The sequence below is a fragment of the Pedobacter agri PB92 genome, assembly GCF_000258495.1.
GTDB lineage: Bacteria > Bacteroidota > Bacteroidia > Sphingobacteriales > Sphingobacteriaceae > Pedobacter > Pedobacter agri.
Map to the genome: position 1 here is coordinate 1 of NZ_AJLG01000009.1, position 50,128 is coordinate 50,128.

General features: G+C 37.1%; 42 protein-coding genes and 2 pseudogenes. 34 read left to right on the forward strand and 10 right to left on the reverse strand.

Going from position 1 to position 50,128, the window contains the following annotated elements; translation table 11 throughout:
• On the reverse strand, positions 1-1,082 hold a 1,082-nt coding region (locus tag ON09_RS02350; RefSeq protein WP_010599455.1), incomplete at its 3' end, for an amino acid permease.
• Between the two features lie 264 nt (positions 1,083-1,346).
• Here ON09_RS02350 and ON09_RS02355 point away from each other — a divergent pair.
• Positions 1,347-2,570 carry an MFS transporter gene (locus ON09_RS02355; protein WP_010599456.1) on the forward strand — a complete coding sequence of 408 codons (1,224 nt, stop codon included), beginning with the start codon at positions 1,347-1,349 and terminating at the stop codon, positions 2,568-2,570.
• Positions 2,571-2,682: 112 nt separating this feature from the next.
• On the opposite strand, the gene ON09_RS02360 is transcribed toward ON09_RS02355, so the two are convergent.
• Entirely contained in the window at positions 2,683-4,749 is a 2,067-nt protein-coding gene (locus ON09_RS02360) for a TonB-dependent siderophore receptor (RefSeq protein WP_238533588.1), read from the reverse strand.
• On the reverse strand, positions 4,691-5,086 hold the full coding sequence (locus ON09_RS25825; RefSeq protein WP_238533589.1) for a carboxypeptidase-like regulatory domain-containing protein: 396 nt from the start codon (positions 5,084-5,086) through the stop codon (positions 4,691-4,693). Before ON09_RS25825 ends, ON09_RS02360 begins: the two co-directional genes overlap by 59 nt.
• Positions 5,087-5,386: 300 nt before the next feature.
• Between ON09_RS25825 and dctA the strand changes: the two genes are divergently transcribed.
• Entirely contained in the window at positions 5,387-6,655 is a 1,269-nt protein-coding gene (gene dctA / locus ON09_RS02365) for a C4-dicarboxylate transporter DctA (protein WP_029204057.1), read from the forward strand.
• Between the two features lie 181 nt (positions 6,656-6,836).
• Positions 6,837-7,832 (forward strand): 23S rRNA (adenine(1618)-N(6))-methyltransferase RlmF, encoded by a 996-nt coding sequence (gene rlmF, locus ON09_RS02370; protein WP_010599458.1) that lies wholly within the window; start codon positions 6,837-6,839, stop codon positions 7,830-7,832.
• Between the two features lie 332 nt (positions 7,833-8,164).
• On the opposite strand, the gene ON09_RS02375 is transcribed toward rlmF, so the two are convergent.
• Positions 8,165-8,587 carry a cupin domain-containing protein gene (locus tag ON09_RS02375; protein ID WP_010599459.1) on the reverse strand — a complete coding sequence of 141 codons (423 nt, stop codon included), beginning with the start codon at positions 8,585-8,587 and terminating at the stop codon, positions 8,165-8,167.
• Between the two features lie 285 nt (positions 8,588-8,872).
• Here ON09_RS02375 and sucD point away from each other — a divergent pair, with 285 nt between their 5' ends.
• The 11 genes and pseudogenes from sucD to fabG all read left to right on the forward strand — a co-directional run bounded on the left by sucD (position 8,873) and on the right by fabG (position 20,155).
• Positions 8,873-9,745, forward strand: coding sequence for a succinate--CoA ligase subunit alpha (gene sucD / locus ON09_RS02380; RefSeq protein ID WP_010599460.1), 873 nt, complete (start codon positions 8,873-8,875; stop codon positions 9,743-9,745).
• A gap of 210 nt (positions 9,746-9,955) precedes the next feature.
• Positions 9,956-10,346, forward strand: a pseudogene (locus ON09_RS26750) (GxxExxY protein).
• Between the two features lie 191 nt (positions 10,347-10,537).
• Positions 10,538-11,038 carry a methionine-R-sulfoxide reductase gene (locus tag ON09_RS02390; RefSeq protein WP_010599463.1) on the forward strand — a complete coding sequence of 167 codons (501 nt, stop codon included), beginning with the start codon at positions 10,538-10,540 and terminating at the stop codon, positions 11,036-11,038.
• 221 nt (positions 11,039-11,259) lie between these two features.
• Complete coding sequence (locus ON09_RS02395) at positions 11,260-11,640, forward strand: septal ring lytic transglycosylase RlpA family protein (protein ID WP_010599464.1); 381 nt, start codon at positions 11,260-11,262, stop codon at positions 11,638-11,640.
• Positions 11,641-12,094: 454 nt separating this feature from the next.
• Positions 12,095-13,066, forward strand: coding sequence for a ribonucleoside-diphosphate reductase small subunit (locus ON09_RS02400; RefSeq protein WP_010599465.1), 972 nt, complete (start codon positions 12,095-12,097; stop codon positions 13,064-13,066).
• A gap of 167 nt (positions 13,067-13,233) precedes the next feature.
• The gene (locus tag ON09_RS02405; RefSeq protein ID WP_010599466.1) at positions 13,234-15,618 is read left to right on the forward strand and encodes a ribonucleoside-diphosphate reductase subunit alpha; all 2,385 of its coding nucleotides are present in this window, start codon (positions 13,234-13,236) and stop codon (positions 15,616-15,618) included.
• A gap of 173 nt (positions 15,619-15,791) precedes the next feature.
• Positions 15,792-16,013, forward strand: a complete 222-nt coding sequence (locus ON09_RS24685; protein ID WP_010599467.1) for a cysteine-rich CWC family protein — start codon at positions 15,792-15,794, stop codon at positions 16,011-16,013.
• A 678-nt stretch (positions 16,014-16,691) separates the two neighbouring features.
• Positions 16,692-17,567 carry a carbon-nitrogen hydrolase gene (locus ON09_RS02410; protein WP_010599468.1) on the forward strand — a complete coding sequence of 292 codons (876 nt, stop codon included), beginning with the start codon at positions 16,692-16,694 and terminating at the stop codon, positions 17,565-17,567.
• A gap of 185 nt (positions 17,568-17,752) precedes the next feature.
• Positions 17,753-18,830, forward strand: a pseudogene (locus tag ON09_RS02415) (agmatine deiminase family protein).
• 202 nt (positions 18,831-19,032) lie between these two features.
• Entirely contained in the window at positions 19,033-19,167 is a 135-nt protein-coding gene (locus tag ON09_RS25830; RefSeq protein WP_157258814.1) for a GIY-YIG nuclease family protein, read from the forward strand.
• A 244-nt stretch (positions 19,168-19,411) separates the two neighbouring features.
• Complete coding sequence (gene fabG, locus ON09_RS02420) at positions 19,412-20,155, forward strand: 3-oxoacyl-[acyl-carrier-protein] reductase (protein ID WP_010599469.1); 744 nt, start codon at positions 19,412-19,414, stop codon at positions 20,153-20,155.
• 86 nt (positions 20,156-20,241) lie between these two features.
• On the opposite strand, the gene ON09_RS02425 is transcribed toward fabG, so the two are convergent.
• A complete protein-coding gene (locus ON09_RS02425) occupies positions 20,242-20,973 on the reverse strand; it encodes a L,D-transpeptidase family protein (RefSeq protein ID WP_029204059.1) in 732 nt (243 codons plus the stop codon).
• A gap of 221 nt (positions 20,974-21,194) precedes the next feature.
• On the opposite strand from ON09_RS02425, the gene ON09_RS25835 reads away from it, so the two are divergent.
• From ON09_RS25835 to ON09_RS02445, 3 genes are all read left to right on the forward strand, one after another.
• Positions 21,195-21,632, forward strand: a complete 438-nt coding sequence (locus ON09_RS25835; protein WP_029204060.1) for a hypothetical protein — start codon at positions 21,195-21,197, stop codon at positions 21,630-21,632.
• 687 nt (positions 21,633-22,319) lie between these two features.
• Entirely contained in the window at positions 22,320-23,279 is a 960-nt protein-coding gene (locus ON09_RS25840) for a hypothetical protein (RefSeq protein WP_238533590.1), read from the forward strand.
• Positions 23,266-23,886 carry a trimeric intracellular cation channel family protein gene (locus ON09_RS02445; protein ID WP_010599471.1) on the forward strand — a complete coding sequence of 207 codons (621 nt, stop codon included), beginning with the start codon at positions 23,266-23,268 and terminating at the stop codon, positions 23,884-23,886. Before ON09_RS25840 ends, ON09_RS02445 begins: the two co-directional genes overlap by 14 nt.
• 54 nt (positions 23,887-23,940) lie before the next feature.
• On the opposite strand, the gene ON09_RS02450 is transcribed toward ON09_RS02445, so the two are convergent.
• A complete protein-coding gene (locus tag ON09_RS02450) occupies positions 23,941-24,240 on the reverse strand; it encodes an FtsB family cell division protein (protein ID WP_010599472.1) in 300 nt (99 codons plus the stop codon).
• A 107-nt stretch (positions 24,241-24,347) separates the two neighbouring features.
• On the opposite strand from ON09_RS02450, the gene ON09_RS02455 reads away from it, so the two are divergent.
• From ON09_RS02455 to ON09_RS02485, 7 genes are all read left to right on the forward strand, one after another.
• Positions 24,348-24,926 carry an RNA polymerase sigma factor gene (locus ON09_RS02455; RefSeq protein WP_010599473.1) on the forward strand — a complete coding sequence of 193 codons (579 nt, stop codon included), beginning with the start codon at positions 24,348-24,350 and terminating at the stop codon, positions 24,924-24,926.
• 145 nt (positions 24,927-25,071) lie between these two features.
• Entirely contained in the window at positions 25,072-26,223 is a 1,152-nt protein-coding gene (locus tag ON09_RS02460) for a FecR family protein (protein ID WP_010599474.1), read from the forward strand.
• Between the two features lie 199 nt (positions 26,224-26,422).
• Positions 26,423-29,302 carry a TonB-dependent receptor gene (locus tag ON09_RS02465; RefSeq protein WP_029204063.1) on the forward strand — a complete coding sequence of 960 codons (2,880 nt, stop codon included), beginning with the start codon at positions 26,423-26,425 and terminating at the stop codon, positions 29,300-29,302.
• A gap of 48 nt (positions 29,303-29,350) precedes the next feature.
• The gene (locus tag ON09_RS26560; protein WP_010599476.1) at positions 29,351-29,689 is read left to right on the forward strand and encodes a TonB-dependent receptor; all 339 of its coding nucleotides are present in this window, start codon (positions 29,351-29,353) and stop codon (positions 29,687-29,689) included.
• Between the two features lie 18 nt (positions 29,690-29,707).
• Complete coding sequence (locus ON09_RS02475) at positions 29,708-31,354, forward strand: RagB/SusD family nutrient uptake outer membrane protein (RefSeq protein WP_010599477.1); 1,647 nt, start codon at positions 29,708-29,710, stop codon at positions 31,352-31,354.
• 87 nt (positions 31,355-31,441) lie between these two features.
• Positions 31,442-33,025: a discoidin domain-containing protein gene (locus tag ON09_RS02480; protein WP_010599478.1), complete on the forward strand. Its 1,584-nt coding sequence runs from the start codon at positions 31,442-31,444 to the stop codon at positions 33,023-33,025.
• A gap of 94 nt (positions 33,026-33,119) precedes the next feature.
• Positions 33,120-35,294: an alpha-N-acetylglucosaminidase gene (locus tag ON09_RS02485; RefSeq protein WP_010599479.1), complete on the forward strand. Its 2,175-nt coding sequence runs from the start codon at positions 33,120-33,122 to the stop codon at positions 35,292-35,294.
• A 63-nt stretch (positions 35,295-35,357) separates the two neighbouring features.
• On the opposite strand, the gene eno is transcribed toward ON09_RS02485, so the two are convergent.
• The 4 genes from eno to yihA form a co-directional block, all read right to left on the reverse strand.
• Positions 35,358-36,764 carry a phosphopyruvate hydratase gene (eno, locus tag ON09_RS02490; protein WP_010599480.1) on the reverse strand — a complete coding sequence of 469 codons (1,407 nt, stop codon included), beginning with the start codon at positions 36,762-36,764 and terminating at the stop codon, positions 35,358-35,360.
• A gap of 382 nt (positions 36,765-37,146) precedes the next feature.
• Positions 37,147-38,853 (reverse strand): M3 family oligoendopeptidase, encoded by a 1,707-nt coding sequence (locus ON09_RS02500; protein WP_010599482.1) that lies wholly within the window; start codon positions 38,851-38,853, stop codon positions 37,147-37,149.
• A gap of 154 nt (positions 38,854-39,007) precedes the next feature.
• Positions 39,008-39,865, reverse strand: a complete 858-nt coding sequence (locus tag ON09_RS02505) for a UbiA-like polyprenyltransferase (RefSeq protein ID WP_010599483.1) — start codon at positions 39,863-39,865, stop codon at positions 39,008-39,010.
• A 234-nt stretch (positions 39,866-40,099) separates the two neighbouring features.
• Positions 40,100-40,723: a ribosome biogenesis GTP-binding protein YihA/YsxC gene (gene yihA / locus ON09_RS02510; protein WP_010599484.1), complete on the reverse strand. Its 624-nt coding sequence runs from the start codon at positions 40,721-40,723 to the stop codon at positions 40,100-40,102.
• A gap of 169 nt (positions 40,724-40,892) precedes the next feature.
• Here yihA and ubiE point away from each other — a divergent pair, with 169 nt between their 5' ends.
• The 10 genes from ubiE to ON09_RS02560 form a co-directional block, all read left to right on the forward strand.
• A complete protein-coding gene (gene ubiE / locus ON09_RS02515) occupies positions 40,893-41,624 on the forward strand; it encodes a bifunctional demethylmenaquinone methyltransferase/2-methoxy-6-polyprenyl-1,4-benzoquinol methylase UbiE (protein ID WP_010599485.1) in 732 nt (243 codons plus the stop codon).
• Positions 41,621-42,418: a type IX secretion/gliding motility protein PorT/SprT gene (gene porT / locus ON09_RS02520; RefSeq protein WP_010599486.1), complete on the forward strand. Its 798-nt coding sequence runs from the start codon at positions 41,621-41,623 to the stop codon at positions 42,416-42,418. Before ubiE ends, porT begins: the two co-directional genes overlap by 4 nt.
• A 92-nt stretch (positions 42,419-42,510) precedes the next feature.
• Positions 42,511-43,269 carry an SDR family oxidoreductase gene (locus ON09_RS02525; RefSeq protein ID WP_010599487.1) on the forward strand — a complete coding sequence of 253 codons (759 nt, stop codon included), beginning with the start codon at positions 42,511-42,513 and terminating at the stop codon, positions 43,267-43,269.
• 80 nt (positions 43,270-43,349) lie between these two features.
• The gene (locus tag ON09_RS02530) at positions 43,350-43,790 is read left to right on the forward strand and encodes a GatB/YqeY domain-containing protein (protein WP_010599488.1); all 441 of its coding nucleotides are present in this window, start codon (positions 43,350-43,352) and stop codon (positions 43,788-43,790) included.
• 191 nt (positions 43,791-43,981) lie between these two features.
• The gene (locus tag ON09_RS02535) at positions 43,982-44,746 is read left to right on the forward strand and encodes an alpha/beta fold hydrolase (protein WP_010599489.1); all 765 of its coding nucleotides are present in this window, start codon (positions 43,982-43,984) and stop codon (positions 44,744-44,746) included.
• Positions 44,746-45,408, forward strand: coding sequence for a CBS domain-containing protein (locus ON09_RS02540; RefSeq protein ID WP_010599490.1), 663 nt, complete (start codon positions 44,746-44,748; stop codon positions 45,406-45,408). The genes ON09_RS02535 and ON09_RS02540 overlap by 1 nt, the downstream gene beginning before the upstream one ends.
• A gap of 9 nt (positions 45,409-45,417) precedes the next feature.
• On the forward strand, positions 45,418-46,299 hold the full coding sequence (locus tag ON09_RS02545) for an NAD kinase (protein ID WP_010599491.1): 882 nt from the start codon (positions 45,418-45,420) through the stop codon (positions 46,297-46,299).
• Between the two features lie 2 nt (positions 46,300-46,301).
• Entirely contained in the window at positions 46,302-47,099 is a 798-nt protein-coding gene (gene porG / locus ON09_RS02550) for a type IX secretion system protein PorG (protein ID WP_010599492.1), read from the forward strand.
• Between the two features lie 19 nt (positions 47,100-47,118).
• Positions 47,119-47,859 (forward strand): isoprenyl transferase, encoded by a 741-nt coding sequence (locus ON09_RS02555; protein WP_010599493.1) that lies wholly within the window; start codon positions 47,119-47,121, stop codon positions 47,857-47,859.
• A 152-nt stretch (positions 47,860-48,011) separates the two neighbouring features.
• Positions 48,012-50,128: BamA/OMP85 family outer membrane protein (locus ON09_RS02560; RefSeq protein WP_039841758.1), on the forward strand; the 2,117-nt coding region annotated here is incomplete at its 3' end.

Genomic DNA, 50,128 nt, shown 5'->3' on the forward strand with positions numbered 1-50,128 from the left:
CTTACGGCAATAATTCCGCTCATTAATTTCAGGTTGATCTGATCAAAAACGAATGCCAATGGATCACCAACAGCAAGTGTATCTGATTTCACGATCCCCGTTAAAACTAATGCTATTGCTACATATAAAATGGTACAGATAATGATTGCCCACATCATACCGCGAGGTAAATCGCGTTGCGGATTTTTACATTCTTCGGCGGTAGTAGAAATGGCATCAAAACCAATATACGCGAAAAATACAGCGGAAACGCCCTTTAAAATACCCGATACGCCATTAGGTGCAAATGGATCCCAGTTTTTAACATCAACATAGAATATGCCCACAGCTAAAACCAATAAAATAACGGCTAATTTGACCACAACCATAGCATTGCTGGCATTGCGGCTTTCTTTCATACCGCGATAAATTAACCAGGTAATCAGGATAATGATGCCTAAGGCCGGAATATCGGCCACTAAATGGAATCCTCCAATTTGAGGGGCAGTTAACCAGGCATTATTAGCCAATGCAGTTGCAGTATCCAGACCAGCCAGATTTTTTCCTGCAGCAAGCAAAGCTTCGGCAGTTTTATGGCCGTTGTAAGCACTTAAATAATCCATTGTTGCCCAATCCGGAACATGGATGCCGTTTATTCCTAGAAAAGGAATTTTTATCGTGGAGAGTAATCCTGTAAAATAATCAGACCAGGAAATGGCTACCGTTATATTTCCTATGGAATATTCCATGATTAACGACCAACCGATGATCCATGCCACCAACTCGCCAAATGCCACATACGAATAGGTATAAGCACTACCTGAAACAGGAACCATCGAAGCAAATTCCGCATAGGCAAAAGCAGCGAAACTACAAGCCACCGCAGTAAAAATAAATAAGAAGATCACTGCTGGTCCGCCATCGGCACTGGCTTTACCAATGGTGCTGAAAATTCCAGCGCCAATGATTGCCGCAATACCAAAAGCTGTTAAATCACGTACACCAAGTGTTTTGTGAAGGGTATTATCATGGTCGCCATAACCGCTTGCCGCATCTTTTAATATTTTGGAAATCGATTTCTTTCTGAATAGCTTCTCGAACATTTTAGTTTGCTTGTTGTATTCTTCAAACTTATAAAAATATCAGTTAAAAACGTTTAAAGCGAGATATAAATTTATAAGCGACCGATTTTTGGAATAAAAATTCTTTTTAATTGATAACTATTCCAATGAACGATGTTTCATTCAGAAGATTTTGGCGCTATTGTAATCTCTGTGTGTTTATTTAATTCGCTTAGTTTATTAAGGATGATAAAAAGCTACTTTTGCCACCATAATTGAAATTATTCATTCTTCCTGTTGATCAACATGCCATCATCTGCTATTAAAACATCATATATCAAGGAGAAAAACCAAAGTGTTGCCACAATTCTGGCTTTTGCATTGATTCCACTTTCTGGTTTTGCTACTGATATTTACATTCCATCATTACCTACTATGGCTGGCGAAATGAATGTAAGCAATGTTCAGGTTCAACTTACGCTGAGTATTTTTCTGATTAGTTATGGTGTGGCACAACTTTTTGTCGGAAGCTTGCTTGATAGTTTCGGGCGTTACAAGATTGGATTATATAGTTTGCTGGTATTTGCCATGGCCAGTATTGTAATTGCAACAACACATCATATCTATCTGATATATCTCATGCGGATTATTCATGGTCTTTCGGTAGGCGCAATTGTAGTAGCGAAACGAGCTTATTTTGTCGATTTATTTACAGGAGAGAAACTAAAACATTATTTAAGCCTGTTTTCCATTATCTGGTCTACTGGTCCGATTATAGCACCATTTGTTGGCGGATATTTACATACTGCCTTTGGATGGGAATCAAATTTCTATTTTTTGGCAGGTTTCGCAATGGTTTTTGCGGTGCTCGAATTTCTGTTTAGCGGAGAAACCTTAAAACATTTTACTGATTTTCAATTGAAAAAAATCACTGGCATTTACATCGACATGATCAAGACCACCAGCTTTACCCTAGGAATTGTAATGTTGGGTCTGGCATATTGTATGGTAATGGTTTATAACATGACAGGGCCTTTCATCATCGAACACGAACTGAAATATTCGCCAGTTATTGCAGGTTACAGTTCTTTAATTTTAGGATTTGCCTGGATGGTAGGCGGTTTTATCGGTAAGGCAACCATTAACAAGCCATTTTTTAGCAGGCTGATGATTAATTCAGTATTACAGGTTCTTTTTGTAGTCTTAATGATTGTAAGTTTAAATTTCGTTAGCAACTTATATTCGCTCATCTTTTTCGCGTTCATTATTCACATTGGTGCTGGTTTTACTTTTAATAACTATTTTACTTTTTGTTTAAGTAAATTTCCAAAAAATGCAGGTATTGCAGGTGGTTTAACTGGTGGTATTACTTATGTTATTGTGTCGTTTCTGAGTTATGGGATCGTTAATCTTATCCCAGCAAAAGATGAAGCTAATCTTTCCTATAGCTACCTTATAATGATTATACTTTCCATCATGGTGATGTTTTTAATCATGAAAACGAGAAAGAAAAATGAATTAAACGTCTGAGTTTGGATAGCAGTCTCCATGATTACTATGGAATTAAAGGCCATTAAAATTTAATACAACAAAAAAGAGCTCCAAAGCATTTGCTTTGGAGCTCTTTTCATTCATCTTTTAATTAGAACTTATAAGATATAGTTGTGACGAACTGACGAGGTGCAATTGGGTTCACGCTATAATTCTCGTGTACAAAATAATTTAACTCATCGGTAATGTTAGCTACCTTAGCCAGCAAAGACAATTTTTTCCAGGCATAACCTGCAGAAAGATCGATGGTGGTAAAAGGCGTAAGCGGAATTAACCGGCTTGCAGTTTGTGTTTTCGTATCTGCATATCCACCATTGCGTGAGCCGGTATACAATACAGTTGTACCTAGTTTCAATCCCTTAATTGCTCCATCCTGAAAAGTGTAAAAAACGGTGGCATTTGCTTTGTTTTTAGTTGTACCAATAACACGTTGGCCCTCTACAATACCAGTTGGCAGGGTAGAAACATATCTGTAAAAATTATAGCTATATCCCGCCAGGAAATTTAATCCTGGTAAGATCGTTCCTGTCAAGTCTATTTCTAAACCATCACTTCTGGTTTTACCTGTAAATTCTTTAATTGTTGCATCAACGTTCGCACTGCCATCTGCTTTTAATAATGCCGTTTGTGCTAAATTGCTGTTTTGTATTCTATAAACCGTTACGTTTGCTGATAATTTTCCATCAAGAAAATCATTTTTTATACCTGCCTCATATTGATCAATGATGGATGGTCGCATAGGATTTAAGAAAATATCTGTTCCGGTGTTAGAGGTAAAGTTATTGGCATAACTTACATAGATGGAGGTAGTTTTTAAAGGCTCATAAATCAAACCAAATTTCGGAGAGTAAGCCTTGTCAACTTTGTCAGCCGTAGCACTTGGTGTTTTTATACCGGTAGTGGCAGATGTTACATAAGCACCGGGTGTTTTTTGAAAAGTCCATCTTACGCCGGCTAAAACCTTAAATTTTTCGGTAATGCTAACTAAATCCTGTACAAAAGCACCCATCCTGAAGATTGGAGCAAAGGTTGAAGTTGCAGATACGGCATTAGGTTCAAGTCCTGATCCATAATACGTAGCAGGATCCAATAAGTTAACGCTTCCATAATTAAATGTGTTTGCACCGTTATACGTCCAGGTACCTAATGTTGTTGCCCTTGATTGATCTGCATCAACACCTACCAGGATAGTATGCGACACACTTCCGGTTTTGAATTTACCATTAAGGTTAATCTGTTCGTTGTAGGTAAACTCTTTACTTTTCGAACGCGTAACATTACGCAGTGCGATGGCATTTGCAGCCGCGAATGGGCGTTCAGCACTAAAATAGTTTCTATTATAGGCTTGTCCTGATGCAATGATATTTAACTTCCAGTTTTCATCAAATTTGTGGTTAAAACTTAATTGTGTGGTAGAAGTGTTGGTTTTATTATAAGCCCAAGGTGCATTTAAGTAGGTGTTTCTTCCAAGATCAGGGATAGCGTTTGCAATGGTGCCAATACCAAAATCTGGTGTATAATCGCTTTTTAGGTAATCTCCTTGTAACAAGAAATCGGTTTGCTCATTAACTTTATACAATAAGGAAGGATTAATATAAAGTCTTTTTGATTTTACCTGGTCTCTGTAACTTCCTGCATTTTCGTAAGTACCAATTACACGGAAAGCCACTTTTTTCGAAATTGGTCCGTAAAGATCGATTGTAGGTTTATATAAATCATAGCTTCCTACCCGCATAGAAACTTCTCCGCCATATTCGAATTTTGGTTTTTTCGTTACCATATTAATTACCGCACCACCAGTAACACCACCATATAATAAAGCTGCACTTCCTTTTAATACCTCTACCGATTCTAATGTGCTCACTTCAGGCATTCCGCCAGTACTTGTACGAGCGCCATTTTTGAAAACGTTATTGCCACCAAGGCTGTAACCTCTGGCAACAAACGTTTCTCCACTTACTGAACCGCGATTCTCTGAGTAGGCTACGCCATTTACGTTGGCTAAAACATCACTTAAACGCAATGCTTGTTGATCGGTGATGATCTGGTTATTGATAATTTGAACTGACTGTGGCAAATCCTTCGGCGCAATTGCGATCTTACCCAGATTTACTAGGTTTTTTATTGGGTGTTCTATAACCGTTGATAGCAACTTCATCCAATTGGGAAGAGGATTCGGCTGTTGCAAAACTGATTTTAGATTCATTATCAGCTGTTACAGTTACAGATTTTTCAATAACCTTAACACCTACCGCTGAAATTTTAATGGTGTATTTTCCTGGAGACACATTTCTAATGGTAAAATTTCCCTGTTCATCTGTCTGAGTAGTTTTGCTGGTATTTTTCAATCCAACGCTGACAAAAGCTGCCGGATTTCCGTCACTTGTTTTAATGGACCCCGAAATCGATCCATTTTTAGATTGCGCATAAGCAGTTCCTGTTAATACAAGAAAAATAAATGCCAAATAAATAATTAGGGAAAACTTTCTATACATGTTATTTAGATTAATTCTTAGTTGGCGCAAAAGAAAGAAATTAAAATGAGATTAGAGAATTATTTTTAATTATTCTAAATAAGAATTACGCTATGAGAAGGCGAGCATAATTTTCCCTCTGAAATACAACTCAAAGTTTGCAGTTTGAGCGTTTTTGAGAGCTCAGTATTTACTTTTTTAACAGAAATCTTTGTTGAGTTTCTAGATAGCGATTGTTTCCAGGTTGGATAATTGGTTGTAGGTATAAAACTAAGGTGGAAATAAAAAAATAACCTATATTTCATGTCTCAACACGTAGCAATGAAAGCAATTTTTTCCAACTTAACATTTCAGGTTATTGTAGCAATCATCATCGGGATATTTGTAGGCTCCTACTTTCCTGAGTTTGCATCAACAGCAAAACTAATCAGTCAAGGTTTTATTAATCTGATTAGCATGCTCATTGCACCTATCATTTTCTTCACCATAGTTTTGGGTATTGCGCACATGGGCGATATGAAAAAAGTGGGTAGAGTAGGAGGAAAGGCTTTGTTGTATTTCGAAATTGTAAGTACAATAGCAATTGCAGTTGGTTTATTAGTGGCCAATATTCTCCAACCTGGAGCAGGTGTAGTGGCGAAAGCTAGTGATGCGTCAAAAATTTCCGGATATGCTGAACAAGCAAAAGACATGAATTGGGCGGAGTTTTTCCTGCACATTATTCCTCATAACGTAATTGCGGCATTTGCTGAAGGTAATATCCTTCAAATTTTGCTTTTTGCAATTTTATTCGGTTACGGCTTAAACAAACTAGGTGGCGAAGGTACTTCCGTTTTAAACGCTTTTGATAAAATTTCGAAAGTGTTGTTTAAAATAATGAAAGTGATTATGCGCCTGGCGCCAATTGGCGCTTTCGGTGGAATGGCTTTCAGTATCGGTACACATGGCTTACAAAGTATTTTTGGAATGGCAAAACTAATGGGTTCTGTTTATCTGACTTGTGTTCTATTCATCTTTGTTGTACTGAATGGAATTTGCAGGTATTATAAATTCAGCTTATGGTCTTACCTTAAATTCATCCGGCAGGAAATTTTGATTGTATTGGGAACTTCCTCTTCCGAGTCGGCGCTGCCAAGTATGATGCAAAAAATGGAGGCCATTGGCTGTGATAAATCGGTTGTAGGTTTAGTTATTCCAACTGGATATTCATTTAATCTCGATGGAACAGCAATTTACCTGGCGATGGCCGTAATTTTTCTTTGTCAGGTTTTTCATGTTGATTTAACACTTGGACAGCAGATTACCGTTTTGGGTGTATTGATGGTGACTTCGAAAGGCGCTGCAGGGGTAACGGGAAGCGGTTTTATTGTATTGGTTTCCACTTTAACGGCATTGAAAATTATGCCAATCGAACATATTTCTATCTTAATCGGGGTCGATCGTTTTATGAGTGAAGCAAGAGCCATTACCAACGTAATTGGAAATGGTGTGGCTACTATCGTTATCGCAAAAAGCGAAAATCAGTTTGATCAGGAAAAATATTTGAAAGCAATACAGCCTGCTGTGATTGAGAAAAATGAGGAAAGTTAATTTTTTATGTTACGAGTTGTAAGTTATAAGTCTGAATGAAAAAAATATAAAAACTCGCGAGCAGTTAAACTTTTGTATAAAACAAATTCCTAACCTATAGCCCATAATCTGTAACCCAACTCTTTTCACTACCTTTGTGCCAGAAACATGCACACAGCATGTTTAGTTAAACCAGATCACATTGGCTCAAGAAGAACAAAATAACCGCAAAGAAAAAAGCGAGTTACATCCACGCAACAAACACCGTTCGCGTTACAATTTCAAACAACTTACTGCCACATCAAAAGAGTTGAAACGTTTCGTTTTTAAAAATGAGCATAACGATGATTCTATTGACTTTGCAGATCAAAATGCAGTTAAAGCACTAAACAGAGCGTTACTTAAATATTTTTATAATATCTCTCAATGGGATATTCCACAGGATTTTCTTTGTCCGCCAATACCAGGTAGAGCTGATTATATTCATTACGTCGCCGACCTTTTAGGTTCAAGCAATAAAGGTAAAAATCCAAAAGGTGCAAATGTACATGTGCTTGATATTGGCGTTGGTGCAAATTGTATTTACCCTATTGTTGGCCATCAAGAATATGGATGGAGTTTTGTAGGTTCTGAAATCGATCCGCTTTCTGTAGACTCGGCAAAGCGAATTGTAGAAGCCAACAAACCTTTGCAAGGTGCGGTAGAAATTCGTCAGCAATCTTCAAAAATGGGGATTTTTCGGAATATAGTTGGCGCTAAAGAGCGTTTCGATGCGGTAGTTTGTAACCCGCCGTTTCATGCATCTTTAAAAGAAGCAGAGCAAGGTACCCGCCAGAAGTGGCGTAACTTGGGTGGCAATGAAAAGGAAGTAAAACACGTTTTAAACTTCGGTGGGAACAAGGCCGAGCTTTGGTGCCCGGGTGGTGAGCGTGCTTTTGTTGAGCAGATGATTATTCAAAGTGCGCAAATCAAAAACCAGGTGTTATGGTTTACTTCCTTGGTATCAAAAAGTGCTAACTTAAAAAGTATTTACAGTGCTTTGGTTAATGCAAACGCCTTTGAAGTGCGTACCGTTCAGATGAGCCAGGGGCAAAAAATAAGTCGTTTCGTAGCCTGGACTTTCCATGATGACGCAGCACAGGCAGAGTGGGCAAAAGGGTGGAAATCTGAACCCAAAGCTGAAGTTAAAAAAGTTTAACATCAAAAATAATTAGAAAAGCAGAGCCGGATGAACGATTGAAGTTAGTCCGGCTTTTTGTTTGTATCTTTTGGTAACCAGCAGCTGTACCTATTCTCGTCATTGCGAGGTACGAAGCAATCTCTTCTGAAAATGATTTCACCCATAAGATTGCTTCAATCGAAGAAAAATCGATTTCGCAATGACTGGAAATAAAAACGAAGCACTGTCTCACAGGTTGCAGATGCTTCGTTTCTAAGCATGACAATTCATTTTAAAGTTATTGTGAGAAAAAAAATCTGCCAATCCAATCCGGTTTATTCATAATGTTTCAAATCAAAATGGATTATCATCTATTTTTTCTCGTAAACAATTAAAATCGTTAAATCATTATCATCGTTTGGCTTGATGCCATGCGAACTTCCTGGTCGTGTTAAAATTGCATCACCGGGTTTTACAGGGAAAGTTTTTCCGTTCATCTGCATTGCACCATTACCACTAATAACATAATAAATTTCATCCTCCTTTTGTAAGTGATAACCAATGGACGAGCCTGGCTTCAAAACCCGCTTTCGAAAAGCGGTTTTGAGGTTTTTGGCATTACCAAAGAAATTAAAACCAATGGTCTCCCCTCCACCATTATGGGTTCCGGGTTCTTTTTTTGCTACTTCGATATCATTTTGTAAGATATATTTTGCCGTATCCACAGATTGCGCTTTAGCCCAAAAAGCAGCTGTTATTAATGTTATTGAAAGGATAAAAACTTTGTTTTTCATAGTATACTGTTATTTAACTGCTCGATATGCTTTCCCTTTAATCTTACCGCTTCCAGCTTAAAGTAAATTTAAACGTTTTGCTTGTTGTTGCCAAAGACGAAAGACTTTTGTTAAATAAACCTGATAGCAACGGGCACGAAGTGTAACGAAGTAAAGTGGATAGCAGGGCTGAAGTAGCCATAAACGTATTCCTTACATTTTCCTGAAAAATTGGGCTAAATAATCTATTTTTAGACTTGATTTTCCAGTCAATAATATTAGCTTTGCACAAAAAAAAATTGATACATGAGCGTTTTAGTAAATAAAGATTCTAAGGTTATCGTTCAGGGTTTTACCGGAAACGAAGGAACTTACCACGCAGAACAAATGTTGGCGTATGGTACAAACGTAGTTGGTGGTGTTACGCCTGGCAAAGGTGGGCAATTACATTTAGATAAGCCTGTTTTTAATACTGTTAAAGATGCTGTTGATAAAACGGGAGCAAATGTATCTATCATTTTCGTTCCGCCAGCTTTCGCTGCTGATGCGATTATGGAAGCGGCCGAAGGTGGTATTAAAGTAATTGTTTGTATTACTGAAGGTATCCCTACGAAGGATATGATTCAGGTTAAAGAATATATTTCAGATCGTGATGTGACTTTGATTGGCCCTAACTGTCCGGGAATTATCACTGCCGATGAAGCTAAAATTGGTATCATGCCAGGTTTTATTTTCAAAAAAGGTAATGTTGGTGTGGTTTCTAAATCAGGAACGCTAACTTACGAAGCAGTTGACCAGGTTGTTAAAGCTGGTTTAGGTATTACTACTGCTATTGGTATTGGTGGCGACCCAATTATTGGTACACCAACTGTTGAAGCAGTTAAGTTGTTGATGAACGATCCTGAAACTCATGGTATCATCATGATTGGTGAAATTGGCGGTGGCATGGAAGCTGAAGCAGCTCGTTGGATTAAAGAAAATGGTACTAAACCTGTTGTTGGTTTTATTGCTGGTCAAACTGCGCCTCCGGGACGTAGAATGGGGCATGCTGGTGCAATTGTAGGCGGAGCTGATGATACTGCTGCTGCAAAAATGAAAATCATGGCTGAGTGTGGTATCCGTGTGGTTGAAAGTCCGGCTGAGATTGGTGCTGCAATGGCAGAAGAATTAGCAAAGTAAGATTTTAAAGTTTATATAAATGAAAGCGTTTCGATTAATTTCGGGACGCTTTTTTTTGTTTTCGGAGTTTTTTGCCATGGATACAAGGAAGGCACGGAAATTTAGAAGGGAAAAAGGAGATTGGGAACGGATTGTTAGCAGCAAGAAAATGGTAGTTCTTTAAAAAAAGGAATTTGAGAAATTTGATTGGATTAGTTAAAATTATCGTTTATGGATTATCAAATAAGACAAGATAATCCTCACTATAAAAATGAAACTAACTTAATTATTAATGCTGCAATCGAAGTTCATAAAGCTTTAGGCTGTGGTTTTTTCGAGATTGTTTACAAGGATGCACTTTGTATCGAATTGGAAAGTAGGGGTTACTATTACGAGCGTGAAAAGCAATATCCGGTATATTATAAAGATTTTGTTGCCACATAGTTTCTATGCGGATTTCATTGTATTTGATTCGGTAATTTTAGAAGTTAAAGGTAAGAGTGGAATAGCAAGTGAAGACTTGGCGCAGACAATAAATGATTTAAAATGCTCTGATTGTAAGGTTGGTTTAGTTTTAAACTTCGGTAAACCAACTTTGGAAATTGTGCGTGTCGTGTTCTAATTGACACTCTATATTACAAGGTTAGATGTTGCCATTTTATACCTTCTCCGTGTATTCGATGTTTCCGTGGCGATTTTCTTATGTTTTCGTGTTTTGCCTCCACATCACGCTAATTTATCATCCCTTTGTAAACACTAAGGCAAACCATTGGACCTGCAAACCAAAACAAAAATTGCAGCGTATATTGTAATATGAAAACGATGTTAAATAAACTATTTTTGATCTCGGCTGTTGTTTTAACTACAGGTCTTTCTGCTTGTGCTCAAAAGCAAGAGAAGAAAGCAGCAAAGCAAACACAGCCATCAGAAAATATTATAAAGAAGAAAATGAACTGGAATACATTAACACCCGAAGAAGAGAGAGTAATTGTTAATAAAGGAACAGAATATCCTGGTACAGGGAAATATGAGCATACTACAGATAAAGGAACTTATACCTGCAAACGGTGCAATGCTGAATTGTACCGCTCGGAAAGTAAGTTCGATGCCCGCTGTGGATGGCCTGCATTTGATGATGAAATTAAAGGCGCTGTGAAGCGTATTCCCGATGCAGATGGATCGCGTACAGAAATTGTTTGTGCCAATTGTGGCGCACACTTAGGGCACGTTTTCACCGGAGAAGGATTTACAGATAAAAATACACGTCATTGCGTAAATTCAATTTCAATGAACTTTGTGCCTGATAAAAAATAAGGTGGATGTAGTGAGGTTAGGTAGAGGCGTACAACGATGAGTTGTACGCTTTTTTTTGTATGATTATTTTCCTAATCAAAAAGTTTTTGACGTGCGAAATATCTTGATTTAGCGACTTTTCAAGGCGTATCGTGTAGTGTTCAATTCCTGAATTTTTCCACAATTTATTGATTATAAACTAAATGCTTATATTTGCAGGCTCAACAAAGAAATTTTAGCCTATGAAGTATTTTCTGTTATTAAGTTTTTGTTTCCTGTTTTTACAAGGTAAAGCACAAAATTCTGACGCATCAAATGAGCCAGATAGTATTCAAAAAACAGTTCTTGCAACTTATTACCACAGAAAATTCGAAGGCCGCCGAACCACAAGCGGCGCAAAATACAGAGCTAAAAAATTCACAGCGGCGCACCGTACTTTACCCATGGGTACACTGGTAACCGTCACCAATCCAGACAACGGAAAATCGGTTGTGGTAAAGGTGAACGATCGTGGGCCTTACTCCAAAAGACTTGCTATAGATTTATCTGAAAGTGCTGCCAAAGAGATTGGTATTTATACTAAAGGAATAGCGAAAGTACGTCTGGCTTATACCTTAGAGTAGTATTCCAATTTGCTCTATTTACGGGTAGTTTTATAGGCTAAATTTAAGTTATTAACACTTGTTTTGGTTTGCTAAACCCTTGAAATTAAACGATTAGCTTTTTTTTCGCTTGAAAATGATATTTAGCTGATCGTTTTTCCCCAGTTATCAAGCGGTGTGTTAACAACTTTGATTCACAAAAAAGGCCTGTCGTATCTATATTTGTTATAACAAAGTTCTTTAACTTCTTGCGCTTGAAAACAAATATAAAAGCTTAGTTTTTAGTAATTTATCTGTACATCTCTCAGATCGTAAATTTAAATTGTCCTAACTAAAAACTCAGTTGTTTGTCAGTCGCAGGGGTTAGCACTTTCACTAGAGTTTTAATACAAGACATTTCAGTCACCATATAGAATTGGTGGATGCGTGGTTTTGTCGGCTCTAACTAAATTGATTAAAAGATAAAGTATCAGCTATGGAACAGGAATTATTACTACAAGAAAACAAAGACAGGTTTGTGCTGTTGCCGATCAAATATCCGGCAATATGGGAAATGTATAAAAAAACCGAAGCTAGTTTCTGGACAGCAGAAGAGATTGATCTTTCTGACGACCAAAAACACTGGGATAATTTGAATGATGGCGAAAGACATTTCATTTCTCATATCCTTGCTTTCTTTTCTGCTAGTGATGGTATCGTAAACGAGAACCTGGCTGTAAACTTCATGAGTGAAGTGCAGCTGCCAGAAGCACGTTGTTTCTACGGTTTCCAGATCATGATGGAAAATATTCACGCTGAAACCTATGCTTTATTAATTGATACATACATTAAAGATCCCGAAGAAAAAGATCGCTTGTTCCATGCTATTGATACTGTTCCGGCAGTAAAAAGAAAAGCAGAGTGGGCCTTGAGATGGATTGAAAATGGAACCTTTGCAGAACGTTTGGTAGCATTTGCTGCGGTTGAGGGTATTTTCTTCAGTGGAAGTTTTTGCTCTATCTTCTGGTTGAAAAAACGTGGTTTAATGCCAGGATTAACTTTCAGTAATGAGTTAATCTCTAGAGATGAAGGTTCTCATTGCGAGTTTGCTTGCCTATTGTACAGCATGTTGAGCAATAAATTAAGTGAAGAAGCTGTTCACAGCATCATTAGCGATGCCGTAGAAATCGAAAAAGAATTTATCACTGATGCATTGCCGGTTGCCTTAATCGGGATGAATGCCAAATTAATGAGCCAGTATATCGAATTTGTAGCCGATAGATGGTTACAGGAATTGGGTTACAAAAAAATCTATAATGCAACCAATCCTTTCGATTTTATGGAAATGATTTCATTACAAGGAAAAACCAACTTCTTCGAAAAACGTGTGGGCGATTATCAAAAAAGCGGTGTATTAACATCAGCTGACAATAAAGCGCAGGCGTTCTCTTTAGATGAAGATTTTTAAGACAGCTTAAAGCAGAAAGACTAAAGTTGAAAGCTTGCCCTTGCCGTCATTGCGGGGAATGAAGCAATCTTAATGCAAGAGAAAAATAAACAAGAATTATAAACGTGATTAAAAAGTCTTGATACTTAATACTCACTACTAGATAAAAAAAATAAATCTCATAAAATATGTTCGTACTAAAAAGAGATGGCCGGAAAGAGCCGGTACAATTTGACAAAATCACAGCCCGTATTCAAAAGTTGTGTTATAGTTTAAATTCGGATCTTGTAGACCCAATCGATGTAGCCAAAAAGGTAATCGAAGGTTTATATGATGGTGTAACTACTTCAGAGTTGGATAACCTTGCTGCAGAAACTGCTGCTTCGTTAACTACAAAACACCCTGATTACGCCTTGTTAGCATCGCGTATCGCGGTTTCTAACTTGCATAAAAACACTACAAAATCATTCTCGGGTACGATGAAAATGTTGTACGAATATTTCGACCCGAAAGCACAAAAGCCAGCACCGCTTATTGCTGATGATGTGTATGAGATTATTGCAAAAAATGCAGATATTTTAGATAGTTCTATTATCTATGACCGTGATTTCGGTTTTGATTATTTCGGTTTTAAAACTTTAGAAAAATCTTATCTGTTAAAAGTTAACGGTGCAATTGTTGAGCGTCCTCAACATTTATTTATGCGTGTTTCTGTTGGTATCCACAAAGAAGATATCGAAAGTGCAATTAAAACGTATAACTTAATGAGTGAGCGTTGGTTTACACATGCTACACCAACATTGTTTAATGCCGCTACGCCAAAGCCTCAAATGTCATCATGTTTCTTGTTAACCATGCAAGATGATAGCATCGAAGGTATTTATGATACCTTAAAGCAAACAGCTAAGATTTCACAAAGTGCTGGTGGTATTGGTTTAAGCATCCATAACATCCGTGCAACAGGTTCTTACATCGGTGGTACAAACGGTACAAGTAATGGTATAATTCCAATGTTACGTGTATTTAACGATACTGCTCGTTATGTAGACCAGGGCGGAGGTAAACGTAAAGGTGCTTTCGCAATTTATTTAGAGCCTTGGCATGCAGATGTTTTCGAATTCCTAGACTTGCGTAAAAACCACGGTAAAGAAGAAATGCGTGCCCGTGATTTATTCTATGCCCTTTGGATTAACGATTTGTTTATGCAACGCGTTAAAGATAATGGCGACTGGACATTATTCTGCCCACATGAAGCACCAGGCTTAGCAGATTGTTTCGGTAAAGAATTTGAAGATCTATATACTAAATATGAAGCTGAAGGCCGCGGTCGTAAAACCATTAAAGCACAAGAACTTTGGTTTGCCATTTTAGATTCTCAAATCGAAACCGGTACACCTTACATGTTGTTTAAAGATGCAGCGAACAGCAAATCTAACCAACAAAACTTAGGTACAATTAAGTCTTCTAACTTGTGTACGGAGATTATCGAGTATACATCTAAAGATGAAGTTGCCGTTTGTAACTTAGCATCACTAGCTTTACCTCGTTTTGTAATTAACGGACAATTTGACCACCAAAAATTGTACGATGTAACTTATCAGGCTACATTAAACCTGAATAAAATCATCGACCATAACTATTACCCGGTTCAGGAAGCTGAAAACTCAAATATGCGCCACAGACCAGTTGGTTTAGGTGTGCAAGGTTTGGCAGATGCCTTTATCTTGTTGCGTTTACCTTTCGAAAGTGATGAGGCAAAACGCTTAAACAAAGATATCTTCGAGACGATTTATTTCGCGTCGATGACAGCTTCTAATGATTTAGCAGTGAAAAACGGTCCTTACCAAACGTTTGAAGGTTCGCCATTATCAAAAGGACAGTTCCAGTTTGATTTATGGAATGTAACACCAGATAGCGGAAGATGGGATTGGGAAGCATTACGCAAAAAAGTAGTGAAAGATGGTGTGTATAACTCACTATTGGTTGCACCTATGCCAACTGCATCTACATCTCAAATCTTAGGTAACAACGAATGTTTCGAGCCATATACTTCAAACATCTATACGCGTCGTGTATTAAGTGGAGAATTTGTAGTGGTAAACAAACACTTATTGAAAGATTTAGTAGCATTAGGTTTATGGAATAACGATATGAAAAACCAAATCATATTGGCTAACGGTTCAATCCAGGCAATTCCATCAATCCCTGATTACATTAAAGAATTATACAAAACGGTTTGGGAAATTAAGATGCGTAACATCATCGATATGGCTGCAGACCGTGGCGCTTACATTTGCCAATCGCAATCTTTAAACTTGTTTGTCAATGCGCCGAACACTTCAAAATTAACTTCAATGCATTTCTACGCATGGGAGAAAGGTTTGAAAACCGGTATGTATTACTTACGTACACAGGCAGCATCTCAAGCAGTTAAATTTACTGTAGAAAACCAAGGTGGTAAAGCCATTGAAGCAGTAATTCCTGCTCAAATGACTCAAGACCAGGTTGCAGAAGAAATCGTTGACGGACCAGTTTGTTCAATGGAAGAAGGCTGCATTAGCTGTTCAGGTTAAGCGGAAAGCTTAAAGTAGAAAAACTAAAGCAAAAGGCTTGTTACTTCGCCGTCACTGCGAGCTACAAGCAATCTTAAAGCAATAAATACATAAGGTTTTGGGCAAACGCTCAAAACCTTATTTTTTGTTTATATTTTTGCAACACAATCGGCTAATCTTAAGCCTTATATTATATGCCTTTAACCTTACGACATAGCAAACACGAAATCATTCCCTGTGAAAGATGCGGAACAGCTATTGAGTGCAAGGCAAATTCATACACTAAATGCCAGTGTAGCGTGGTGCAGTTAAGTATTAACGAGGTTCAATACATTTCCGAATTGTATGATGGTTGTTTGTGTGCGAAATGCCTATTCGAACTGCAACAGGAATATAGGGAAGAAATAGGCGTCTAAATTCTAAAATCAATTTGAGTAAAGTTTTGAAGCGTTCGTCATTGCGAGGCACGAAGCAATCCTTTTAGATTAATATTACTTTAATGCGATTGCTTCAATCGAAGAAAATCGATCTCGCAAAGACTGAAATGGAGTGTCTAAATTTAGTTTGAAAAGCACTTTTCTGTAAATTTTGGTATCGACAATCCCGCCATTTGCTTCAATCTTTTAAAAACAATTTCTATCATGCTAATAACGACGTATCTGTTTCATCGGTTGCAGATGCTTCGTGCCTCAGCATGATAGCCTATTCAATGTTGTTGCATTTTTAAAAGGATTTCCGTTGCTATCGGGTTTAAATAACAACCTTTGGTGGTCTTGGCGATTTGCAACCCAAAATAGTAGCAAAAGCTATTCTTTTCTAAACGGGATAGAAGTGATATCCTTTTTTTGTTGTACTTCGCCAGGCTCAGTGTGACAATCGCAAAAAAAGATTTAACGGATAGCCCGACTAACAGCTAATAAGGATTACTGCATTTGCTTTCCAAAAAACAATTACAAAATTATGCCGTTCTACTTTTAAACAAAATAGTAACTTTGACGAAAATTTTGAATGAACGAATTTTGAGTGAGGGAATGGCGTACAAGCAATAACATTCTACCATTTAATCATTTTCTCATTCTCTCATTTCAATAAACATGAAGAAAGTAAAAGTTGGCCTGGTACAAATGACTTGTACTAAAGATAAGCAGGAAAATTTAGATAAAGCGATTGTAAAAGTAAGAGAAGCAGCAGCAAAAGGTGCACAAATTGTGTGTTTGCAAGAGCTTTTTACTTCCTTATATTTCTGCGATGTTGAAGATTATGATAATTTCGATTTAGCTGAAAAAATTCCTGGTCCATCAACTGATGCTTTGCAGGAGGTAGCGAAGGAATTGGGCGTAGTTGTGATTGCTTCGTTATTTGAGAAACGTGCTGAAGGTTTATATCATAATACAACTGCTGTTTTAGATGCCGATGGTTCATATTTAGGTAAATACCGTAAAATGCATATACCTGATGACCCTGCCTATTACGAGAAATTTTACTTCACTCCGGGCGATTTAGGCTATAAGGTTTTTGAAACCAAATTTGCGAAAATCGGTATCTTAATTTGTTGGGACCAATGGTACCCGGAAGCTTCAAGAATTACAGCTTTAATGGGTGCAGACATCATGTTTTATCCGACAGCGATTGGTTGGGATACTACGCAAGATGAAGAAACTAACCAAGACCAATATAATGCCTGGCAAACGATTCAGCGTTCACATTCGGTAGCGAACGGCGTTCCTGTGGTAAGTGTAAACCGCGTAGGTTTTGAGCAAGAGGGCAGAATGAAATTCTGGGGTGGAAGTTTCGCCACCAATGCGCAGGGTAAGTTGCTTTATCTGGCATCACACGATAAAGAGGAAACTGAAGTGGTGGAATTGGATTTAGACCAAAGCGATTTTATGCGTAAACACTGGCCATTTTTAAGAGATAGAAGAATTGATTCTTATCAGCCGATTACGAAAAGATATATTGATGAGGACTAAGCTGAAAGGGTGAAGACCAAAGCTTAAAGCAAAATTTTTAAAATAGTCTCTCGCTAAGAGATAATTAATTTCAAAATAATAATGTGCTCGTCATTGCGAGGTACGAAGCAATCTCAATCAATAAATCAAATAGATTGCTTCGTGCCTCGCAATGACGAGAAAAAAATAGTACCCACACAGAACGTATGTCAAATTTTCCTCCAAAAGAGCATTTAAATATAAATCAATTCGATTATTCTCCTAAGCAGCAAGGTTATGCATTTCCAGCAGAATGGGCAAAACATGAGGCAACTTGGTTAAGCTGGCCACATAAAGAAGCAAGTTGGCCAGATAAAATAGAAACAATTTACAAACCTTATTGTGAGTTTATTAAAATTGTTGCCGAAGGCGAAAAGGTTCGCATTAATGTAAAAGATGAAGAAATGAAAGCTTTTGCAGTTGCTGAATTAAAAAAAAGTTGATGCTGATTTATCGCAAATTGAATTTTATTTTAACGAAACCAACGATGCCTGGTGTCGTGACCATGGGCCTGCATACGTGGTTAAAGGAAATGAAAAAGCGGTAATAGATTGGGGTTATAATGCTTGGGGTGGAAAATATCCTCCATTTGATTTGGATGATGTGGTGCCAACTAAAATTGCTAAACATTTTGATTTACCTTTATTTACGCCTGATATAGTGATGGAAGGTGGTTCGGTTGAATTTAACGGCGCTGGTACGGTTTTAACGACAACAGCTTGTTTGCTGAATGAAAATCGTAATCCACACTTAACAAAAGAGCAGATTGAACAATATTTGCTTGAATATTATGGACAAGACCAGGTTTTATGGTTAGGTGATGGGATTGTGGGCGATGATACGGATGGACATATCGACGATATTACACGTTTTGTAAATGAAGATACTGTTTTAACAGTTGTAGAAAGTAATCCTTTGGATGAAAACTACATTTTGTTGCAGGAGAATTTGGAAGCATTAAAAGCCATGAAATTGAAAGATGGCCGCTCATTGAATATTGTGGAATTGCCAATGCCTTCGCCGGTAATTTTTGAAGATACACGTCTGCCAGCATCTTATGCTAATTTTTATATTGCTAATGCTGCAGTTGTTGTGCCGACTTTTAATGATGTGAATGACCAGAAAGCTTTAGATATTATACAAGGTTGTTTTCCAGATAGAAAAGTGGTTGGTATAAATTCAGTTGATATTATCTGGGGATTAGGAAGTTTCCATTGTTTGAGTCAGCAGGAGCCAGCGGTTTAGACTAAGCACTTTGTCATCCTGAGCTTGTCGAAGGACAACTATACTTTTTTGACAGGCTTAACATGACATTAGCAAAGCTGAAAGTTAATCGTCACTTGAGCTTGTTGAAAGATAATTAAACTGTTTCGACAAGGTTGAGACAACAACTAAAGTTTAGATGAAATTTTAGTAACTTCAAGTTGTCTAAATATTCCTCGTGGTCATGATTCACAATTACTTCCTCTACATTTTAGAATGTTCTGATAAAAGTTATTATGTAGGCGTGACAAACGATTTAGAAATAAGAATCGATCAACATAATAGGAGAAAATACATCGTCCTTTACATTTACTCGTAGACCAGTTGTATTAAAATATTACAAAAGATTTGACCAAATTGAACATGCCATAGAATTTGAGAAACAAGTTAAAGGCTGGAGTAGAAAGAAAAAAGAAGCTTTGTTTTCTGAAGACTGGGATGAAATTGTTAGACTGTCAAATTTTAAAAAAGAGAAATAGATTATATTTGAAGAAAGTTAATAAAGAGGTCTTCGACAAGCTCAGACTGACAACAATCTGAGACACAAACAATAAAAATTACAAATGAAATTACTAGAAGGAAAAACAGCATTAATTACTGGTGCATCGAAAGGTATTGGTCGTAAAATAGCTGAAAAATTTGCAGAGCAAGGTGCTAACGTTGCTTTTACCTATTTGTCATCAGTAGAAAAGGGAGAAGCGTTAGAGCAAGAATTACAAAGCTTTGGGACAAAAGTTAAAGGCTACCGTTCTGATGCATCTAAATTCGACCAGGCAGAGCAATTAATCAATGATATTGTTGCAGAGTTTGGCACAATAGACATCGTTGTAAATAATGCAGGTATTACCAAAGATGGTTTGTTGATGCGTATGAGCGAAGAAAACTGGGATGATGTAATAAATATCAACTTAAAATCCATTTTCAACGTAACTAAAGCAGCTTCTAAAGTGATGATGAAAGCCCGTAAAGGTGTTTTCATTAACATGAGTTCAGTGGTTGGTGTTCAGGGTAATGCCGGACAAGCGAACTACGCTGCATCGAAAGCTGGAATTATTGGATTCACCAAATCTGTGGCTAAAGAATTAGGTTCAAGAAACATTCGTGCTAATGTTGTTGCTCCAGGTTTCATCCGTACAGAAATGACTGAGGTTTTAGACCCTGCAGTTGTTGCTGGTTGGGAAAAAGATATTCCATTAAAGCGTGCCGGCGAAACAGAAGACATCGCTAATGTTTGTGTGTTCTTAGCATCAGATATGAGCGCCTATGTAACCGGACAAACACTTTCTGTTTGCGGCGGAATGCTGTAGGTGCAGATTGTAAGGATTTAAGGTTGGGAAGTTGAAATGTTTTAGTTTTGAAACCTTTCAACTTTTCAACCTTTTTAGTAATCCAACTATTTTACAATATATTTTCCTTTGGCAACCTTAAAATTTATGGCGTTTTTATCTTTCTCAAATGCCAAATATCCCTGCTGCAAAGTTTTCCAAAAATCAACATGAGCCGGAAACTGGATGGCATATTTCTTCATATTTTCCTCAGTCATTTTGAAAGGATAAATATTTACAGGAATTTTTTTTGTCTTCAAATCAGTAGAGAAAATGGCTAGTAAATAAAGTTCCTTAATTTTATCATCGGTTAAGGGAATACAGCCAACCGTTTCGCAACTTCCGTGGATGTAGATATCCCCACCCGGACTATTCTGTTTACCTGTCCGCTCTATATCAACATGGTTGGGATAGTTAATCCCTAACGATAAATGATAGTTACTCATTGGGTTTAAAACATTGATGTAATAAAAACCCTCTGGCGTTTGTTTGTCGCCCTCCATTACCTTCGGACCCAATAGTCCAGAACTTGCACAAAATTCGTAAACTTTAATCAACCGATAAAACTTATCTCCTGGATTTTTCATCCAGACTTCTAAAGTTTTTTCTGCTTTATAGGCATTGATTAACATTAACGGACTATGACCAATACTGAATTTTGAAAGTACTTCACGAAGAGAAGTCCATTTTTCATCGTAAGCATTTTTAACTCGCTCAAATTGTAGTTGATTATGCGTTAGTGTTTGTGCATTTGCCATGATGCTGAAGGATAAGAGAAAGGTTAAACAGATTAGTTTCATGAAATTTGCTTTGGATAAAGCTAGTAATTTAACCACAGAAGTTTGTAGATGCAATAGACGCAGATAACACAAAACGTTTTTGCAATTTTTACAATTCTCCTTCGCTCATTTAGTTGTATCTCCTGCCTAACTTTGTAGCACCTTTCTTATTACTGCCTTTTCTCTGCGTAAAATGTTTGCGTTCTTTGCGGTTAAACACAAAATTAGCATCTTTATAAAATATGGATAGCTTTTTTGCTGGTACTTCTATTTTGTATTTTCTGGGTTGCCTTGCTTTGGGTATTTTGTACGCCTGGCTATTATATCGAAGAAATAAAAACCTCGACAAAAAACTCCAATATAGTTTAGCGGCACTCAGAATAATTGTTGTCACCGCTGTTGCCTGGTTGTTATTTGCTCCATTAATCAAAACACTAAACTATACGTTAGATAAGCCTGTAATCATCATTGGGCAGGATAATTCTCTTTCCGTTGGTCAGGTTAAGGCAGCTGGTTTCGACCAAAAATTATACGAACGAAATCTCAAAGCGCTACAGGATAAACTTTCAGATAAGTACGAAGTAAAAGCTTATCATTTCGCTGATTCTGTAGGCGATGGGTTCGATTTTAAAAACTTGGGAAGACTGACTGATGCAGCTTCATTTTTTACAAAAAATTAAAGACGAATATGCTAATAGAAATGTTGGGGCAATCGTTTTAGCAACTGATGGCATTTTCAATCATGGCGGAAACCCTTTGTACAGTATCAATCAGATTAATGCACCAGTTTATACTATTGCTTTGGGTGATAGCATTCCGAAAAGGGATGTGTTGATTGCGAATGTAAATTATAATAATATTGTATATCTGGATGATGATTTCACCATTGAAGTTCAGGTTCAGGCATTTCAAAGCGATGGAGAAAATACAACACTAACAGTTAGCCAGAATGGAACCAAAGTGCAGCAACAAAGCCTGGCTATTAACGGAAATTCTTTTGTGAAAACCGTCCCTGTAAAAGTACATGCAGGTAAAATAGGTGTTCAAAAATATACCGTTCAATTGAGTACGCTGCAAAACGAAATTACGACCAGAAATAACACCCAAACTTTTTATGTTGAAGTAATTGATGGCCGACAAAAAGTATTGTTGGCCGCCGCTGCGCCACATCCGGATTTAAGTGTCCTGAAGGAAGCCATTTCACTTAATAAACACTATGAGGCAAAACTTGCTCTTGCAGATGATTTAAATGCTACAGACCCATCCAAATTTGACTTAATTGTGTTATATCAGCTCCCTGATGCTCAAAATATTTCAACTTCATTTGTTCGGAAATTAACAGGTTTAAAAAACCTATCTGGTATATTTTGGGTGCGCAAAGTAATGTTAGTGCATTTAATCAAATCCAGAATCAGGTCAACCTGGCCTCTGCGAACGGTTCGGTACAGGAAGTTTATCCAAATCTTGCCAATAGCTTCACCAGCTTTAATCTATCAGAAGAGGGTCAGAAACAATTTGCAACCGTCGACCCACTATTGATGCCATTCGGCCGATTGACTGTAAATGCCAATGCCACGGCAGTTTTTAATCAGCGTATCGGCAAGGTAAATACTCAAATGCCACTATTATTTTTTACAAACGAAAATGGTTTAAAAAACGGTTACTTGATGGGAGAGGGTTTGTGGCGCTGGAAATTATCAGTTGCCGAAAATGAAGCTGATCAATCCGCCTTAAATGATTTAATTTCAAAAACTGTCCAATATCTTTCGGTTAAGGATGATAAGCGAAGATTTAAGGTATTTACATCAAAGTCAGCATACGACGAAAACGAATCAATCCAGTTCAACGCAACATTATACAACGAAAGTTACCAACCTGTAAACGAATCAGAGGTAAAATTACAGGTTAAAAATGAGGCTGGTAAAATATTCAGTTATGTGTTTTCGAAAACTGAAAATGGCTACCAACTAGATGCCGGTACCATGCCAGCCGGAAATTATTCATATGCAGCCAATACAGTTTTAGGAGGACAAAAATTTACGGCTTCAGGAAGTTTTTATGTTAATGCACTCATTGCCGAGTATCAGCAAACAACCGCAAACCATCAATTGCTCAATACCATATCTAAACAAAGTAATGGAAAGCTTTTTATGCCGTCCGATTTGCTGAAAATCGCTGATGAGATTCTGAAAAATGAGAATATCAAAACCATTAGTTATGAAGACCGTAAATACGATGAACTCATTAATATGAAATGGCTGTTTGGGCTCATTTTAACTTTACTTTCGGTTGAGTGGTTTTTACGTAAACGCAATGGAGAATTATAATATTTCTACTTCGGAGGTAATTGAAGTTTTAGGAACCATTGCCTTTGCCATCTCCGGCACTTTTAATGCCATGCAGCGTAAACTCGACCCATTTGGCGTTTTGATTATTGCATTTGTAACTGCAATAGGTGGCGGTACCGTTAGGGATTTATTGATTGGTGATACACCAGTTGCATGGATGCGGGATATGCAAACCTGCTTAATTGTCTTGTTTACTGCATTGGGCACAATGTTTTTCAAAACGCATGTACAGAAATTAAAAATTACGCTGTTCTTATTCGATAGTCTTGGCTTGGGCTTATTTACGATGGTTGGAATATTAAAAGGTATGGCATTTGGTTTAAACCCCGGGATTTGCATTGCTTTAGGAACAATTACGGGTTGCTTCGGTGGAATTATCAGAGATACTTTGCTAAACACGATTCCACTGGTGTTTAGACGAGAAATTTATGCTACAGCCTGCATTTTAGGTGGATTACTGTACTACCTGCTCATTGAAATTAATGTTGAAAGTGTGGTGGCAAAACTTGCTGTGGTCGCCTTTATTTTTGTGTTGAGAATTGTAGCCGTGAAGTTTAAGCTATCTCTGCCAAAGTTTGATTATTAAAAAACGAAATTTTAAACTTTAACTCTTGAAATCTTTCAATCCTAAAAATTCTTATTAATCTTTTTTCTCTTCATGAATGATCACAAAGACATCTTCATTATCTTTTTTCATGAAATACTTCTCACGGGCGAATTTTTCCGCAGTATTTAAATTTGTGTTTAACTCGTTTAAATCCTTTTTAACCTGAGCGGTTTCTTTTTCAAAATACTCCTTTTCCTCTTGTAATTTATTCGCCTGGCTTCGATACTCGTACTGAGACATCATATCATTTTTGTCGAAAAATAACATCCAAACTGCGAAGGCAGCAGTTGCAAGGAAATATTTATTGCGGAAAAGGTCTATTAAACGTTTCATTTTCACAAATATAAAAAAAAAACAATGATGAGTTGTTAACTTAACTCATTTTCAAAAGTAGTAGAATTTTATTGTTTTGTTATAATTTTGTTACTTTGGGGTTCCAAATGCAGAATTATTCCTTGTTTACAGATTCAGAACTTAGCGACTCCTTAATCGAGGGAGATAGGCTTGCATTTGATGAGATTTATTTACGTTATTGGAGAACGCTGCATCAAAAGGCCTGTCGGATTCTAAATGATGAAGATGAAGCTGCGGATATTATTCAGGAGGTGTTCGTATCACTTTGGCAAAGAAGAACCGAAGTTAAAGTTGCTAATTTAAAAGCTTACTTAAACCAGGCTGTAAAGTTCTCGGTACTCAAAGCCATTCGCGAGAATAAGGTAAGTGAAGATTTTTATGATAAGCTTGCCAAAATTACAGGTGATTTAGTTTTTGAAGATCCGCTGGTTTTTAAAGAAATGGGCCATCTTATTCAGCATTTAATAGATGACCTCCCGGAAGATTGCAGAACCATTTTTAATTTGAGCAGAATTGATAACTTAACCTATAAGAAAATCGCACTTCAGTTGGGTATTTCTGAAAAAACGGTAGAAAAGAAAATGTCGCTAGCTCTTAAAAATATTAAGGCAGGGCTAAGTTTAAATTTATGCCTTTTAATACTGGTTGAACATGTATTTAATTAATCATCCCGATTAATTTACATTCCTGATTATTAGTGTGTTGTCATTTTGTGTAATGGCAAATGCGTCTCTAATAATTATTTTTTTCAAATTATTTGATAATAAGCGTAGGGTGTAGCCATGTTTTTGGTACTTATATATATCTACCATGAAAAAAGACCAATTTAGAATCTTAATAGATAAATATCTGCAAAACCAGGCGACTGAGGATGAGGTTTATCTCATTGATAAATATTACGATAAACTCTCTGGCCATACAGAAAATGAAGCGTACCCACATGATACTGTGAGCGAACAAGCCTTGCTTTCTAAAATTAATCATGAAATAGATGCTATTGAAGAAAGTAAGGCTAGCACTCAAAAGCAAACAGTTAAACTATTTCCAAACTGGTTAAAAATAGCTTCGGTTTTAGCAATCATTTCATTGGCATATTATTTTTTTCAGGAAAAAAACCTCAAGGTTCAGCAAGGTGCTGTTGATTATGCCAGCAAAATTCTTCCAGGAGGAAACAAAGCTATACTTCGCCTGGGTAATGGTAAAAGTATCGATTTGACAGCCGTAAAAACAGGAAAATTAACGGCTTTCGGTAGCTCAAGTGCCAGTAAAATCCAGGTTGATGAGGTTTCATTTGCTGATGGTATTGCAGAAACCAGCGGTCCTCAGCAACTTAATGTAATAGAAGTACCTGTAGGCGGTTTTTTTAAAGTTGTATTATCAGACGGAACTAAAGTTTGGTTAAACTCGGCATCATCATTAACATTTCCGAGCGATTTTACTGGCCCACAAAGAAACGTAAAGCTTAAAGGCGAAGGGTATTTTGAAGTAGCACATCAGGCACAGAAGCCTTTTATAGTTGAAACGAACAAACAATCAGTTGAAGTTTTAGGAACCCATTTTAACGTTAATGCTTATGCTGATGAAGATCAGGTTAAAACAACTTTATTATCGGGAAGTGTGAAAGTGCGTACACCGAATAAAATGCAGTCGGCCCTCTTAAAACCAGGTGAAGCCGCAATTCTTACAGACAAAAGTTTAAGTGTTCATCAAGCTGACGTGAATCAATCTATCGATTGGATTAATGGGAGGTTTAATTTTTCCCATACAGATGTTAAATCAGTACTTCGAAAAATTGCCCGCTGGTACGATATAGAAGTTTCTTATGAAGGCGATTTTACCGGGGTTGAATTTGGAGGAAAAATATCGAAGAAAAAAAATCTAAAAGAAACCCTGAATATGCTAAGCAGAACTGGAGATGTTAAATTTAAAGTAACTGGAAGGAGGGTAGTGGTTATGCCGTAAAAATTTACAACTAACAGTAGCTTAAGCAAACCGAAAGTGCTACCAACACTTCCGGCTAAATGGCTTCGTTAAAAATGAGAACAAACAACTATTCAAACTGGTGCTGTAAGCATCTCAACTAACCAAAAACAAATATATGAAATTTAACAATTTTAAATTGTATAGGGATTCCTATGCGAAGGGCAAAATTTTGTTAACTATGAAGCTAACTGCAATATTCTTGTTCACTTTTCTTACATCTGTAGGGGCAACGTCATTTGGACAGCGAATAACTTTAACAGAAAAAAATACAACACTTGAGAAAGCACTCATTGCAATCGGTGACCAAAGTGGCTATGATGTATTATACAATTCTGCAAAAATTAAAAAAGCTAAAATTTTTAATATCAATCTACGTGATGTTACCTTACAGGAAGCCTTAAATAAATGTTTTCTGAACCAACCCTTTAATTATTCAATTGAAACGAATTCGATTGTGGTACGAGATAAAGTGTCGTCTTCTCCTACTGCAAATGCTGCAGCTGTAGATATTAAGGGGAAGGTAATTGATGAGACAAATAGTGGCCTACCTGGCGCCACCGTAAAGGTAAAGGGCACAAACGTGGCAGTGGTGACCGATAATGATGGAAAATTTTCAATTAAAAATGTAAGCGATGATGCTATTCTTCAGGTATCTTTCATCAGTTATGTCACCCAGGAGGTGAAAGTAAATGGTAAAACTGATCTGCTCATACAATTAATTGCAGAATCAGGCAGTTTGGAAGAAGTTGTAGTTTCGGCTTATGGCCAAACACAGAAAAAAGTAAGTGTTACGGCATCTATTTCCACTATTCAAACGAGAGAACTTAAACAAAGTCCGGTTGCTAACTTGAGTAATGCATTGGCTGGCCGTTTACCAGGTTTAACCAGCATTCAATCTTCGGGCATTCCAGGTGCTGATGCATCAACAATTTATATCAGAGGTATTGGAACTTACGGCGCAAACAGATCACCGCTTATTGTAATAGACGGTTTGCCAAGAGGCGATGCCAACTTTGGTGACATTGATGTAAACGAGGTTGCTTCGATTAGTATTTTAAAAGATGCTGCAGCAACTTCACTTTATGGTATACAAGGTGCAAATGGGGTAATCTTAGTAACTACTAAAAGAGGAAATGTGGGTAAAACGAATATCAGCTTCAATGCTAACTACGGTTTACAAACTCCTCAACGTCTTCCTGAAAAATTTAATAGTGTTCAGCGGGCTACTTTAGATAATATAGGCGCTCAAAATGACGGTTTAAATCCAATCTGGACAGCCAAAGAGATTGAGCTCTTCGGAAATCAAAACGATCCATATACCTATCCGGATGTAGATTGGAACGATGTAATTTTTGAGAAATATACGCCTCAACAACAGTATAATACCAATATAAGCGGCGGTAATGAAAACGTGAAGTATTTCGCCTCGTTAGGTTATTTAAATCAAGGAACCTTATTTAAAGATGCGAACGATAATAAGTATGGAGTAAAACAGAAATACGATCGCTATAATTTCAGATCAAATATTGACATCAAAGCTACCGAAATGCTTAATCTTCGGGTAGACTTAGCCTCTCGTTTAGAAAACAGAACTGGCCCTGGTCCAGGTTATGCAACTATTTTCAACTGGGTAAATCTTATTCCTAACTATGTTACGCCTGTGTATAATCCGAACGGTACTTATGCTGCAGGTAGAATAACTGCATCTGATATTAGAAATCCATTAGGTGCGCTAAAAGAAAGTGGTTATTATGACAATTACTTCAATAGCACAAACGGAACTATTGAGGCAAGCCATAAATTGGATTTCATCACAAAGGGCTTGAGCATAAAAGCATTGTACTCTTTTGAAAACTATGCTGAAAGTAATTATGCACAGTACCAACAATTTGATTCCTTTAGATATCGCAAAGATCCGGTAAGTGGCGCCGAAACCTACACGCGTTTCAGCGAGGCTTCATCGTTATCACGTGCTTATGGTACTGCTTCAACACGTTATTTTACTTATAATGCACAGTTAAATTATAACCGCGATTTTGGAAAAAATAACTTTACGGGCTTGTTGTTATTTAACAGAAATTACAACTCCCGTTCAAACGCATTACCTTCAGTATACGAAGGTTATGTAGGCAGAGTAGCGTATAATTACGACTCTAAATATTTCGGCGAATTTAACATTGGTTATAACGGTTCAGAAAATTTCCCTAAAGGAAACAGATTTGGCGTTTTCCCGGCAGTATCTGCTGGTTGGTTAATTTCAGCAGAGCCATGGTACAAATCGAAAACGGTTAACTTATTAAAATTAAGAGGATCATTTGGTTATGTGGGTAACGATAAATACAGCTCCGACATTAATTCTGTTGTAGATAGATGGTTATTCATTAGTGATTATGCCCGCAGTGGGGGTTTTGATTTTGGTACGACACCTGCTAATCCAGGCGGATACATATCTTCAAGAATTGGTAATCCGAACATTACATGGGAGCGTGCTCAAAAAATCAACTTTGGTTTAGAATCGGGTTTTTTTGATAGTCATTTAAAATTTGAGTTTGATGTTTTTAGAGATGACAGGACAAATATATTGTCGGTTCCTTTAACCATACCATCTTATCTAGGAATTAATAATCCTCCACGCGTAAATGTAGGTAGGGTAATTAACAAAGGTTTTGAAGGTTCGTTAAATTTCAATACCAATATCGATAAGCTTAATTTGTTCGGATATGTTAACTGGACTTATAACAAAAATAAAATTGTTGAAAGAGATGAACCAAATCTTGCCTATCCATATCAATCGTTAACCAATTTACCTGTTGGTTACCAGTTGGGTTATGTCGCAACCGGATTATTCAATAATCAGGCGGAAATAAACGGTGCGCCTAAGCAAACATTCGCCGGAGCCGTAAAACCAGGAGATATCCGCTATACAGATATGAATAATGATGGTATCATTAACGAAAATGACCGTGTAGCACTTCAAATCGTAAATTTCCCTACGAATGTTTTTGGGGTATCACTTGGAGCATCATACAAAGGCATTGATTTTAGTGTATTGTTCTAGGGAACGTTAGGTGGAAAAACCTATGTACCTTATCTAGGACCTAACCGATTGGCAGATATCTGGACACCAGAAACCGCGGCGACTGCCACCTATCCATTAGTACATTACTCATTAGCAGGTGGACTGAACAACAGTCAGATTAACTCTTTCTTTATTTATTCATCTGATTATTTAAAACTGAAAAACATTGAACTAGGTTATAATCTGCCTAAAACATTATTAAGCAGAATTAAAATCAACAATTTAAGGGTTTTCTTCTCCGGCTTAAACCTATTTACCTGGGATAAGTTGCCTTATGATGATTTTGACCCAGAGCAGGTAGCGAATGGAACAGCAATTTATCCAACCCAGAAAATTTACAATTTAGGTTTATCGATGTCATTTTAATCATTAATACTTTATCAAATGAAAAAAATTAAATTCTGCATAGTAACTACAGTTCTATTTGCTGTGCTATTTTCATCTTGCAAAAAAAGCTTCTTAGATCAGGTACCTAGTGATTACATCAGTGAAAAGGAAGTTTTTGGAAACATCACCAATACGGAGCTTTTTGTAAATAACTTTTATACCTATATAGGCTCATGGAATTATGGTACAGGTACTTCTTATGTAACCTCGGCCATGACAGATGAATCGAAACAAAGATGGTCTAACGGAGCCATCCTGTTTAACACGGGCTCCTGGAATCCGAGTAACTTTTCTCCATTGAGTTTAGATTGGAATAGCGCTTACGAGAAAATACGCTCCATCAATACCTTTTTGGCTAACTATGATTTAGTACCTGAAGATCCAAACGACCCATCAAGGCGTACCCGATTAAAAGGCGAGGCTTTAATGTTAAGAGGCTATTATCATTTTATGTTATATCGCGGATGGGGTAAAATTCCTTTGATGACCGCTCCATTGGCCCCGGCTACTGATGGTGATGGTGTTTTTTTAGAGCGAAGTGATTTGCCTGTAGTTGTTGCCACAATAACAAAAGACCTGGATGAAGCCATGACGCTTTTACCAGAAAAACATAGCAGCAATGGTTTATGGGGTAGAGCCACCAAAACAATTTGCATGGCTATTAAATCAAGACTTAATTTGTATTACGCAAGTAAGTTATCAAATCCTAATAATGAGTTGGGCAGATGGCAAAATGCAGCGACAGTTTCTAAACAAGCATTAGATATGGCCTTAGCAAACGGATATGCCTTGCTACCTAAATATGCAGATGTATTTCTAAGCTATGCCAATAACGAAATTATATGGGGAAGAAATATGGGAACTGGTACCGGCAGTTCAGGTATTGACCAGGTAATGCAACCATTAGGTTATAGTGGCTGGACTAATAGCGGTCCGATACAAGATTTGGTTGATGATTATGAAATGAAAACAGGTGTGCCAATTAAAGCTGCCGGTTCTGGTTGGGATCCAAAACACCCTTATAAGGATAGAGACCCTAGGTTTTACGCCACAATTTTACATCCAGGTGCAAGATGGAAAAACCGTACCATCAACATTTACAGTAACGATAAAGATAACGCAGCAGAACCAGGAACTAATTACTGGTGGAGGAAGTATATGACAGAAGGTTTAACATTGTCAACTGGTGCTGGTGGTTCAAACAAATCATTTTCATTATTCAGATTGGCAGAATTATACCTGAATTATGCCGAAGCACAAAATGAAGCTGTTGGTGCTGATTTGAATGTGTACAATGCCATCAATGCCATCAGAACCAGAGCAGGAATGCCTAACATTCCAGCTGGTTTATCGCAAGCGCAAATGAGAGAAGTTATCAGACATGAAAGAAGAATTGAATTGGTGTTTGAAGGTCATCGTTTTTGGGATGTGAGACGCTGGAAAATAGCAGAGATTGTTGATAATAAGCCAGTATTCGGCGTCAACTATACGATTGCCGGTGCTACAGATACGACCTTTACGTACTTTCAATCGCAAAACAGAGTGTTCGATGCTTCGAAACATTACCTAATGCCTGTTCCACAATCTGAAATAGATAAACTGGTTGGTAAAAATCCGGGTTTCACGCAAACACCAGGTTGGTAATATTCAAAACAAATTCATGCCATTGGGGCCGTTTTTATCATTGAAACGGCCCTTTTTTAAAGATTTACTAATTTTTAATTCATCGTTATGAAAAGAAATTATAACCTATTCTATATAGTCATCATCATTATATTAACCACTTTCGCCTGTAAAAAAGGCACAGGTGACGATAATCCGATTATTCCTCCGGTTTCGCCTCCCGTTACTGGTAATATTGTCTACAAATCTGATTATGCCTATAACTTAAATGTGGTATATTTTGTGCCAAACAATGCAATAGCTAACGCTGATTATGAGGAGAGGATTAGCAAAATTTTAATTGAAGGCCAAAAGTTTATATCAAATGGGATGAAAAGCTGGGGCTTTGGCGAAAAATCTTTTGGGTTATTAAAAAATGCAGAAAACACACGTGTAAAAATTCACTTAATTAAAGCTCCTCTAAATAGTGATGCCTATGCAAATTATCCTGCAATTGAAACTTTGGTTAAAGCCTATTTCCAACAAAACCCACAAGAGTTAAAAAGTGAACATTACCTGGTGCTAACGGCATCAAATAAAAAGTATGATGAAGGCGAAACCGATACACATGCAATACCTTATTATGGAGTAGGGCGTTGGTGTTATGCCGTAGATTTTCCAGGGTTAAAATATGAAAACTTAGGAAAACCAGGCAGTGTTGGAGACAAGGCTACTGTTTACATTGGCGGTATGTTGCACGAGTTAGGCCACGGAATTAACTTGCCGCATAACGGACCTAGCGCATCTCAAGCTGCAAATCCAGCTTTCGGGATGACATTAATGGGGTCTGGTAATTACACTTATGGAAAATCGCCCACGTTTTTGAGTTACTTCGATGCGGCTACACTTAATAATTGTCAGATTTTTAGCAAAGAAGTGAAAACATTTTATGGTGCCGTAACTTCTAAAGTTACCGAAATCGATGCCAAGTACTTAAACGGCGAAATTATCGTTTCAGGAAAATATACATCTAGCAACCCAGCCAGCCACATCACGTTTAGAAATATTGAAAGTTCTGACCCTGATGGTTATGCTTCCATTACCTTTACCACCAAGCCTGGTGCCGATAATTCGTTCAGTTTAAAAATGCCGGTATCAGAATTCATAAAAAAAGGCAATAGTAATTATACCTTGCAAATCTTTTTTCATCATGAAAACGGCACAAATACGAGTACAAGTTATGCTTATAAATTTGCTGATAATATTCCTGTAATTGATTTTGGAGACCGCACACTTCTGGCTAGAACAGGTTGGACCATCAGTGGCTTTTCTACAGCTCAGGGAAGTTTTGTTGCAACCAATGTTTTGGATGGCAATGCAAATACCTATTGGCATACCTCGTGGGATAATGCTCAGCCTCATCCGCATTTTATCACAATAAAAACGGGAGCTTCAGCGGTGACAGCTAATGGCTTGTCTATTAATACTCGGCAAGATACGCAGGCAGGTGCGGGCAAAATTAAAGATTTTAGAATTGAAACCAGTAATGATGGAACCAATTGGACTACTGTATACAACGGAACAATGGCGTTAAATGGTGTTCAATACTTTTCATTTAATGGTGCTAAAACTTTTAATTATATAAAAATTGTTTCGTTAAATGATTATTTGGGTGAGAAATTCGCTTCCTTGTCGGAAGTTAATTTGTACTAATAGTCGCTTAACATAGAAAGGAGCGTCATTATTTTTTGTGCTCCTTTCTTAAAACTACTTCAAAAGTATTTTACAGTTCAACTTTTCTATACACATGATTATTTATAAAAGAAGATTATTATTTGCAATCCTATTGCTCATTGGCTCTTCCACTATTAAGGCTCAAGATTTCAACTCGGTTAAGTCTATCGCAGAGCGAAGAGTGCCTTGGTTAGCAAAATCCCTAAAACTATCTAAACTTTTTTCCAGTGAAAAAGATGTTTTTGAACTCAGTTCTGACGGGAAAGAAGTTTTCATAGCTGCAACAAATGCAAATGCTGCTGCACAAGGATTGGGCTGGTACTTAAAATACTATTGCAATAAAAGTTTATCTCATTTGGGAAATAATCTTTCGCCGGTATCAAAATTGCCGGTCATTAAAGATAAGGTAAAAATTAGCTCTCCTTTTAAATACCGTTATGCCTTAAATTATTGCACCATTAATTATTCGTTTAGTTTTTACAGATGGGAAGATTGGGAGAAAGAATTAGATTGGATGGCGTTAAACGGCGTAAATATAATGCTGGCGCCAATGGGCACTGAACTCGTTTGGTACAATACTTTAATTAAACTGGGTTATACAGATGCCGATGCAAAAGCATTTATTCCTGGTCCGGCATTTACAGCCTGGTGGTTGATGGGAAATTTAGAAGGATGGGGCGGAACAAACAGTTTGCAATTGATGCAGCTGCAATCAAATATTCAGAAAAAGGTGCTTTCCAGAATGAAAGAATTGGAAATTGACCCGATTCTGCAAGGCTTTTATGGCATGGTGCCACATGATTTGAATAAAAAGGTTGCCGCACTAAAAGATGCACAAATTATTGACCAGGGTAATTGGGTGTTCACGGAGTTTATTCGTCCGGCTATTTTAGCTCCAACGAACGATAAGTTTAATACCGTAGCTGATGTTTATTATAGCGAACTAAAAAAACTTTACGGAAGTGATATCAAATTTTTCGGTGGAGAACCTTTTCACGAAGGAGGTAAAAAGGGCGGAGTGGATATTACTGCTGTGGCGAAAAGCGTTCAGGATGTAATGCAGAAGAACTTTCCAAACAGTACCTGGGTGTTGCAGGGATGGCAAAACAATCCGGCAGATGCACTATTGGCTGGTTTAAAAAAAGAAAACACTTTAATAATAGAACTTTTCGGTGAAAATACTTCTAATTGGGAGCAGCGAAAAGGTTATGGAGGTACAAATTTCATTTGGTCTAACGTGAGTAATTTTGGAGAAAAGAATGGCTTATATGGTCGTTTGCAACGTTTCTTAGATGAAGTTTATAGAATTAAGCAAAGCCCGTATAAAGATTACCTAAAAGGCGTAGGCATTATCCCCGAAGGAATAAATAATAATCCAGTAGCATACGATTTAATGTTGGATATTGCCTGGCGAAACGAAAAACCACCACTTGATAAATGGATTACAGATTATACCACTTACAGATACGGAAGCTACAACAAAGATGTTGCTGATGCCTGGAAAGTGTTTACAGAAACGGTTTACAGTAGTCCGGTAAATGAAAAAGGTAAAATTGTTTATCAGGAGGGCCCATCAGAAAGTATTTATTGTGCAAGACCATCGTTAAAAGTTAATCCGGTATCATCGTGGGGTACACGTAAACGCAATTACGATACTAAACTTTTTAAACAAGCTGTTGCGCTGTTTATCAAAGCTGAAACACAATTTAAAAATTCTGAAACTTACCAAACGGATAAAACGGATTTTTTAAGACAAGTAATGGCCGATAAAGGCGATCAAGCTTACGACGAATTGATTAATGCCATTCAGGCGAAAGACAAAAATGCGATAAAAGAGAAAGGTAACCATTTTCTAACCATGATTTTGCAGCAAGATAGTTTGCTCAACAATAATCATTTTTTCACTTTAAACAGATGGTTAAACCAAGCAGTAGCATTAGGGAAAGGATTGCCGGATGCGAAGAATATCTTGTTTAATGCAAAAGCGCAGATTACTTTTTGGGGTCCGGATAATAATCCAAAAACGACATTGAGAGATTATGCCCACAAAGAATGGGGAGGTTTATTATCATCTTTATATTACAACCGCTGGAAGCTTTTTATAGATGATGCCCTGAATGATAAGATCACATCGGCCAGTACTTTCTACGATATGGAAGTTAAATGGTCAAAAGATTCAAATCTATATCCAATCAAAAGATTAAATCAAAGTAAATTATTGGCAATACAGAGAAGCATATTGGAGTAGGAAGATAATGATTTGGGGTGTTTATTTTACTTGTCTGATCATCCCTTTCTTTAACCAACAGCTTCATCTTACCTTCACAAGATTGCTTCGTTCCTCGCAACGACGAAATAGTATAAAACAAAAAATGCCGCTTAAATTATTTAAGCGGCATTTTTTATAAATTAAATCGAAAATTATTTTTTCGTCGTATTTGAATTTAGAACCGATGAAACGAGCATTCTCGCCTAATTCTTCCTCAATACGTAATAATTGATTGTATTTTGCAATCCTGTCAGAACGTGAAGCTGAACCAGTTTTGATTTGACCACAGTTTAATGCAACTGCTAAATCTGCAATCGTAACATCTTCAGTTTCGCCAGAACGGTGACTCATTACCGAAGTATAGCCACTATTTTGCGCTAAAGTAACCGCGTTAATGGTTTCAGTTAAAGAACCGATTTGGTTTACTTTTACCAGGATTGAGTTTGCAGTAGCTTCATCGATACCACGTTGTAAACGCGTAACGTTAGTTACAAATAAATCATCACCTACCAATTGAACACGGTCGCCAACTTTATCAGTTAAGCTTTTCCAGCCTGTCCAGTCGTTTTCATCCATACCATCTTCGATAGAAATAATTGGATATTTTGCAGAAAGGTCAGCTAAATATTGTGCTTGCTCTTCACTAGAACGAATTACACCAGTAGCACCTTCAAATTTAGTATAATCGTATTTACCATCTTTGTAAAACTCAGATGAAGCACAATCTAAAGCTAAACAGATTTGAGAACCTGGTTTATAACCAGCCGTTTCAATTGCTTTTAAAACTGTTTCAATTGCATCTTCAGTACCATCAAAAGTAGGAGCGAAGCCACCTTCATCACCCACAGCAGTAGATAAACCTCTATCATGAAGAATTTTCTTTAAGCTATGGAAAACTTCAGTTCCCCAACGTAAAGCCTCAGAGAAAGACGGTGCACCAACTGGCATAATCATAAACTCCTGGAATGCGATAGGCGCATCAGAGTGAGAACCACCATTGATGATGTTCATCATTGGAATTGGCAAAGTATTCGCGTTAACACCACCAATATAACGGTATAAAGGCTGGCCGATTTCATCAGCAGCAGCTTTAGCAACGGCTAAAGAAACACCTAAAATTGCATTAGCACCTAAGTTACCTTTGTTTTCAGTACCATCAAGTTCCAACATTAATTTATCAATTGCGTTTTGTTCAAAAACATCGATACCTCTTAATGCCGTAGCAATTTTAGTATTTACATTTTCAACCGCTTTTAAAACGCCTTTACCTAAATATGTAGATTTATCACCATCACGCAGTTCAACGGCTTCATATTGACCAGTAGATGCACCGCTTGGTACAGCTGCACGACCAAAAGCGCCTGCTTCGGTTACTACTTCTACTTCTATTGTTGGATTTCCTCTCGAGTCGAGGATTTGTCTCGCATGGACATTAACAATTATGCTCATTTTATTTGATTTTTGTTGATTTTTTTAACCTGCTTAGTGTACAAAGTACAATTACTAAGCTTAACTTCAAAGTTAGTATATTTTTTAAATAAATAAAGCGTTTCAGCTGTTAATGTTACGATCGTAATTTTATCGTTTTGGAATCCTAAAATTTTGCATAAAAAGTATTTAAAGAACTTATTGGCGATATTAATCTGATCAAAAATTAGCTTAGCCAAAAACTATTTTTGCTGATTTTCAGTTAGCTATGTCGCATCGGTTTTAAACATAATCAGATTTTGCTGAGAATATTTATTGTAGCAAGTTAATGGCAACAAAAAAGCCGTAGTTGGTAAACTACGACTTAGATTAAAAAGTTATTGTCAGGCAGCCCGATTGGCCGTTAGTTCAATTTCTCTAGTTCTGCTTTTACAAATTCGGCCAGTTCTTTCACGTAATCTGCACTAAAATCAAATTTGATTCCTGCCGTTTCGTAAATTTCATTCATTGGTTTGGTGTAACCTAATGATAGTGCTGCTAAATATTGATCTAATGCCTTTGAAGGATTTTCTTTATAATTTTTCCAAACCGCGATAGCACCTAATTGTGCGATGGCGTATTCAATATAATAAAATGGCACTTCAAATAAGTGAAGTTGTTTTTGCCATACATTGCCAAATTGTTGTTCCAATCCGGTCCAGTCGGCAAAGCCTGCTCCAAAACGGTTGTAAATCTGTTTAAAAGTTTCTTCTCGGTCTGCTGCGGTATGGTCCGGATTGGTATAAATCCAATGTTGAAACTGATCGATTACGGCAACCCAAGGTAACGTCTTTAAAACATCGGCCAGTTGTTCTTTCTTTGCACGAATTAAATCCTCTTCATTATCGAAATAGACATCCCAATTATCCATTGAGATCAATTCCATACTCATTGAAGCCAGTTCAGCTACCTCTGACGGGCAATGCTTAAAATCATTTAATTCTAAATTGGCGGTAAGAAAAGTATGAATCGCATGACCACCTTCGTGAACCATGGTTGTTAAATCGCGAAGAGAATTGGCTGAATTCATAAATATGAAAGGTGCTCCGGTTTCTGCCAATGGATAATTATATCCACCCGGCGCTTTTCCTTTCCGGCTTTCTACGTCGAAAAGATTATTCGCCTTCATTGTAGCTAACTTTAGCCCAAGTTTTTCATCAATCGCATTAAAACAAGCAATACTTTTATCAATTAATTCTTCGCCATTATTGAAAGGTTTTAAAGCTGGTTTACCGCTTACACTCACTTCCAAATCCCAAGGCTTTAGAGTTTCTAAACCCAAAGCCTCACGGCGTTTTTCAGCTTGTTCTTTTAAAATGGGAACAATTTCCTTTTCGATGGCATTAGCAAAATCATAGCAATCCTGAGGCGTATAATCAAAGCGACCCAAAGCCTGGAACATATAATCACGGTAGTTTTCAAAACCGGCATTTAGCGCTACCTGATTCCGTAATTTAATCAGTTCATCAAACAAAATGTTTAAGTCATCCTTATCAATCAAACGACGCTGTTGAATAGTTCTCCAGGCATTTTCTCGAACTTCGCGATTTAAATCTTTAATAAATATTGATGCCTGTTCAAGTGTATATTCCTGTCCGTTGATTTCCACACTCATGGCACCAGTGATACTTTGGTATTTTTGCTGTTTCACCTGCAATTGTGTAAATAGCTCAATATTTTCCTCACGGTAAATTTCCAAAGCCTTTTTAATCGCTCTGCTGTAAACGAAAAACTTTTCTTTATCCAGATCATCCATAAATGGACTTTCGACGAATTTTTTATTCAGCTCGTTTGATAGCGGGGAAATTTTTGGCTCAATTTCTTCAGCAAAATACTGGAAGTTTTTAACCAATTCTTCATTCGCCGTGTCGCAGCTCATTTTGATATATCTCCAGGCGAAATCTTCTTCCAGGGCAGCTTCCAGTTCAGAACGATCTTTCAGCCATTGTTCCAATTCATCCACATTGTTAATTTCGCGGCTTTGCAATTCGCTAAACAGTGGCTCAAGGCTTTCCCATGTGATGGTTAGGTTATGAGGGATATATTTTCTGGTCTTTTTTTCTATAATCATGGTTTCTTTATTTGTTGCATGCGAGCATGAGTGATTGAAGGAATAATCTAAAAATATCTAAAATCTATATTTAGTTATTTTGTGAATGAACCGTTCGGTACAATATCCGCTCTTTCACAATTTATTCATTCAAACCTAATTCATATGCTGTTATTTATTTCGTTCTAATATAAGCATCAATCAAAAAGCAAATGGCAAATACTACCGATGCATAGCCATTTAAGGTTTGAAAGGCTCTGTTAACTTTACTAATATCGTTTGGTTTTACAAGCAGGTGTTGATATACCAGCATCGAGCAGAAAAATACAATTCCGACATAATAAACCCAGCTAAACTCGGTGAAAAATACTGGTAAAATAACGCAGGCTGCCGATAAAATATGGAGCAAAACCGACACATGAAGTGCATTTTTAATGCCAAGAGTTGATGGGATAGAATGTAAATTTTCCTCACGGTCGAAATCTTCATCTTGCAGGGCATAAATAATATCAAATCCACTCACCCAAAATAATACGGTTAAAGAATATAATACCGGAACCAAAGCAAAATGACCGGTGACTGCAATGTAGGCACCAATAGGGGCTAGTGATAATCCTAAACCTAAAACCAGGTGGCAAAGTGCCGTAAATCTTTTGGTATAGCTATAAAATAATACAACAAATAATGCTACTGGCGATAAATAAAAACAAAGCGGATTAATGAAATAGGTGGCAACAGAAAAAAGTACACAGTTAACAATTACAAATATCAATGCCTCTTTAGCCGAAACTTTTCCAGCCGGAATATCACGCATTTTTGTACGTGGATTTTTTGCATCAATATTTCGATCAAGGTAGCGGTTAAACGCCATGGCAGAATTTCTTGCGAAAACCATACATAGTAGAACCAAAATTAACTTATACCAGGAGAAGGGATTTTCAGTAGTGGTTACACCCAGGAAAAATCCGATCATGGCAAACGGCAAAGCAAAAACTGAGTGAGCGAATAATACGAGTGAAAAGTATTTTTTCATTGATGAGAAAGGGTTAACTATACAAATCGGTTAACTGGTTAATTGTGTTAGTTAGGTTAATGGTTTAATTGGTCATGGATGATAGCTGCAAGGGCAAAAAATCATGCTTAAAATTTAATTTTTATTAGCAGCTAAATCATACACTTTCAAGTTTAGGCAATGATCTAATAGTCATGTATTATCAAACTATAACGCATTGATCAATGAACTAATGACCAAAAAACCAATAAACATTTAAAATTTCTTATAATCTGTTGGGACAACGAAATCTTGGTTTACTTCAGTGATAAAATTTAAAACATCATCTTTCCCATTTCCTTTTTCTGCTGATGTAATAAATGTAGCCGGAATTTCCTCAAAAAATTCACCTAGTTTTTTCTTAAAAGCGGCTACGTTTTTTTGTGTAGTTGTCATCCCTTGTTTATCAGCTTTTGTAAAAATCAGCGAAAAAGGAATTTGTTTCTCTCCAAGCCAGTAACAAAACTCAATATCTATCTGCTGCGGATCTAATCTGCTGTCAATTAGCACAAAAACACATTGCAAACTTTCTCTTTTGGTAATGTAAGCCCGAATAAACTTTTCCCATTTCTCTCTGCTTGTTTTAGAAACTTTGGCGTAACCATAACCAGGTAAATCGACGATATACCATTTTTCATTTACTAAAAAATGATTAATCAATTGTGTTTTGCCAGGGCGTTGAGAAGTTTTTGCTAATCCATGCTGATTAACCAACATGTTAATTAATGAAGATTTTCCAACGTTAGAGCGGCCAATAAAAGCATACTCTGGCATAGTTGGGGGCGGTAATGCCGAAATCTGGGTGTTGCTGCAAACAAATGTTGCCGTTTTGATAACCATATTGCAAAGGTAGGGTTTTGAGTCGGAAGTGCGAAGAAGGAAGTCGGTCGTCTAAATTGCATATTCTCGTGGAAATGTAAAGTTTAAATTGTCGAACACGTTTTGATGCTGCTGACTTCGGACTCCAGGCGAAAGACTCACGACTTTTTCCCTATCTTTGCCACATATCATGAATCAGAATATCACTCCATATCAAGTAGAAGACGCAACCAAAAAAGAACAGGTTGCAACGATGTTTAATAACATTTCAGGTACTTACGATTTCCTAAACCATTTTCTTTCTCTTGGGATAGATGTTTTATGGCGTAAAATGGCGATCAAAGAACTTGTTTCTATTCAACCCAGGAATTTGCTTGATGTGGCTACCGGAACCGGCGATTTTGCTTTCGAAGCAATTAAAAAACTTCATCCGGAGAAAGTAATCGGCGTTGATATCTCTGAAGGAATGCTCGAAGTAGCTAAGAAAAAAATTAACGAACGTAGTTTAAATGAAGTTTTTACCGCTCAGGTAGGCGATTCAGAAGGCTTACATTTTGAAACCAATTCTTTTGATGCAATAACCTGTGCCTACGGTGTTCGTAACTTCGAAAATCTTGAAAAAGGTTTGGTCGATATGTACCGCGTATTGAAACCTGGCGGCAAAATGGTTATTCTGGAGTTTTCGAAGCCAAGGGTTTTTCCTGTTAAACAGCTTTACAACTTTTACTTTTTATATGTAACCCCATTCTTCGGGAAACTTTTTTCTAAAGATGCCCGGGCCTACACTTATTTACCAGAATCGGTTGCCGCTTTTCCTGATGGAAAGGATTTTACGGGGTTGATGGATAAAGTTGGTTTCAAAAGTACCAAACAAAGAATTTTAACGTTTGGAATAAGTTCAATATACGTCGGTACTAAATGATAAAAAAAATAAGCCTGATTCTTTCGTTGTGTACTTTGTCAACATTAACTTTTGCCCAAAACTGGGGAGGAGGGATAGATGATGAAGATTGGAGCTTCGGGTTTAATTTTCAATATATCTCTGCAGAATATAAAATTCTTAAAAAAGATAACTGGCGCTCACCTTTTTATGAGGTTCCAAACTCGTTAGAAGTTTCTTACGATTCGAATTCCGGTTTGCCGGTCACCAGTGCATTAAATTCCATTTCCAGTAAACCTTCGCAGGGTTTTGGTTTAGGTTTCGTGATGAACAGGAGGATAGCTGAAAATTTTGATATCAGGGCTACACCTTCATTAATTTTTAGTGATCGGGTGGTCACTTATGAATATTTACCGATGGAGTCGATCACGGTGGGGAACGGTCAAGTGAAAAATTTTCAAAGCGTTATCGACAAAAAGGTTCAGGCCACCATGTTCGAATTCCCTTTAGGGTTAAAAGTTAAGTCTAATAGAATGAATAATTTTCGGGCTTATTGGTTAGGTGGAGCAAAATATTCTATTGATATTGCTTCAAAGAAAAAATTCTTTGATGAAGGGGAAACGCCGATAAATAAATTTTTAAAGAACAGACGGAATTACCTTTCTTACGAAACCGGAATCGGATTTGACTTATTTTTCGAATATTTTAAAATGTCGCCTGAAATCAAGCTGGCGTATTCTACCAATGACCTCCTTCAGCATGATAATACCGTTTATGCAAATCCGATTGATAAGTTAAAATTACGTCAATTAACGTTCAGTTTAATTTTTCAATAGCCGTACAATTCAAAAAAACTTACCTTTGCTTGCCTATCTAAATCAAAGGCTGTTATAGCTTATTTGGTTTACTGAAGCTAAATTATTCATATATGGCTAAAATTGCATTAATTACAGGCGCAACTTCTGGTATTGGCGAGGCTTGCGCACATACTTTTGCTCAACAAGGTTATCATCTCATTCTTCTTGCCCGTCGCGAAGACAGACTTGCAAAATTGTCGCACCACTTAGCAGATAAATATGCAGTTGAAATTAAACAGGTTTTGACTGATGTTCGTGATAAAGAAAAATTATCAGCTGCGCTGGAAGTTTTACCAGCAGAATGGAAAAAGATTGATGTTTTGGTAAACAATGCGGGTTTAAGCCAGGGATTGGATCCAATTGATAAAGGAAACACTGATGATTGGGATACGATGATCGATACCAATGTAAAGGGGCTGCTTTATGTAACTAAAATTGTTTCCAACTGGATGATTCCAAACAAATCGGGTCACATTGTGAATATTGGCTCGATTGCAGGTAAAGAGGTTTATCCTAACGGAAATGTATACTGTGCAAGCAAACACGCGGTTGATGCACTGAGTAAAGGCATGCGAATCGATCTTCTGCCTCACGGTATTAAAGTTACTGAAATTAATCCCGGAATGGTAGAAACGGAATTTTCTGTTGTGCGTTTTAAAGGTGATGAAGAGCGGGCAAAAAAGGTTTACGAAAACCTGGAGCCATTAATTGCAGATGATATTGCTGATGCCATCTGGTATGTGGTTAGCCGCCCAAAGCACGTAAACATTAATGATATGTTAATTATGCCAACCGTACAGGCAACAGCTACGATTATAGATAGGAAATAGTTGTTTGGCTTTTATAGTGGCGTGGGCATTTACCTATCACTAAAAGCTAAAAGACAAAACATCCAAAAAACGAAAAACCAATGATACAAATAGATCAGGAAATAAAGAAAGCCATGTTGGCTAAAGATAACGCACAATTAAGAGGATTAAGAGCCATTAAAGCTGCGCTGCTTTTGGCTAAAACCGAGAAAGGTTCCTCAGAAGAAATCACTGAAGAAACTGAGTTGAAAATCCTACAGAAGTTAATCAAACAACGTCGCGAGTCTGCAGATATTTATAAATCTCAAAACCGTGAAGATTTATTTCAGGTAGAGGAAGAGGAAATTGCGGTGATTAATCAGTTTTTGCCTAAGCAGTTAGATAGGGCTGAAGTTGAATTGATTATTGAGCAGGTAATCAAACAATCTGGCGCTACATCGGTTAAAGATATGGGTAAGGTAATGGGCCTGGCCAACAAGGAATTGGCAGGCAAAGCTGATGGTAAATTAATTGCTGAGATTGTAAAAGAAAAGCTTGCTTAATGGAGTTGAAAGCTGAAAATTAACAGGGAAATCGAACCTTAAAATAAATTTCTTCATACACGATGTTGCGTTTAGATAATTTAAATAGGGTTTTTATACCGTTTTCAGTTTTATTTCAGAAAAATGGCATAGAAATGCGAAAATTTAATTTTACTCTACTAACTTAGTGCACAATACCATCTAGAATATATATGACTTACGAGATAATAGAAGAAGACGGATTTAAATACATCGAAGCTGGAAAAGGCCAGACGCTGGTATTGCTACACGGCCTAATGGGCGAATTAAGCAACTGGGAGCTTGTTATTGAACAGTTTAAAGATCGTTATCATGTTGTTATCCCAATTTTACCTATTTACGAATTGCCAATTTTAACTTTAGGTGTTAAAGCTTTATCCAGATATTTACATCGTTTTTTAAAGTTTAAAAAATTAAATCAGGTTGTTTTGGTTGGTAATTCTTTGGGCGGTCATGTTGGTTTGGTTTTTACCGTTGCCCATCAGGAATTCGTGAAGGCTTTGGTGTTGACAGGTAGTTCTGGTTTATACGAAAATGCTTTCGGAGGCTCATTTCCTCGCAGAGAGAGTTATGATTACATCAAAGAAAAAGTAGAATTTACATTTTACGATCCGGCAACGGCAACTAAAGCGCTTGTGGATGATGTGTTTAAAACAGTAAATGACCGATCGCGTGTCATCAGGATTTTAACCATGGCTAAGTCTGCCATTCGCCATAATATGGCAAAAGAACTATCAAAAATTACTATCCCGGTTTCATTAATCTGGGGTAAAAACGATAAGGTTACACCACCGGAAGTGGCAGAGGAATTTCATCAGCTGTTGCCTAATTCTGAGTTGAACTGGGTTGATCAATGTGGTCATGCGCCAATGATGGAGCATCCGGAGATATTTAACGCTTACCTGGAGAAGTTTTTAGATAGAATTTTACTAAAATAATGTTTGCTGCAGAAATCATATCGAATGCTATCCCATCATTGAGAACCGATGATACTGTGCAAAATGCTTTAGATCGTATGAACGAATTTAAACTTAAGCATTTGCCTGTTGTAAACGAGGTTGCTTTTTTGGGTCTTGTGTCGGAAGATGATTTGCAAAGCATTCATAATCACGATATCCTCTTATCCGATCCTGCGGTAAATATGCTAAATGCCTTTACCTTAAGCGATGCACATACTTATGATGTAATTCGTTTAATGAGTCAGCTTAAGCTTACCGCTGTACCGGTGCTCGATCAGCAGAAAAACTATGTTGGTTTAGTATCGATAAACAACATGGTAGATGCCGTTGCAGCGCAGTACGCGGTAAATGAGCCAGGAGGTATTATTGTGCTGGAAATTAGCAACCGCGATAATTCTCTGGCGCATATTTCACAAATCGTAGAAGCAGATAATGCTCAGATTTTATCTTCCTATGTTAATTCTTTTAACGATTCTACCCGGATGGAGGTAACGTTGAAAGTAAATAAAACAGAAATTACTTCACTTGTTGCTTCTTTTGAACGATATGATTATCTGGTGAAAGAAGTTTATAACAATACCCAAATTGATGATGGTTCTCAAGAACGATATGATTCCTTCATGAACTATTTAAATGTATAAGGCTACTTTATGAGGATTGCAATTTACGGAAGAGATTTTAACGATACGGTTTTGCCTTACGTACAGGAGGTTTTTGATCATTTGGCAGCACACCAGATTCAGCCCGTTTTATATTCGAAATTTAAAACATCTCTTCACGGTAAAATAAAACTGCCTTCCAATACCATTATTTTTCACAACCATAAAGAACTGAAAGAAAATGCGGATGTTTTATTAAGTTTAGGGGGTGATGGAACATTACTGGATACACTTTCATTAATCCGCAATTCCAATATTCCGGTTATTGGAATTAATTTTGGCCGATTAGGTTTTTTGGCTAGTATCAATAAAAATGAAATAGAATCGGCACTAAATGCGCTGATTAATGAAGAATATACTTTAGATACGAGATCGCTTTTAGTGCTAGAATCGGATAATGGTTTGTTTGGCGAAGAAAATTTCGCATTAAACGACATTACCATTCACAGACGTGATAATTCGGCAATGATGATTATTCATGCTTCAATGAATGATGAATTTATCAATTCGTACTGGGCAGATGGTTTGATTATCGCTACGCCAACCGGTTCAACTGCTTACTCATTAAGCTGCGGCGGTCCGATTATTTATCCGGATTCTGAAAATTTTGTAGTTACCCCAATTGCACCGCATAATCTAAATGTACGTCCGGTAGTAGTGCCGGATGATAATAAATTATCGTTCGAAGTTGAAGCCAGGGAATCAAAGTTTCTGGTATCATGCGATAGCAGAACCGTTACGGTAGAAAGATCAGTTAAAATATCAATAAAAAAAGCCGACTTTCGTATAAATCTTATTCGACTTAACAATGAAACTTATTTAAACACGTTAAGGAATAAATTATTATGGGGAATTGATACCCGTAACTACTAAGTATGACGCTAAACAAATTCCTGTTAATCATCTCTTTTTTTACGATTTCCGAGCAGGTTGTTCATGCTCAGGAAGGTAATTGGGAAATCGGCCTTATGGGTGGAGGAGCAGGCTATATGGGCGATTTAAATCAAAACAACCCTTTGCAAATTAGTGGATTATCGGGTGGTTTGTATGCTAAAAGAAATTTTAATCAATATTTAGGTGTTCGTTTAAACTATACTTATGGCCAAATTCAGGCCAAAGATTCTGAATCAAACAATGCCCAGTTCAGAGATCGCAATTTAAGTTTTAATACTTCTCTAAATGAAATAAGTGCCCTGGTTGATTTCAATTTTTTTAATTTTAAGCTTGGTGGTGGTACGCGTCAGTTTACGCCCTACCTTTTTACAGGGGCAGGATTTGTAGCATTTAAACCTAAGTTTAAATACGATGGAGAAACCTATCGGCTCGATCGGTTAGCTACTGAGGGGCAAGAGGAGGGATATAAAAATGCTGTTTTAACTATTCCATACGGCGTCGGTTTGCGCTACAATTATAAAGATACCTGGAGTGTATTTACCGAATTAGGCTACCGAACACCGCTAACTGATTATATCGACGATGTGAGTGGACGATATCCTGGCCTGGAAAGACACGTAGTTGTTGGCAATCCTTCCATAAATTTATCCGATCCATCTATCGGTCAGATTGGTGTACCTGGTACACAAAGAGGAGATTTTAGAAAAAGGGACACTTATCTATTTGTTAGTGTTGGCATATCTTTTACCTTTGTATCCTCAAAATGCTACTCGTTTTAAGCTGATTTTGACATAATTAATGGATTTTAAAGAACAAATAGACTATAGCCGCCTGCCAAAGCACATTGCCGTGATCATGGATGGTAACGGAAGATGGGCAAAAGGCCAGGGCAAAGTACGTGTTTTCGGGCATGAACAGGGTGTACTTTCAGTGAAAGATATTGTAGAAGGTTGCGTAGAGGTGGGTATTGAATACCTCACACTGTATGCGTTTTCAACAGAAAACTGGAACAGGCCTAAAGAAGAAGTAGATGCGTTGATGCAGATTTTGATCTCGACCATTAACCGGGAAACCGAAACCCTGAACAAAAATAATGTTAAGCTAAACGCGATTGGTAACATAGCATCTTTACCACAAGAATGTATTGATGACTTGAAAGAGGCTATGGCAAAAACTGCTCACAATGAGAAATGTACCCTAACCTTAGCTTTAAGCTACAGTGCCAAATGGGAAATTTTGGAGGCAGCAAAAAAAATCGCGGCAGCAGTAAAAGACAATTCCATTACGTTAGATGATATTGATGAAGATCTTTTTTCATCCAAACTTACTACTGTAAATATTCCAGACCCTGAATTAATGATCAGAACCAGTGGAGAACACCGAATCAGCAATTATTTGCTTTGGCAAATGGCTTATACGGAGTTTTATTTCACTGATGTATTATGGCCGGATTTCAGAAGAGAAGATCTTTTTGAGGCTATTGTTGATTATCAAAAACGCGAACGCCGGTTTGGTAAAATTAGTGAACAATTGAACTAATTTTTCTTTTAACACTTTTTAACAAGCGTTTAAACTAACTTAGCACCACTTTTATACGATAAATGTAACCATCAAAAGGGAAACATGGCAAACCAAAAATTTGCTTAAAAAACATTGTTACCTTCGTGGCCATTACTGAACAAATTATTTTAATGAAAAGAATATTTCAAGTTTTAATCCTACTCGTTTTAGCTGCTCCGGCCTTCGCTCAAATACGTCCTACAGGTAAGGCACCAGCAACCCCATCTTTAAAAGTTGGAGGCTTAGATCTCGATTATTTTAGTCCGAAAGAATATATCATTGGTGGCACAACCGTAACCGGAACCCAGTATCTTGATAAAGATGTTTTAATCACCCTATCTAAATTAACCAAAGGCGATAAAGTTGTTCTTCCTGGTGAAGCTACTTCTGATGCCATTAAAACGCTTTGGGCACAAGGATTGTTTGATGATGTTAAGATTAATATCGAAAAATTTGTTCAGGATTCAGTGTATTTCGAAATTGAAGTGATAGAGCGCCCTCGCTTAAGCTCAATTGATTTAAAGGGAATCAGTAAATCACAAAAAACAGCTATTCAGGAAAAGTTAAATGATAAAACCGGTAAAATCGTAAATGATAACCTATACAATACCACCTCTGCCATTGTAAAGAAGTACATGTTGGATAAAGGTTATTTCTTTACCACGATTAATTATAGTACCCGTAAAGATCCAAATGCAGAGAATAGTGTTGTTTTGGAAGCAAATATTGATAAAGGCGGACGTGTTAAAGTTCAGCATATCGATTTTACAGGCAATAAAGATTTCAAAGCGGCCAAACTGAGAAAGTATTTGAAAAATCCAAAACAGTTTGCGTGGTGGCGCTTTTGGGGTTCAGGAAAGTTCTCTAAAGAAAAGTATGAAGAGAATAAAGTGAAAATGGTAGCTAAAATGCATGAGAAGGGTTACCGTGATGCTGAGCTTTTGAAAGATACCATCTATCAACACAATAAAAAAAGAGTTAATATCAGAATGGATCTTTACGAAGGAAAGAAATATTACTTCGGAAATATTACCTGGGCAGGTAATGCGATTTACCCTGACAGTATTTTAAATAAGGTATTGACTATTGAGAAAGGCGATGTATTTAGTGAAGAAAAGCTAAATAAAAAGCTAAATGGTGGTGGTGAAAATGGTGGAGACATCAACAGTATGTATACGGATAATGGTTATTTAACTTTTAATATCGATCCGGTTCAAACCAAAATATATGGTGATACAGTTGATGTAGAAATGCGTATGTATGAAGGCCCGCAATACACCAATAACAGGATTACATTAAAAGGAAATACCATTACCAATGATAAAGTGGTTTTACGTGAGATTCGTACAAAACCAGGACAAAAATTCAATAAAAGTGATTTAATCCGTACCATTCGTGAGATTGGTCAGTTAGGTAACTTTGACGAATCTAAAACCGTTCCTACACCTCGTCCTAATCCGGCAGATGGTACGGTTGATATCGAATATGCGGTTGAAGAAAAACCTTCAGATCAGATTGAGTTATCAGGTGGTTTTGGTGGTGGCCGTATTATCGGTACTTTGGGCTTAACGTTTAATAACTTCTCGTTAAAAAACTTATTTAACTTAAAAGCCTACAAACCACTTCCAAAAGGTGATGGACAAAAATTAAGTTTACGTGGACAAACGAACGGTAAATATTATCAATCATACAGTTTCTCTTTCTCTCAACCATGGTTTGGTGGCGAGAAACCAGTAAGTTTTGGTGTAAGTGCTTTTACTTCATTGCAATCAAATGCAGCAACAAACGATTCAGATTTAATGAAAATTCGTTTGAATGGTGTTACCGTAAGTTTAGGTAGAAGGTTAAACTGGCCAGATAACTATTTCCAGTTGAGCCATGCTGTTAACTTACAACAATACATTCTAAATAATTATCAAGGTTATTTATTTAATACGGGTACATCGTACAACTTAAACTTATCTCAGGAGATTAGCCGCGATTCAAGGGATTCGCCTATTTTCCCTAAATCAGGTTCATTCATTCGTTTCACTGTTCAGGCCACGCCACCTTATTCATTATTCAATAAAACGAACTATGCAACAGCACCTGATAAGGAGAAATATCGTTTTACAGAATATCATAAATGGAAATTTGATTCACAGTGGTACCAACGTGTAGCAGGTAACTTTGTAATTAAAGCACAGGCACAGTTTGGTTTCTTAGGTCAGTATAATAAAGCAGTAGGTCAGTCAGCATTTGAGCGTTT

Coding starts and splice junctions, on each gene's coding strand:
- ON09_RS25835 (WP_029204060.1), top strand. CDS start 21,195: ATGGATAGCTTTTTTGCTGGTACTTCTATTTTGTATTTTCTGGGTTGC.
- ON09_RS02445 (WP_010599471.1), top strand. CDS start 23,266: ATGGAGAATTATAATATTTCTACTTCGGAGGTAATTGAAGTTTTAGGA.
- eno (WP_010599480.1), bottom strand. CDS start 36,764: ATGAGCATAATTGTTAATGTCCATGCGAGACAAATCCTCGACTCGAGA.
- ON09_RS02410 (WP_010599468.1), top strand. CDS start 16,692: ATGAAGAAAGTAAAAGTTGGCCTGGTACAAATGACTTGTACTAAAGAT.
- ON09_RS02545 (WP_010599491.1), top strand. CDS start 45,418: ATGAGGATTGCAATTTACGGAAGAGATTTTAACGATACGGTTTTGCCT.
- ON09_RS02455 (WP_010599473.1), top strand. CDS start 24,348: ATGCAGAATTATTCCTTGTTTACAGATTCAGAACTTAGCGACTCCTTA.
- ON09_RS02405 (WP_010599466.1), top strand. CDS start 13,234: ATGTTCGTACTAAAAAGAGATGGCCGGAAAGAGCCGGTACAATTTGAC.
- ON09_RS02555 (WP_010599493.1), top strand. CDS start 47,119: ATGGATTTTAAAGAACAAATAGACTATAGCCGCCTGCCAAAGCACATT.
- ON09_RS02375 (WP_010599459.1), bottom strand. CDS start 8,587: ATGAAAAACAAAGTTTTTATCCTTTCAATAACATTAATAACAGCTGCT.
- yihA (WP_010599484.1), bottom strand. CDS start 40,723: ATGGTTATCAAAACGGCAACATTTGTTTGCAGCAACACCCAGATTTCG.
- ON09_RS25825 (WP_238533589.1), bottom strand. CDS start 5,086: ATGTATAGAAAGTTTTCCCTAATTATTTATTTGGCATTTATTTTTCTT.
- ON09_RS02500 (WP_010599482.1), bottom strand. CDS start 38,853: ATGATTATAGAAAAAAAGACCAGAAAATATATCCCTCATAACCTAACC.
- ON09_RS25830 (WP_157258814.1), top strand. CDS start 19,033: ATGATTCACAATTACTTCCTCTACATTTTAGAATGTTCTGATAAAAGT.
- ON09_RS02355 (WP_010599456.1), top strand. CDS start 1,347: ATGCCATCATCTGCTATTAAAACATCATATATCAAGGAGAAAAACCAA.
- ON09_RS02540 (WP_010599490.1), top strand. CDS start 44,746: ATGTTTGCTGCAGAAATCATATCGAATGCTATCCCATCATTGAGAACC.
- ON09_RS02525 (WP_010599487.1), top strand. CDS start 42,511: ATGGCTAAAATTGCATTAATTACAGGCGCAACTTCTGGTATTGGCGAG.
- dctA (WP_029204057.1), top strand. CDS start 5,387: ATGAAAGCAATTTTTTCCAACTTAACATTTCAGGTTATTGTAGCAATC.
- ON09_RS02390 (WP_010599463.1), top strand. CDS start 10,538: ATGAAAACGATGTTAAATAAACTATTTTTGATCTCGGCTGTTGTTTTA.
- ON09_RS02485 (WP_010599479.1), top strand. CDS start 33,120: ATGATTATTTATAAAAGAAGATTATTATTTGCAATCCTATTGCTCATT.
- ON09_RS02450 (WP_010599472.1), bottom strand. CDS start 24,240: ATGAAACGTTTAATAGACCTTTTCCGCAATAAATATTTCCTTGCAACT.
- ON09_RS02530 (WP_010599488.1), top strand. CDS start 43,350: ATGATACAAATAGATCAGGAAATAAAGAAAGCCATGTTGGCTAAAGAT.
- porG (WP_010599492.1), top strand. CDS start 46,302: ATGACGCTAAACAAATTCCTGTTAATCATCTCTTTTTTTACGATTTCC.
- ON09_RS02360 (WP_238533588.1), bottom strand. CDS start 4,749: ATGAAGTTGCTATCAACGGTTATAGAACACCCAATAAAAAACCTAGTA.
- ON09_RS02425 (WP_029204059.1), bottom strand. CDS start 20,973: ATGAAACTAATCTGTTTAACCTTTCTCTTATCCTTCAGCATCATGGCA.
- ON09_RS02505 (WP_010599483.1), bottom strand. CDS start 39,865: ATGAAAAAATACTTTTCACTCGTATTATTCGCTCACTCAGTTTTTGCT.
- porT (WP_010599486.1), top strand. CDS start 41,621: ATGATAAAAAAAATAAGCCTGATTCTTTCGTTGTGTACTTTGTCAACA.
- ON09_RS02460 (WP_010599474.1), top strand. CDS start 25,072: ATGAAAAAAGACCAATTTAGAATCTTAATAGATAAATATCTGCAAAAC.
- ON09_RS02400 (WP_010599465.1), top strand. CDS start 12,095: ATGGAACAGGAATTATTACTACAAGAAAACAAAGACAGGTTTGTGCTG.
- ON09_RS02465 (WP_029204063.1), top strand. CDS start 26,423: ATGAAGCTAACTGCAATATTCTTGTTCACTTTTCTTACATCTGTAGGG.
- ON09_RS02475 (WP_010599477.1), top strand. CDS start 29,708: ATGAAAAAAATTAAATTCTGCATAGTAACTACAGTTCTATTTGCTGTG.
- fabG (WP_010599469.1), top strand. CDS start 19,412: ATGAAATTACTAGAAGGAAAAACAGCATTAATTACTGGTGCATCGAAA.
- sucD (WP_010599460.1), top strand. CDS start 8,873: ATGAGCGTTTTAGTAAATAAAGATTCTAAGGTTATCGTTCAGGGTTTT.
- ON09_RS02395 (WP_010599464.1), top strand. CDS start 11,260: ATGAAGTATTTTCTGTTATTAAGTTTTTGTTTCCTGTTTTTACAAGGT.
- ON09_RS24685 (WP_010599467.1), top strand. CDS start 15,792: ATGCCTTTAACCTTACGACATAGCAAACACGAAATCATTCCCTGTGAA.
- ON09_RS02535 (WP_010599489.1), top strand. CDS start 43,982: ATGACTTACGAGATAATAGAAGAAGACGGATTTAAATACATCGAAGCT.
- ON09_RS02480 (WP_010599478.1), top strand. CDS start 31,442: ATGAAAAGAAATTATAACCTATTCTATATAGTCATCATCATTATATTA.
- ubiE (WP_010599485.1), top strand. CDS start 40,893: ATGAATCAGAATATCACTCCATATCAAGTAGAAGACGCAACCAAAAAA.